The sequence below is a fragment of the Epibacterium ulvae genome, assembly GCF_018678075.1.
Lineage (GTDB): Bacteria > Pseudomonadota > Alphaproteobacteria > Rhodobacterales > Rhodobacteraceae > Epibacterium > Epibacterium ulvae_A.
In genome coordinates, this window is the sequence record NZ_JAHHIR010000022.1 from 57,672 (window position 1) to 115,342 (window position 57,671).

General features: G+C 59.9%; 51 protein-coding genes (1 of these 51 only partly in view). 23 read left to right on the forward strand and 28 right to left on the reverse strand.

All coding sequences use genetic code 11. The features are described from left to right. A protein-coding gene (gene panC / locus KMP13_RS04990) for a pantoate--beta-alanine ligase (protein ID WP_215264457.1) crosses the window boundary here: on the forward strand, positions 1–225 show its 3' portion. It extends 624 nt beyond the left edge of the window; only the last 225 of its 849 coding nucleotides appear in the window; the start codon falls outside the window, past its left edge; it ends in the stop codon at positions 223–225. A 14-nt stretch (positions 226–239) separates the two neighbouring features. Here the strand turns inward: panC and idi are convergent, their stop codons facing one another. From idi to KMP13_RS05030, 8 genes are all read right to left on the reverse strand, one after another. Continuing rightward, positions 240–770 carry an isopentenyl-diphosphate Delta-isomerase gene (gene idi / locus KMP13_RS04995; protein ID WP_215264458.1) on the reverse strand — a complete coding sequence of 177 codons (531 nt, stop codon included), beginning with the start codon at positions 768–770 and terminating at the stop codon, positions 240–242. Positions 771–936: 166 nt separating this feature from the next. Then, positions 937–1,350, reverse strand: a complete 414-nt coding sequence (locus KMP13_RS05000) for a c-type cytochrome (protein WP_215264459.1) — start codon at positions 1,348–1,350, stop codon at positions 937–939. Positions 1,351–1,462: 112 nt separating this feature from the next. After that, positions 1,463–2,488: a P1 family peptidase gene (locus KMP13_RS05005; RefSeq protein WP_215264460.1), complete on the reverse strand. Its 1,026-nt coding sequence runs from the start codon at positions 2,486–2,488 to the stop codon at positions 1,463–1,465. A 24-nt stretch (positions 2,489–2,512) separates the two neighbouring features. After that, a complete protein-coding gene (gene arfB / locus KMP13_RS05010) occupies positions 2,513–2,932 on the reverse strand; it encodes an alternative ribosome rescue aminoacyl-tRNA hydrolase ArfB (RefSeq protein ID WP_215264461.1) in 420 nt (139 codons plus the stop codon). 292 nt (positions 2,933–3,224) lie between these two features. Continuing rightward, entirely contained in the window at positions 3,225–3,854 is a 630-nt protein-coding gene (locus KMP13_RS05015; RefSeq protein ID WP_215264462.1) for a queuosine precursor transporter, read from the reverse strand. A 114-nt stretch (positions 3,855–3,968) separates the two neighbouring features. Continuing rightward, positions 3,969–4,880: an esterase-like activity of phytase family protein gene (locus KMP13_RS05020; protein WP_215264463.1), complete on the reverse strand. Its 912-nt coding sequence runs from the start codon at positions 4,878–4,880 to the stop codon at positions 3,969–3,971. Further along, on the reverse strand, positions 4,853–5,722 hold the full coding sequence (mepA, locus tag KMP13_RS05025; protein WP_215264464.1) for a penicillin-insensitive murein endopeptidase: 870 nt from the start codon (positions 5,720–5,722) through the stop codon (positions 4,853–4,855). The genes KMP13_RS05020 and mepA overlap by 28 nt, the downstream gene beginning before the upstream one ends. Beyond that, complete coding sequence (locus KMP13_RS05030) at positions 5,719–7,083, reverse strand: MFS transporter (RefSeq protein ID WP_215264465.1); 1,365 nt, start codon at positions 7,081–7,083, stop codon at positions 5,719–5,721. Before KMP13_RS05030 ends, mepA begins: the two co-directional genes overlap by 4 nt. Before the next feature lie 218 nt (positions 7,084–7,301). On the opposite strand from KMP13_RS05030, the gene KMP13_RS05035 reads away from it, so the two are divergent. The 3 genes from KMP13_RS05035 (at position 7,302) to yaaA (ending at position 10,550) form a co-directional block, all read left to right on the forward strand. Beyond that, complete coding sequence (locus tag KMP13_RS05035) at positions 7,302–7,589, forward strand: YggT family protein (RefSeq protein ID WP_215264676.1); 288 nt, start codon at positions 7,302–7,304, stop codon at positions 7,587–7,589. Between the two features lie 109 nt (positions 7,590–7,698). Next, positions 7,699–9,747, forward strand: coding sequence for a DNA helicase RecQ (gene recQ / locus KMP13_RS05040; RefSeq protein WP_215264466.1), 2,049 nt, complete (start codon positions 7,699–7,701; stop codon positions 9,745–9,747). Between the two features lie 32 nt (positions 9,748–9,779). Next, positions 9,780–10,550, forward strand: coding sequence for a peroxide stress protein YaaA (gene yaaA, locus KMP13_RS05045; protein ID WP_215264467.1), 771 nt, complete (start codon positions 9,780–9,782; stop codon positions 10,548–10,550). Here the strand turns inward: yaaA and KMP13_RS05050 are convergent. The 5 genes from KMP13_RS05050 to KMP13_RS05070 form a co-directional block, all read right to left on the reverse strand. After that, positions 10,547–12,769 carry a response regulator gene (locus KMP13_RS05050; protein ID WP_215264468.1) on the reverse strand — a complete coding sequence of 741 codons (2,223 nt, stop codon included), beginning with the start codon at positions 12,767–12,769 and terminating at the stop codon, positions 10,547–10,549. The two genes, yaaA and KMP13_RS05050, sit on opposite strands and share 4 nt — an antisense overlap. Before the next feature lie 199 nt (positions 12,770–12,968). Next, a complete protein-coding gene (locus KMP13_RS05055; protein ID WP_215264469.1) occupies positions 12,969–15,014 on the reverse strand; it encodes a hypothetical protein in 2,046 nt (681 codons plus the stop codon). A gap of 8 nt (positions 15,015–15,022) precedes the next feature. Beyond that, the gene (locus KMP13_RS05060) at positions 15,023–17,782 is read right to left on the reverse strand and encodes a DUF4159 domain-containing protein (RefSeq protein ID WP_215264470.1); all 2,760 of its coding nucleotides are present in this window, start codon (positions 17,780–17,782) and stop codon (positions 15,023–15,025) included. After that, a complete protein-coding gene (locus tag KMP13_RS05065; RefSeq protein WP_215264471.1) occupies positions 17,779–18,666 on the reverse strand; it encodes a DUF58 domain-containing protein in 888 nt (295 codons plus the stop codon). Before KMP13_RS05065 ends, KMP13_RS05060 begins: the two co-directional genes overlap by 4 nt. Then, a complete protein-coding gene (locus tag KMP13_RS05070) occupies positions 18,663–19,679 on the reverse strand; it encodes an AAA family ATPase (protein WP_215264472.1) in 1,017 nt (338 codons plus the stop codon). Before KMP13_RS05070 ends, KMP13_RS05065 begins: the two co-directional genes overlap by 4 nt. A 64-nt stretch (positions 19,680–19,743) precedes the next feature. Between KMP13_RS05070 and KMP13_RS05075 the strand changes: the two genes are divergently transcribed. The 4 genes from KMP13_RS05075 (at position 19,744) to KMP13_RS05090 (ending at position 22,411) form a co-directional block, all read left to right on the forward strand. Then, positions 19,744–20,322 carry a DUF1285 domain-containing protein gene (locus KMP13_RS05075; protein ID WP_215264473.1) on the forward strand — a complete coding sequence of 193 codons (579 nt, stop codon included), beginning with the start codon at positions 19,744–19,746 and terminating at the stop codon, positions 20,320–20,322. Between the two features lie 118 nt (positions 20,323–20,440). After that, entirely contained in the window at positions 20,441–21,193 is a 753-nt protein-coding gene (locus KMP13_RS05080; RefSeq protein ID WP_215264474.1) for an SDR family NAD(P)-dependent oxidoreductase, read from the forward strand. Positions 21,194–21,330: 137 nt separating this feature from the next. Then, the gene (locus KMP13_RS05085; protein WP_215264475.1) at positions 21,331–22,089 is read left to right on the forward strand and encodes a hydroxypyruvate isomerase family protein; all 759 of its coding nucleotides are present in this window, start codon (positions 21,331–21,333) and stop codon (positions 22,087–22,089) included. 82 nt (positions 22,090–22,171) lie between these two features. After that, on the forward strand, positions 22,172–22,411 hold the full coding sequence (locus KMP13_RS05090; protein ID WP_215264476.1) for a DUF2798 domain-containing protein: 240 nt from the start codon (positions 22,172–22,174) through the stop codon (positions 22,409–22,411). 277 nt (positions 22,412–22,688) lie between these two features. Here the strand turns inward: KMP13_RS05090 and polA are convergent, their stop codons facing one another. Then, positions 22,689–25,490: a DNA polymerase I gene (gene polA / locus KMP13_RS05095; protein ID WP_215264477.1), complete on the reverse strand. Its 2,802-nt coding sequence runs from the start codon at positions 25,488–25,490 to the stop codon at positions 22,689–22,691. 37 nt (positions 25,491–25,527) lie between these two features. Here polA and KMP13_RS05100 point away from each other — a divergent pair, with 37 nt between their 5' ends. Further along, a complete protein-coding gene (locus tag KMP13_RS05100) occupies positions 25,528–26,082 on the forward strand; it encodes a hypothetical protein (RefSeq protein WP_215264478.1) in 555 nt (184 codons plus the stop codon). Positions 26,083–26,238: 156 nt separating this feature from the next. Here KMP13_RS05100 and KMP13_RS05105 read toward each other — a convergent pair whose 3' ends face one another. Continuing rightward, a complete protein-coding gene (locus KMP13_RS05105) occupies positions 26,239–26,421 on the reverse strand; it encodes a zinc-finger domain-containing protein (RefSeq protein ID WP_215264479.1) in 183 nt (60 codons plus the stop codon). Between the two features lie 71 nt (positions 26,422–26,492). Here KMP13_RS05105 and KMP13_RS05110 point away from each other — a divergent pair, with 71 nt between their 5' ends. The 8 genes from KMP13_RS05110 (at position 26,493) to KMP13_RS05145 (ending at position 37,981) form a co-directional block, all read left to right on the forward strand. Then, complete coding sequence (locus tag KMP13_RS05110) at positions 26,493–27,425, forward strand: ABC transporter ATP-binding protein (protein ID WP_215264480.1); 933 nt, start codon at positions 26,493–26,495, stop codon at positions 27,423–27,425. Between the two features lie 228 nt (positions 27,426–27,653). Further along, positions 27,654–28,928 (forward strand): NAD(P)/FAD-dependent oxidoreductase, encoded by a 1,275-nt coding sequence (locus KMP13_RS05115; protein WP_215264481.1) that lies wholly within the window; start codon positions 27,654–27,656, stop codon positions 28,926–28,928. Positions 28,929–28,993: 65 nt separating this feature from the next. Then, a complete protein-coding gene (locus KMP13_RS05120; protein ID WP_215264677.1) occupies positions 28,994–31,915 on the forward strand; it encodes an error-prone DNA polymerase in 2,922 nt (973 codons plus the stop codon). A gap of 142 nt (positions 31,916–32,057) precedes the next feature. Continuing rightward, a complete protein-coding gene (gene gpmI, locus KMP13_RS05125; RefSeq protein ID WP_215264482.1) occupies positions 32,058–33,578 on the forward strand; it encodes a 2,3-bisphosphoglycerate-independent phosphoglycerate mutase in 1,521 nt (506 codons plus the stop codon). Beyond that, on the forward strand, positions 33,575–34,717 hold the full coding sequence (locus KMP13_RS05130; RefSeq protein ID WP_215264483.1) for a murein hydrolase activator EnvC family protein: 1,143 nt from the start codon (positions 33,575–33,577) through the stop codon (positions 34,715–34,717). Before gpmI ends, KMP13_RS05130 begins: the two co-directional genes overlap by 4 nt. A 5-nt stretch (positions 34,718–34,722) precedes the next feature. Continuing rightward, positions 34,723–36,057 carry a S41 family peptidase gene (locus tag KMP13_RS05135; RefSeq protein WP_215264484.1) on the forward strand — a complete coding sequence of 445 codons (1,335 nt, stop codon included), beginning with the start codon at positions 34,723–34,725 and terminating at the stop codon, positions 36,055–36,057. A gap of 119 nt (positions 36,058–36,176) precedes the next feature. Further along, positions 36,177–37,241, forward strand: coding sequence for a bifunctional transcriptional activator/DNA repair enzyme AdaA (locus KMP13_RS05140; protein WP_215264485.1), 1,065 nt, complete (start codon positions 36,177–36,179; stop codon positions 37,239–37,241). Next, complete coding sequence (locus KMP13_RS05145) at positions 37,238–37,981, forward strand: isocitrate lyase/PEP mutase family protein (protein ID WP_215264486.1); 744 nt, start codon at positions 37,238–37,240, stop codon at positions 37,979–37,981. The genes KMP13_RS05140 and KMP13_RS05145 overlap by 4 nt, the downstream gene beginning before the upstream one ends. Before the next feature lie 6 nt (positions 37,982–37,987). On the opposite strand, the gene KMP13_RS05150 is transcribed toward KMP13_RS05145, so the two are convergent. From KMP13_RS05150 to KMP13_RS05160, 3 genes are all read right to left on the reverse strand, one after another. Further along, a complete protein-coding gene (locus tag KMP13_RS05150; RefSeq protein WP_215264487.1) occupies positions 37,988–38,365 on the reverse strand; it encodes a hypothetical protein in 378 nt (125 codons plus the stop codon). 26 nt (positions 38,366–38,391) lie between these two features. Continuing rightward, positions 38,392–39,153, reverse strand: coding sequence for a DUF6478 family protein (locus KMP13_RS05155; protein WP_215264488.1), 762 nt, complete (start codon positions 39,151–39,153; stop codon positions 38,392–38,394). Between the two features lie 70 nt (positions 39,154–39,223). Further along, positions 39,224–40,060 (reverse strand): hypothetical protein, encoded by an 837-nt coding sequence (locus tag KMP13_RS05160; RefSeq protein ID WP_215264489.1) that lies wholly within the window; start codon positions 40,058–40,060, stop codon positions 39,224–39,226. 173 nt (positions 40,061–40,233) lie between these two features. On the opposite strand from KMP13_RS05160, the gene KMP13_RS05165 reads away from it, so the two are divergent. From KMP13_RS05165 to KMP13_RS05175, 3 genes are all read left to right on the forward strand, one after another. Next, complete coding sequence (locus tag KMP13_RS05165; RefSeq protein ID WP_251363683.1) at positions 40,234–41,133, forward strand: CPBP family intramembrane glutamic endopeptidase; 900 nt, start codon at positions 40,234–40,236, stop codon at positions 41,131–41,133. 61 nt (positions 41,134–41,194) lie between these two features. Then, positions 41,195–42,157, forward strand: a complete 963-nt coding sequence (gene accD, locus KMP13_RS05170; RefSeq protein WP_215264490.1) for an acetyl-CoA carboxylase, carboxyltransferase subunit beta — start codon at positions 41,195–41,197, stop codon at positions 42,155–42,157. Positions 42,158–42,230: 73 nt separating this feature from the next. Further along, complete coding sequence (locus tag KMP13_RS05175) at positions 42,231–43,499, forward strand: bifunctional folylpolyglutamate synthase/dihydrofolate synthase (protein WP_215264491.1); 1,269 nt, start codon at positions 42,231–42,233, stop codon at positions 43,497–43,499. A 167-nt stretch (positions 43,500–43,666) separates the two neighbouring features. Here KMP13_RS05175 and zapE read toward each other — a convergent pair whose 3' ends face one another. After that, positions 43,667–44,734, reverse strand: coding sequence for a cell division protein ZapE (gene zapE, locus KMP13_RS05180; RefSeq protein WP_215264492.1), 1,068 nt, complete (start codon positions 44,732–44,734; stop codon positions 43,667–43,669). Positions 44,735–44,892: 158 nt separating this feature from the next. Here zapE and KMP13_RS05185 point away from each other — a divergent pair, with 158 nt between their 5' ends. Beyond that, positions 44,893–46,149: an MFS transporter gene (locus KMP13_RS05185; protein WP_215264493.1), complete on the forward strand. Its 1,257-nt coding sequence runs from the start codon at positions 44,893–44,895 to the stop codon at positions 46,147–46,149. Between the two features lie 95 nt (positions 46,150–46,244). Here KMP13_RS05185 and KMP13_RS05190 read toward each other — a convergent pair whose 3' ends face one another. The 8 genes from KMP13_RS05190 to mbfA all read right to left on the reverse strand — a co-directional run bounded on the left by KMP13_RS05190 (position 46,245) and on the right by mbfA (position 54,462). Continuing rightward, positions 46,245–47,168, reverse strand: coding sequence for an ornithine cyclodeaminase family protein (locus KMP13_RS05190; RefSeq protein WP_215264494.1), 924 nt, complete (start codon positions 47,166–47,168; stop codon positions 46,245–46,247). After that, the gene (locus KMP13_RS05195; RefSeq protein WP_215264495.1) at positions 47,165–47,797 is read right to left on the reverse strand and encodes an HAD family hydrolase; all 633 of its coding nucleotides are present in this window, start codon (positions 47,795–47,797) and stop codon (positions 47,165–47,167) included. The genes KMP13_RS05190 and KMP13_RS05195 overlap by 4 nt, the downstream gene beginning before the upstream one ends. Before the next feature lie 24 nt (positions 47,798–47,821). Beyond that, a complete protein-coding gene (locus KMP13_RS05200) occupies positions 47,822–48,784 on the reverse strand; it encodes a DMT family transporter (RefSeq protein ID WP_215264496.1) in 963 nt (320 codons plus the stop codon). 546 nt (positions 48,785–49,330) lie between these two features. Further along, positions 49,331–49,783, reverse strand: a complete 453-nt coding sequence (locus KMP13_RS05210; RefSeq protein ID WP_215264497.1) for a YaiI/YqxD family protein — start codon at positions 49,781–49,783, stop codon at positions 49,331–49,333. Next, positions 49,780–51,285 (reverse strand): Si-specific NAD(P)(+) transhydrogenase, encoded by a 1,506-nt coding sequence (gene sthA, locus KMP13_RS05215; RefSeq protein WP_215264498.1) that lies wholly within the window; start codon positions 51,283–51,285, stop codon positions 49,780–49,782. The genes KMP13_RS05210 and sthA overlap by 4 nt, the downstream gene beginning before the upstream one ends. 14 nt (positions 51,286–51,299) lie before the next feature. Further along, positions 51,300–52,133 (reverse strand): S-formylglutathione hydrolase, encoded by an 834-nt coding sequence (fghA, locus tag KMP13_RS05220; protein ID WP_215264499.1) that lies wholly within the window; start codon positions 52,131–52,133, stop codon positions 51,300–51,302. A 119-nt stretch (positions 52,134–52,252) separates the two neighbouring features. Beyond that, on the reverse strand, positions 52,253–53,182 hold the full coding sequence (locus tag KMP13_RS05225) for an AEC family transporter (RefSeq protein ID WP_215264500.1): 930 nt from the start codon (positions 53,180–53,182) through the stop codon (positions 52,253–52,255). 305 nt (positions 53,183–53,487) lie between these two features. Then, the gene (gene mbfA, locus KMP13_RS05230) at positions 53,488–54,462 is read right to left on the reverse strand and encodes an iron exporter MbfA (RefSeq protein ID WP_215264501.1); all 975 of its coding nucleotides are present in this window, start codon (positions 54,460–54,462) and stop codon (positions 53,488–53,490) included. A gap of 134 nt (positions 54,463–54,596) precedes the next feature. Between mbfA and KMP13_RS05235 the strand changes: the two genes are divergently transcribed. Beyond that, positions 54,597–55,250 (forward strand): TetR/AcrR family transcriptional regulator, encoded by a 654-nt coding sequence (locus tag KMP13_RS05235; protein WP_215264502.1) that lies wholly within the window; start codon positions 54,597–54,599, stop codon positions 55,248–55,250. 48 nt (positions 55,251–55,298) lie between these two features. Here the strand turns inward: KMP13_RS05235 and KMP13_RS05240 are convergent, their stop codons facing one another. Then, positions 55,299–55,721, reverse strand: coding sequence for a c-type cytochrome (locus KMP13_RS05240; RefSeq protein WP_251363684.1), 423 nt, complete (start codon positions 55,719–55,721; stop codon positions 55,299–55,301). A gap of 152 nt (positions 55,722–55,873) precedes the next feature. Here KMP13_RS05240 and KMP13_RS05245 point away from each other — a divergent pair, with 152 nt between their 5' ends. Then, positions 55,874–57,589 carry a Y-family DNA polymerase gene (locus KMP13_RS05245; RefSeq protein WP_215264504.1) on the forward strand — a complete coding sequence of 572 codons (1,716 nt, stop codon included), beginning with the start codon at positions 55,874–55,876 and terminating at the stop codon, positions 57,587–57,589. Positions 57,590–57,671 lie beyond the last annotated feature (82 nt).

Below are 57,671 nucleotides of genomic sequence, written 5' to 3' on the forward strand. Positions count from 1 at the left end.
ACAAAGGCTGCCACGCAACTGGAACGGGGTCAGGACTGGACCGTTTTGCAGCAAGCCGCGCTGGACCAGCTGGCCGCCGCCGGTTTTGGAGAGGTCGAATATTTCGACCTGCGCTGCGCACAAACCCTCCAACCGGTGACCGATACCGCCAAACCCGCGCGCCTGTTGGCCGCCGTTTGGCTGGATGGGGTGCGTTTGATCGACAATATCGCGGTCACTCGCTAACCGCCTGTCAGGGCTCAGATTTGCAAGTCCGGTCCAAAGATCACATCGGCATAATCCGCCAGATAGATCTTCAGCCAGGGGGTAAACCGTTCCGGGTGGCGGACCACTTCGGCCTGTAGATCGTGATAATCCACCCAGCGGGTTTCCATGACCTCATCCGGATTGATCTTGACCTGGATCGGGCGATGCGCGTGGGCCAGAAACACGTCGACCTCTTCATGTTCGATCATGCCGCTGCCAACATCCGCGCGGTATTCCAACCGGTGGCGAAATTCCGGATACAACCCGCCAATGCCCAGCTCTTCGCGCAGACGGCGCATTGCACAGGCCACGGGTTCTTCGTTCCAATTGGGATGGGTGCAGCAGCTGTTCGCCCACAAACCCGGCGTGTGATATTTGGCCATCGCCCGGCGCTGCATCAGGATACGACCGGACTGCACCACAAACACCGATACCGCCTTGTGGCGCAGACCCTGTTCATGGGCTGCGATCTTTTCCACCGGTTGCAACTTTCCATTTACCCAAGCTGGGATGACATGGCTCATGAGAGGGTCAGGTCCAGAACATTTTGCACAGGCCAACGGGGCCGAATGAGACAGATAGGTTAACAGGCGAACATCCATTCTGGCACAAGAAAAGCCGCGGCCAGTGGTCGCGGCTTATGTGTGATAGGTTTTGACCGCTGCCAAATGCACCGGCGATCCGCACAGATTACTCTGCGGCGACGCTCTCCAAATAGGCATAGATGTCCTCGGCACCTTTTTTCAGGCGGAACGACATCTTGGATTTGGCTTTGGAATCTCCGGTTGCTTCCTTGAGGAAGGCAGTCGGGTCGGCGGTATACGTGGCAAAGCTTTCAGCGTCCCAAACGGCGCCTGCTTCACCAGCGGCAACAATGGATTTGCCGTATTTGTAGCCCGCCACGGTGCCCAGGGTTTTCCCTGCAATACCGTACAGATTGGGCCCGGTCCTGCCACCTTTTACAATCGTCTCACCTGCATCGGACACGACCATGTGGCAGGCTTTGCACTTCTTAAAGCCCTTCTCGCCCGCTTCAATGTCCCCGGCAGCAAAGGCAGGGGCGGCTAGCATGATCATTCCAGCGATTGTCAAAATTCGTTTCATTTCAGCTTGCTCCAGTAAATCCGGCTGCAATCTTTAAGATCTTCTGCCCCCCTAGAGTCAACGCGACGATGGTCGCGAAAGTGTCGCACTGGCCGGATCGGGACAATCTGTCCTAGGGGGATGGGGTGTTTTTGCACCAAACTGGCAACACATCGTTGTCTTCCGGCGTCGCGTGAAAGATCCCGCGCCCGATTGCCCGGCTCAAACACAGGGCTGCCGCGTGGCAAATGTCGGCCAATGCCTCGTCCTCGGATGTTGCGTCGCCGGTTGCTAGGGCAAAGACCAGATCGCCGTCCACCGGCGTATGGGCCGGGACAATGGCCCGCGCGATCCCGTCATGCGCCGCTGTTGCAACCCGCTGGCATTGGGCTTTGCTCAGCTTGGCATCGGTGGCGACAATCGCAATGGTGGTGTTGGTGCGATCCCCAACCGGCCCATCGATCAGGTTGCGCATCGCACGCAGCTTGCGACTGTCCAGATCGCGACCCAGACCGGACGCGGGATCAGGTCCCAAGCCGCCGAATTCGCCCTCAATTTCAAAGGGGGCCGCCCAGAAATGCCGCTCACCGCGGGTGGTGACAGACCCCATCGGATTGGCGGCAACCAGCGCGGCCACGGTGACACCGCTGTCCAGCACCAGCGAGGCAGAGCCCAATCCGCCTTTGAGCGTTGCAGTTGTGGCCCCGGTGCCCGCACCATGGCTGCCCAGATCAAAGGAAGGCCCAGCATGGTCAAAAGCGTGCAACCCCAACGCGCGATAGGGGTTCTCCGGCCAATCCTTGTTGCCACCGTTCAGCAGATCAAACAGTATCGCCCCCGGCACAATGGGGATCACTGCCGGTCCCAGGCGAAACCCGCGCCCGGCCTTGTGCAGGCCATCCATCACCCCGGAACAGGCATCCAAGCCAAAGGCAGAGCCGCCGGACAGTACCAGCGCGTCCACTTGCGCGACGGATTTATCTGGTGCCAAAAGGTCCGTTTCGCGCGTGCCCGGTGCGCCGCCCATCACATGTACCGCTGCGGTAAAAGGCTTGTCTGCGGTGACAACCGTGGTGCCCGATTTCAACCGCCTGTCCTGCGCGTTGCCAACCAAAAGCCCCGCAACGTCAGTGATCAGATTTTTGGGTCCGGGCTGCATCATCTCTCCTTGGGCAGATTGCGCTTAGTCGTCTTGAACCTTACCGCGCAGGTTTTTGACCTCACTCCGTTGCTTCTTACCGGTGAGACGGCGTTGCACGGATCCCCGGGTCGGCTTAGTGGCGATCCGCCGTTTTGGCACGACCAACGCTTTTTGGATCAGCTCTGTCAGACGTTCACGGGCCAGATCGCGGTTGCGCGCCTGGCTGCGGGTTTCATCGCAAAACAGGATCAACGCGCCTTCCTTGGTCCAGCGGCGACCGGCCAGACGGCGCAGACGTTTCTTGACCGCAGGGGGTAGGGACGGTGAGCGTTCGGCCTCAAATCGCAGTTCGACCGCAGTCGAAACCTTGTTCACGTTTTGCCCGCCGGGGCCTGACGCGCGGATGAACTGTTCCGTCAGTTCCCAGTCGTGAATGGTGATTTGATCGTTGATTTGCAGCATAAACGGGGTCCTTTGACCGGTTTATGCCGTTAACAAGCGGCCGTGGCAAAGGGCAAAACAAAAGGGCTGTTCGAAATTGCGCAACGAACAGCCCTTCTTGAGTATTCGGAGGTGCGCCGGTTAGGCGGTCACCAATTTAGGATTTGACGCCGCTAAGGACTGCCTCAGCTTTGTGCCTCCCAAACTGTTCCGACACCGATCTCCAAGTTCCCAATAGACACTAGAGCACCTCCTTTCTGAATGTTACGCGTATCTTTAGCGTTGCACAGAATGGGTAGATGTCAAAACAAAATCATGTGGAACGTACCGTAATCCGCCCCACGATGATGCGGAAAGGAACAAGCGCGATCAGCGCCAGCGTCAGTTTTACGCACCAATCGGCAAAGGCAAGCGAGATCCAAAGCGGCAGCATTTCGCCTCCGCCCATAAAGGGCGCGGCCTCCCAGGACCAATTGATCGCGGCGTCCGCATTGGCACCAAACACCGTGACCGAGGCTGAGAATGCGATGGTAAAGAAGAGCGCAGTGTCCAAAGCAGACCCCACCAAGGTCGAGATCAGCGGCGCGCGCCACCAGACACCCGCGTTGAACCGGTTGAACACGGCAACATCTGTCAGCTGCGCGATCAGGAACGCCGTTCCGGATGCAACTGCGATGCGCAGGGGAACGGCGGGGCCAAATTCCAACATGATCTGACTGCCAATCAGCGAACAAATCACCCCGGTCACAAACCCCGCCAGCACCACTTTGCGCGCGGCCGAAACGCCGTAGACGCGGTTCATCACATCCGTCACCAGAAAGGCAAGCGGATAGGTGAACGCCCCCCATGTGAGCCAGCTCCCAAACAGGAATTGAACCAGAATATTGGAGGCAACAACGATGGCAGCCATAGCGGCGATGCCGGGCAGATAGGTGCGTGACATGAACAGGGTCCGTTTTAACAAGGTTGCGGCAACTTGATCGTGGAGGATGGCCGATCCGTGCCTGTACCGAAGCCGGATGGGAAAATCAACTCACGGCCCGTGGCGCGACCTGGGTCACTCAGGCAGCTGGTATTCGACCAATTCGCTGCGTTGAAACGGCATGAAATTGTTGTCCGACACCATCGTCGCCCGCAGATCTCCATCTGTACTGCGCCAGACTGACAGCCCTTCCAGATTGTCATGGGTGCGCAGCGGTGTGGTCAACAGAACGGTCTCGTTTTGCAAGGCATCCCCGACAAAATCCCAGCGTCGCAGGCGGCTGCGAAATCCGATTAGTACGAATTTACGCTCTAGCAAATAAAACCGGCCATCTGGTCCAATGTCCAAACCGACGGGCAAATACCCGTTTCGTTTTTCCACATGAAACGGGGTCTGCCAGTCGGCACCATCCCAGCGCCAAACCGGAAAGGCCGCGCCCGCGCTTTTTTCCGGCAATGTATACAGCCGCCCCGCGGGATCGATTGCCAAAGCTTCCAGCGCTTTGTTTTCCTGCAACGCGGCAAAGGCCTGGATTCGGGGCAGATCTTCGGCCTGTCCGTCGATCTCTGCGTAGCGCGACACCCGTGCCTTGCCCTCAAAAGAGACAAACAGCGCGCCGTCTTGACCAATCGCAATCCCTTCGCTGTCGATTGAATCGCGGTCGTGGCGCATGATCTGCCCATCGGCGTTGCGCAGATGTACATGGGTGTCAAACGTCACACGGTCGATCTTGTTCGCCGTGCGTTTGACAAAACCTCCAACCAGATGCGAGCGATCCGTCAGCACGACAACCCGTTGGCCGGTCTCATCGAGGGCGAGTGCGGAAAACCCGCCGAACCAGCTCGGCTTGGCGGTCAGCACATAGCTGCTGAGAAAACGCGCAGGGCCCATGCCATCGCCTGATCGCCCCGCAGCATAGGCCGCAACCGCAAGGCCGCCGCCCAGCATCATAGAAAAAATCAGTTTGATTGCAAAACGGCGGCGCATTGTTGGGGAAGATCCGAAAGAGTGTAGTCGCGCCTTGGTGTAGGCTTTGGTGCATTGGGGTCAACTGGTTTTGGCGGCGGCGGGTTCAGAATGTCATTGACCCAGCGTTGCGCGTCCGCGCAGCCGTCGCCCTTGGGTGGGGCGGCTTGGTCGACACAGCCGCGTGCGCCCCGTGGGCAGGCCAGTCGAACGTGGAAATGATAATGATGTCCCCACCAGGGACGAATTTTACGCAGCCAACGCCGGTCCCCTTTGGCGTCCTTGCACATCTGGACCTTGGCACCGGGAAAGACAAAAATGCGCGCCACGCGCTTGTCTTTGGCGGCGGCGCGCAGAATTTCATGGTGTTGACGGGTCCAGCTGCTGTTCACAAAGGCACCGTTCGAACGCCGCATCGAGATCGAAGAGATGTTCTCGCGCGCATTTTGTGACAGGTTCAACCGGTCCGCCGGGCGCATCCAGATGTCGATATCCAAACCAATCTGGTGACTGCGGTGACCCGACAGCATCGGCCCGCCACGCGGCTGGCTGATGTCACCGATGTACAAGCCATCCCACCCTTGTTGGCGCGCTGCAAATCGGCTTAGGTCCTGAACGAAATCAACCGCCTCGGGATGACCCCAATTGCGGTTGCGCGACAGGCGCATTGCCTGCCAGGTCGGTCCGGTTTCCGGCAGTTCAACGGCGCCCGCAACACAGCCTTTGGCGTAGGATCCAAACGGGTCCGGGGGTTGTTCGGATCCGTCGGCCTTGGCCCCGAACAGCTGTTTCGCGGGTGTCTGCGCCAGTGCCGGGCTGATCAATCCGATGAGAATGATTAAAGAGGCAAGTAGTGTTTTCAAACCTGATCTCCTTCTGCTCGGACCCACCGTAGCAGAAGAAGTCCCAACACAAAGAGTACAATTACCGGCGCAATACCAAGTCGCGCGCTTTCGCTGATTGCGGTGGCAATACCGATCAAAAGCGGGGCCAAAAACGCCGTGGCACGTCCCGACAACCCATACAGACCAAAGCTCTCGGTCGCGTTTTCCAGCGCCGTGTGGCGCACCATCAGGGTGCGGCTGGCGGCCTGCAGGATGCCGCCAAACCCACCGATCAAGACGCCGCAGATGAAAAACACGGTGTCGGGCAGGGTGGCCCCCTCGGCAAGTGCGATGCCGAAAATTTGGTCACGCGACATGCCGACCACCACGGTGCAAACCGCCATCAGAACCAAAATCGCCAGAATAATCACAGGTTTCGGCCCAAACCGGCGATCCGCGAGACCGCCAAGCCAGCTAAAGGCGGCGGCAGAAATCGCGGCAACAATGCCAAAAATGCCGATCTGCGTGATCTCCCACTCCAGAACCAGCCGCGCATAGACCCCACCAAAAGCATAAAGCCCGTTCAGCCCGTCCCGGTACAGCATTGAGCCGCCCAAAAACGCCGCCAGACTTTTGCGGTGGCGCAGCGATTGCAGCGAGCGGACAACCTTGGCCACCGCTTCGCGCGGACCCACACGCGGCCCGCTTTGTGGCTTGTCACGCACCCAAAGGGCATAAGGCAGCATAAAAACTGCAAACCAAAGGGCGACTACGGGACCAACAGCGCGGGTGCCTTCGCGGGCTGTCGCATCCAGCCCCAGAATCGGATCCAGGCCAATCAGTGTCTTTCCATTTGCCTGTTCCACAAACAGCAGCAGCATGATGAACAACGACAGCACGCCGCCAAGGTAGCCAAAGGCAAAGCCTGACCCGGAAATCGCGCCAACGTCTGACCGGCTGCCCAATGACGGCAGCTGCGCATTGACAAAGATCGCCGCGAATTCGGCGCCGATGAAGCCGATCCCAAAGCTCAACACCATAAGGTAAAGATTGCTGCCAGCCGGATCCATAAACCACAGCCCCGCCGCGCCAATCACGTACAAGACCGAGAACGCGAAAATCCACGGCAGCTTGCGCCCCGACCCATCCGCCATGGCCCCCACAAAGGGCGCACACAGCCCAACCGTCAGCCCGGTTATTGTCATACAGGCCGACCACAAAGTCTGCGCCTGCGCTTTGGCCGCCTCACTTTCCGTGCCGAGAGTCACAAAGTAGTCGGCAGCGACAGCAGCAAAAAACGGGCTGAACACAAAGGTGACCAACAGCGTGTGATAGGGCTGGCTGGCCCAGTCAAAAAACCACCAACCCCAAATACGCTTACGCGCCGAAATCTCACTCATCGCACTGCCCCTTGGTTGGTCTCAAGGCAGTTATGAGGTCCGCCCAGTCCGCTTGCAACCCTGACACGGGGCCACTGCCGTGATGGGCCGAGGGGGGCCGGCCAACCTGTGCCTGTGATGCCATGGGTTTACCGCTCATCAACCGCGACCTTGCGCAGCCCTTGCGCATCCCGCCAGACGTGCCTACCTATGACCGCGTTGCAACAAAGGGAAAAGACATGCAGTCGTTGTTTCAAATCCTGATGCTGATCCTGGACATCGTCTGGTTCTTCATCATCGCCCATGTAATCATGAGCTGGTTGATCAACTTCCAGGTCTTGAACGTGAACCAACAGTTTGTTGGTCAAGTTTGGTACATGTTGAACCGCATTCTCGACCCGATCTATAGCCGCGTGCGGAGCATTCTTCCGAGCATGTCCGGGATAGATTTGGCGCCATTGGTGGTGCTGGTTGGCGTCTATGCCTGCCGCATTATCCTGCAGAACAATATCTCTGCCTTTTACTGACGTCCCGTCGTAAAACTTTTGCCAGTATCGCGGCGGCCTCTTGCCGCCCGATTCGCCATGTGAGATTGTGCCCCAAACTCGAGCAGCACTCACAGAGCAAGAGGCCCGCATGTCCGGCCCAACAGGCGCCACACCGCTTTTGCGGGATATATTTGGATTCGATGGTTTCCGACCCGGGCAGGGCGAAATCGTAGAGGCCGTGGCCAATGGTGAAAACGTGTTGGCCATCATGCCCACGGGTGGCGGTAAATCCCTGTGTTTTCAACTGCCTGCCTTGATGCGGGGCGGTATCACCGTTGTCATTTCACCGCTGATCGCCCTGATGCGTGACCAGGTGCGCGCTCTGCAAGAGGCCGGCGTGTCTGCCGGCGCGCTGACCTCGGGCAATACCGAAGAAGAGACCGAGGCCGTCTGGGACGCCATCGAACAGGGGCAGTTGAAACTCCTCTATATGGCGCCAGAACGTTTGGCGGCGGGCTCAGCCATGGGCATGTTGCGTCGTATTGGCGTCAGCCTCATTGCCGTGGACGAGGCCCATTGCGTCAGCCAATGGGGCCATGACTTCCGCCCGGACTACCTGCGCATTGGCGAGTTGCGCCGCGCGCTGGGTGTGCCACTGGCGGCCTTTACCGCAACGGCCGACCAGGAAACCCGGGACGAGATTGTCCAGAAGCTATTTGACGGCGAAGCCCCGCGCAGCTTCTTGCGCGGCTTTGATCGTCCCAATATCCACCTTGCCTTTGCGGCCAAAGACAACCCGCGCCGTCAGATCCTGGATTTCGCGGACGCGCGTAAAGGTCAGTCGGGCATTGTCTATTGCGGCACCCGCGCCAAGACCGAGGGGCTGGCCCATGCCCTGCGCGAAGCTGGTCACGTGGCCTGTCATTACCATGGCGGGATGGAGGCCGAAGACCGCCGTATCGTCGAGACTCGTTTTGCCCGTGAGGATGGGTTGATCGTGGTGGCAACCGTGGCCTTTGGCATGGGGATCGACAAACCCGACATCCGCTGGGTGGCCCATGCGGATCTGCCGAAATCCATCGAAAGTTATTATCAGGAAATCGGCCGCGCAGGTCGGGATGGCGCGCCAGCTGAGACGCTGACGCTCTATGGTTCCGATGACATTCGCCTGCGTCGGTCGCAAATCGACGAAGGGCTGGCCCCGGCCGAACGCCGCTCGGCCGATCACGCCCGCCTGAATGCATTGCTTGGACTGGCAGAGGCGTTGAAATGTCGCCGTCAAAATCTGCTGGCCTATTTTGATGAGGTCGCAGAACCCTGTGGTCGCTGCGACCTTTGCGACACGCCGGTTGATGTCTTTGATGGGACCGTAGCCGTGCGCAAGGCGCTGTCGGCGATTTTGCGCACCGAAGAGACCTATGGCAGCGGTCATTTGATCGATATCCTGACTGGGCAGCAAACCGACCGGATCCGCGACCGACGCCATGATCAGCTGTCGGTCTATGCCTGCGGGACGGAATACAAGAAACGCGAATGGCAGGCCGTGTTCCGCCAGATGATGGGGCACGATCTGGTACGCCCGGACCCTGAACGCCATGGCGCTTTGCGCATGACCGAGGCCGCTTTGCCCATTCTAAAAGGCCAAGACAGGATTGACCTACGGCGCGACACCATTGCCAAGGCCAGCCGACGCCCGGCGGTGAAAACCTTGGTTTCTGAAGAAGATGCCCCGCTGATGTCCGCGCTCAAAGCCAAACGTCGCGGACTGGCCGAAGCCCAAAAAGTGCCGGCCTATGTAATCTTTCCGGATCGCACCCTGATCGAGATGGCGGAAAAACGGCCGCAGTCCTTGGATGAAATGGCCCGGATCAGCGGCGTTGGTGCCAAAAAGCTGGACCGGTATGGCGATGCATTCCTGACCGTGATCACGGGCGAGGCGGAACAGATGCACCCGGCGCGGCGCAAACTGGCCAGTGCGGGGGCGGGCGAGGTTTACGATGCTTTGCTGGAAGCCCAGGCCAAATTGGCACGTGGTGAGACGGGGCTGGACAAACCGCTGAGCTGTTCGGCGGCGATGTTGGCCAAGATCGCGCAACTGCGTCCCGAGGATGAATTCGGCGTAAACAAACTGCTGGGAGAGCGCCGCGCGCAACGTTTCGCTGCGGCGTTTCTGGACGTCCTGCGCGGCGCGGGATAGACCAGCCTCCAGGATCAAGGGAACAAGACGATATGTTGGTTGTAGTATCACCTGCGAAAAAGCTGGATTGGGCGGACCGTGCCGGCGAGATGAGCACGCCTGCCTTTCAGGACGCCGCGATTGAGCTGGCGGAAGTGGCGCGTGGCCTGAGCGTCGCCGATCTGCAAAAGCTGATGCACATCAGCGAAAACCTTGCACAGCTGAACCACGATCGTTTCCGCAGTTTTGCACCGGTGCCGGATGAAACGGATCTGCGCCACGCGGTCTTTGCCTTTGCGGGCGATACCTATCAGGGCTTGGAAGCCGCGTCCTTGGATCAGGATGAACTGGACTGGGCCCAGCGTCATTTCCGCATTCTGTCTGGCCTTTACGGCGTCCTGCGCCCCTTGGACGGGATGCAGCCCTACAGGTTGGAAATGGGTTCGCGGCTCAAGACGGCCAAGGGCAAGAACCTGTATGAGTTTTGGGGCGACCGCGTGTCGGAGGCGCTGAATGCGCAGGCCGTTGAGACCGGCAGCACCACATTGATCAATTGCGCCAGCCAGGAATATTTTGGTGCGGTTGATCTGGACGCGTTGAACCTACGCGTGGTGACGCCGACGTTTATGGAAGACAAAGCGGGCACGCCAAAGATCGTCAGCTTTTACGCCAAACGCGCCCGGGGTGCGATGGCGCGCTACATCATTCAAAACCGCCTGACGGATCCGCAAAGCCTGCTGGCCTTTGATCTTGGCGGCTATGCCTATTCCGTCGAACTGTCAGAACCCAACAAGCCCGTTTTCCTGCGTCGCGCTGAGGGTTAACTGCGCAGCGGTTGCACGGCCTCGGGGCAATGCGCCTCGATCCGTTCGTGGATCAGGTTTTTGCGCAGTGGTTTGGTCAGGTAGAAATCGAGCCCTGCGGCCAGGATACCTTCGCTGTCGCCAGTCATCGCGTGCGCGGTCAGGGCGACGATGGGCACATGTTTGCCTGTGGTGGATTCAATCCGGCGGATTTCGCTGGTGGCTTGTTTGCCATCCATGATCGGCATGGAAATATCCATGAAAATCAGATCCGGTTTGAACTCCTGATAGCCTTCGACGGCCTCAACACCGTTGTTGGCGAACTTCAGGTCGATGTTCAGTTCCTTGACCATCTTGCGAAAGACAAGCTGGTTGGTCTTGTTGTCCTCTGCGGCGAGGATCCGCATCTTGGGCGCGCCGGATACGGCGGCATGTGCCAGATCTTCGCCGGGTTGCACCTCAACCGCGACGTTCTGTTCGGGGGCCGCCGGGGTGGCCACCTGCGGTTGCTGACCATTGCCGATGGCGCTGAGCTGTTTGAACAGCTCCAGGCGTGGCACCGGTTTGGTGAGGATGGAATTGGCCAGACCCTGGACCGTTGGATCGCCGACGATGGTTGGCGAGGCACTCAACGCCAGGATCGGAACCTGCCCGTTTGCACCGCCGCGGATCTCCTTGGCGAGGGCAACACCGTCTGTTTCGGCCATATCGCAGTCGCAGATCACCAGATCGACGCGGTTTTCCATCTTTTGCAGCGCTTCTTCGCGGGTGGTCGCCCGTTCGATGACCATCCCCAATTGCAGCAGCTGCTTTTCCACGATCTCGCGGCTGACGTCCTGATCATCGACGACCAGAACAACCCGTAGGCTTTCTGGGAGTTTGGGCACCGAAACAGTCTTGGGCTCAGAAATTGGCAGCACCAGACGGAAGCCAAAACACGACCCTTTACCTTCTTCGCTTTCAACCCAGATTTCACCGCCCATCAATTCGATCAGGCGTTTGGTGATTGCCAGACCCAGACCGGTCCCTTCGAATTTGCGATTGCGCTCATCCTCGACCTGATTGAACTCACCAAAGATATGCGCCTGCTTTTCTTCGGGAATACCGATGCCGGTGTCTTCGATGGTGATATGGATGGCGCAGTGGCTGTCATCCTGCGTCGGCACGCCGGTCGCGCGCAGCGCAACATGGCCGCTTTTGGTGAATTTGACCGCATTGCCCACCAGATTGGTCAAAATCTGGCGCACACGACCGGGATCGCTGACATAGGTGGAGGGCAGGAACAGGTCGTAGTCGACCATCATCGACAACCCTTTGTCGCGCGCGGAAGGCTGCAACAAAGTGACAACCTCGTGCATGCTTTGCTCAAGGTTGAAGGGTTCGGGATGCAGAACCAGCTTGTCGGCTTCGATCTTGGAATAGTCCAGAACGTCGTTGATGATGACCAACAGCGCCTCGCCCGAGTTCTTGATCGTATTGGCGTAGAGCGATTGTTCCGAGGTCAGATTGGTGTCGTTCAACAGTTCCGCCATGCCAACAACACCGTTCATCGGTGTGCGAATCTCGTGGCTCATATTGGCGAGGAAGGCAGATTTGGCGCGATTTGCCGCCTCGGCACGTTCCCGAGCGGTGCGCAGCTCTTCCTCGTATTGTACGGTTGTGGTGATATCCAGCGCCAGGCTGACCATGTCGCCGCCGTGACCGCGTTGATCCAAAAGCTTCAGATAGCGGTCGTCCCACAGGCGCACAATCACCGGCTCGGGCGTGGGGGACATCCAGCGTTCGGTCATCATCTGGCGCCAATCATCCATCGGCACATCGCCGGTATTGATCAGCCCTTCATCCGTCAGCAGTTGTAAAATCCGGATGTAGGAGATGCCGGGCACCACTTCTTCGAGCTCGTCAAAGATGTTGAGATAGGCGGTATTGGCCCCAATCAGGGTGCTGTCACTGTCAAAGAAGGCAAACCCGTCCTGAAACGCCTGGATCGAATGCCACAACCGTTGCTCGGCCTGCACAACCTTTTCGTGGGCGTCGGTCAGGTCGCTTTTGACTTTTTCGTTCTCAACGCGGACGGTTTTGACTTCGGCCTGGCTGACGCCGATCTGTTTTGTCAGCGCCAATGCGTGGCGTCCAAGTTTTCGGTTGGCTGCAGTCAACTCCGCCTGCTTCAGCTCAAGCAAGCGTTCGGCGGCCAATCGCCCGCGCCGTTCTTCTGCCAACCGATTTGCAAGGCTCATCCCTGCCGTACTCCAAAACTTTGCCGAACCGGCGAAAAAAACCAATGAGTGCAAAGCAAAATCCTGCTCTGACACCTCACCAGTTACGGTGGAAATACTTGCAATGGCGTTAAATTGACGGGCGTTTGCGGCCTAAAAGGCGCGTCAATCTAAAGTTGCCCAATCGGGTGCAACTCTAGATTGACGTGACGTCATGCAATCAGCCGCGCCGCCCCTCGCGCAGCCAGGCAGCCAGAATCAGCAGGCCGCTGATGAGCAACAAAAACCACCCCGGCAGCAGCGGGTTTTGTCGCACCGCCAGCGTTTCATAGGCGTTGCGTGGGGTCAGGCCGATCCAACCACGTCCACTTGCCGGGCGACCGGCGCGCACATCGCGCAGACGCGGCAGCCCATCCTCAACCGCGAGATCTGCGGCTTGCCAGCTGTTCAGCACCGGCGCAAGGATCGCACCCGTGGCAATGGTTTCCTCAAATTCGCGCGGCGCAGCAGGTCCCAGACCAATCACCGCCTTCTGATCGCCTTCTTGCAAGCGATAAAGGCCGATCTCAGGCCCGGTGAACTGTGTTTCCCAATGTCCGGGCGCGGTTTCATCCATGGGCAGGACAGTCTGGGTGCCATCAGGCGCGGTGATCTGAACATCGCCAACCGCGCCGTCAAGGCTGCGACGCAGGATCCGCATTGTTTGACCGTTGGCTTCGGCCCACAGCATATCCTCTTCCAGATCGGGTTCTTTCATCATCCAATGGGCCAGCCGCCGCAGCAGCTCCAATTGCGGCCCGCCACCCTCATAGCCGCGGCTCCACAGCCAGGCGTGGTCCGAGGCCAGCAGCGCCACCCGTCCCTCATCGACCCGGTTCAGGATCAACAGCGGGCGCTCATCAACACCGCGCATCAGGACATCCCCTTCGGGCGCGTTCAATTCAATCTGCCGCAACCAACGCCCCCAAGTCTCGGTGCCTTGCAGATCGGCGGTCACCGGATGGCGGGTCCCCAGATCCGAGATGGCCGGGCGGAAATGTTCCTCGATCACCCGCGCGGTGGGCTGGGCCGGCAGGATCTGCGACAGCGGAGAGCGGTAGATACTGTCCGCACTGGCGAAATCTGGCCCCGCCGCCACCAGAACCGCGCCCCCATTGCGCACATAGTCCGCAACGTTATCCAAATAGACCGACGGCAAAATCCCGCGCCGTTTGTAGCGGTCAAAGATGATCAGGTCGAAATCCTCGATCTTTTCCAAGAACAGCTCACGGGTGGGAAAGGCGATCAGCGACAGTTCTTCCACTGGCACACCGTCTTGTTTTTCCGGCGGGCGCAGAATGGTGAAATGGACCAGATCCACCGCGCTGTCGGATTTCAGCAGGTTGCGCCAGGTGCGTCCGCCCGGATGGGGCTCACCGGACACCAACAAAACCCGCAGCCGGTCGCGCACACCGTTGATCTGCACCAGCGCGGTGTTGTTGCGATCCGTCAGCTCACCTTCGGCGGTGGGCACTGTGAACTGGATGACATTACGCCCGCCGTGGGGCAGGGACAGGGGCAGCTCAAAATCAACCCCAACCGGCAGGGTAAACTGCTGCGGGTCTGCGCCGTCGATTGAGATACCCAGCCGCGCGACACCGCCGGTTTCTGGCGCGGCCCCTTGGTCTTCGATGCGCAGTGTCAGGGTGACAGGTTCGCCGATAATCCCAAAACTGGGCGCTTTTTGAACCACCAGACGGCGGTCCCAATCGGTTGCATGGCCCGTGCGCAGCAGATGCAGCGGCGCGGGCAGGTCGGGGGCTGCGTCCATGTCATGCACTTGCCCGTCAGAAATGGCGATAATGCCGGCCACGCGCCCGCTTGGCTCATTGGCAAGCGCTTCGCTGATCGCCGTCATCAATTCGGTGCCCGCGTCGTCAACTCCGTCACTCAATGTGACTTCACGCAATTCGGTGTTTGCGCGATTGGCGACTTGGGCTCGGATATGCTCCAACGCATCGCTGCTTTGGGCGGCGCGGTCGGCCAAAACCTGGCTGGCGCTCTCGTCATGGACCACAATCACAATGTCATCCAGCGGCGCGCGGTCTTCGGTCTGGGACACCGGCCCCGCAAGCGCCAGCGCCAGAACCGCCGCCGCCAACCCGCGCAAGGCCCAGCCGGACAGGTGCTTCCAGGCCGCGACCACCATCACAGCCACGCTGACAGCGATCAGCACCCAGATAAAAGGCCAGGGCAGCAGGGGATCAAACAGAATATTGTGGCTCATATCAGGTCTTATTGCCCCAATCGATCCAACAAGGCCGGCACGTGGACCTGATCGGATTTATAGTTTCCTGTCAGCACATGCATGATCAGGTTGACGCCAAAGCGATAGGCCAGTTCGCGCTGGCGTTCGCCTGCAAATCCACGTCCCACCGGCAGGCGCGCGCGCCCATTGTCATCCACCGCCCAGGCCGAGGCCCAGTCGTTGCCGCCAATCACAACCGGGCTGACCCCGTCGTTGAGATTTCGAAACGGCAGGCCTTCGACCTGTTCGGCATCCGCAGGCGCGGCTTCAACCCAGACAGGTGCACCGCGTTGACGGCCGGGAAAGTCCTGCAACAGGTAAAACGCCCGCGTCAGCACGTGATCGTCGGGAACTGGCTCCAACGGCGGAATGTCCAACGGCCGTGCAAGTCGTTGCAAGTGCCGTGCGTTGTCGCTGGTCGCCCCCACCCGCGACAGATCGGCATCGCGGGTATCAAACAGGATCATGCCACCCGATTGCAGATAGGCGTTCAGTTTCTCATAGGCTCCCGGCGACGGCAGGGGCTGACCGGTTGAAATCGGCCAGTAGAGCAGTGGGTAAAATGCCAGCTCATCCGCCTCGATATCCACGCCAGCGGGGTTTGCCGGCTCGATCGAGGTTCTGAAATAGAGCACATCGCTCAACCCCCGCAAACCATCGCGCGCCAAGCCGTCCAGGCGCGCGTTGCCGGTCAGAACATAGCCCAGCGTCACCTCAGAGGCGAGGGCGGTTGGATTGTCGGTCTCTTGGGCCTGTCCGGGATCGGCGGCAATCGTCACCGCTGCAGCCAGTATCACTGCGGCGACGCGCCCGACACGCAGCAGGCCGGATACCGCCAGCGTTGCGATGGCGTCCAGCGCCAGGGCGAGCAAAGCGGCGGCCAGGAACATCCCGCCCAAAACCCGCTCTTGCGATTGTTCAAACCCGCGCAACGTGACCGAGGACGGCCAGACCGGCGCGGCCAACACTTGATCCGCGTTCAACACATTTCGGGCCAGGCTGCGCCCGTTGCTGGAATAGACGCCGGGCTGCAAATCCTGCCCCAAGGGCGCGGTGATCAGGTCGGGCCCGTCAACACCGGGCAATGTGCCGCCATCCTGGATTTGTCCAAACCCGTCCAGCACTTGCACCGGTTGCCATGTGGTGCCCTCCAGCTCGGCCCCGTCAAGGCTGCGGTTGGCACTGGACACCGCCAGCCGCTCCAACATCTCCACAAACAGGCCAGACAAGGGCAGGCTGCTCCATTCTGCATTGGCGGTGACGTGGAACAAAACGACTTGTCCCTGTCCCAGCGTTTTGCGGGTCACCAGCGGCGTGCCATCGCCCAGCTCGGCAATCACCCGTTCTGCCAGATCGGGATCCGGCTGCGCCACCACTTGCGAGGTGACCGAAACCTCATCCGGTATGTTCAACCCGTAAAAGGGCGAGTTCTCGGCAAAGGGCGCCAATGTCTTGGGCGCACCCCAGCTCATGGCACCGCCAAGGCTGCGCCCTCCCACCCGCAGCCGCACCGGCATCAGCGGATGAATATCCCCGCGTGCGGTATCGCTGGCCGCCAGTCGGGGACCGGCAAATCGCAGCAGCAATCCACCCTCTTCGACCCATGCGATCAAAGCGGCCTCTTGGCTTTGAGGAAGCTGCGCGACATCGGCCAGAACCACAACATCGGGATTGGCTGGCAGCAGATCGCCTAGGTTGCCTTCCAACAGATCGGTCGTGTCGACTAGCGCCTTGCGCAGGTAATGCAGCGGCGACAACAGGGCGAGGCCTTCATTGCCGCTCGCCGCCCCGATCAAGGCAACCTCGCGACGGCGCAAAGAATCATCGCTCAAGGCAATCGCACCGGCCGAACGCCGCCCCTGCAGAGCAAACCATTGCAACCGCCCACGCAGTTCCGATGGCAAGGACAGCCGCGCCATACCGTCCACCGCGCCTGCTTCCATATCAATGGTTGCCGTGGCCAATGTGCGCAAAGTCCCGCTGGGATCCTTACCCTGGGCCACAACTGGCAAGGTCTGCGCAGCACTGCTGTCCACGCGGGTGGCCCGCAGTTCAATCGCCCCATCGGCAAAGACCGGCGGGCGCAGGCCAACAACAGGCGCGGGCGGGGCAACAACAGTCACATCCCCCCGGCTTTCTAATGTGTCGAGCAGGTCTGATTGCTGGTCAAACGCCAACCCATCACTGTACCAAAACGTGTCGAAATTCGCAGGCGCTGCCGCCAGATATTCCAGGCTTTGGGCAATGCTTGCATCATTTGGGCCCCAGGCCTCGGGCTGCAGGCCGGGCACTTGCTGCGCCCAGACATCCGCCGCCTGAAAAGTCAGCGACCCTGGCTGCGTCAACCGCAATACGGCGACAGGGCGTCCGGCACGTCCTGCCTCGGCCAAATCCGTTTCCAACTGGCGTTCCAGCGCTCTCCAATGGCTGGCCCCGGCCCAGCTGGCATCCAGAACCATCAACACAGGCCCGGATCCGCCGGAGCGTTCCTGCGGGTTCAAAACCGGCCCCGCAAGGCCAATGATCACCGCAGCCACCGCCAGCATACGCAACAGCAACAGCCACCAGGGCGTGCGGTCGGTCTGGCTGTCGTCATCGCGCAACCCCACCAAAAGGGTCACCGCAGGAAACAGTCGTTTGATCGGCGCGGGCGGCACGGCGCGCAGCAACAGCCACAGAACGGGCAACACCAGAAGGCCCAGTAACAACCAAGGCGCGGTAAAGCCGATGCCTGCAATCACACTCATGCCGGGCTCCTTTGCAGGGCGTGATAGATCCACATCAGACCCGTTTGCGCGCTTTCGCCGGTGTGATGCACACCCATGCGCCAGCCGGCATCGCGACACAGCCGATCCAACAGATCACGCCGCTCGGCCAGCCGCTCCATGTACCGGTCGCGCAAGGCGGATGCTTTCAGCGTTTCATGTTCCAACGCGCCAGAAGCGCTGTGAAACCGGGTGCGCCCGACAAAAGGAAAGCTCTCTTCCGCCGGATCCAGCACTTGCAGCACAACGCCCTGTACACCGCGATCTGCGGCTTTGGTCAGCGCCAATTGCAGCTCATCAAACGGCCCAAGGAAATCAGAGACAAACAAGGCCCGGGCATGGGGCACCATGGCCCGGTGTTCCGGCGGGCTGTAATCTGTTTCGTGGTCGCGGTTCAGCATTTCGGTCAACCGCAGGATCTGCGCATTGCCGCGTCTGGGGGGCAGCAAGCCTCCGGTCAGACCAACACGCTCCCCAGCCCGGATCATCAAAATCGCCGATGCCAGGGTTAAAACCCGCGCCCGCTCGATCTTTTGCGGATGTTGGTCATTGGACCCAAACCGCATCGAGGCCCCCAGATCGCACCACAAATGCACCGTCTGGGCGATCTGCCACTCGCGCTCGCGCACAAATTGCTGATCGCCTTTGGCAGAGCGACGATGGTCGATCATCCGGCGGCTGTCACCCTGTTGCAGCGGGCGGTATTGCCAGAAATCATCGCCCACACCAGAGCGTCTGCGCCCGTGATCCCCCAACAGGATCGACCCCGCCAGCTGTTCCGCCTGCACCAACAGCGGCGGCAGAGCGCTCGCTTCTTCTTCGGCGCGTTGGCGTAAAACGCCTGTCGGGGCGGGGGTGAGACTCACGCGGCCGCACCTGCCCGCGGCTGGGCTTGCAGATCGGCGGCAACGGTTTCAATCAACTCGGTCAGACTGTCTCCTCGGGCCCGCGCAGCAAAGGTCAGCTGCATCCGGTGGCTCAGCACGGGCAAGGCCATGTCGATCACATCATCGGCGCTGGGGGCCAGTCGACCCTGCAACATCGCCCGCGCCCGCACCGCCAGCATCAAGGCCTGCGCCGCACGGGGGCCAGGACCCCAGGACACGGTATCGCGCACCTTGTCGGCCACATCTGGCCCATTGGGACGGAAGGCACGGACCAGATCCAGGATCAGCTCAACCACCGACTCGCCCACGGGCATCCGGCGCAACAGTACCTGCGCCGCCATCAGCTCATCACCCGAGAACACCTCATGGGCCTCGGCATCTTCGACGCCGGTTGTCGCCAACAGGATATCGCGTTCGGTGTCGCGGTTTGGATAGGGCACATCAATCTGGAACAGGAACCGGTCCAATTGCGCCTCGGGCAGGGGATAGGTGCCCTCTTGTTCAATCGGGTTCTGGGTGGCCAAAACATGAAAGGGCGTGCCCAGGGCACGGGTCTCGCCCGCCACGGTCACTTCGCGTTCCTGCATCGCCTGCAACAAAGCGGATTGGGTGCGCGGGCTGGCGCGGTTGATCTCATCCGCCATCAGAAGCTGGCAGAAAATCGGCCCCTGAATAAAGCGAAACGCCCGTGTGCCGTCGGCGTCGGTGTCCAGAACCTCGGACCCCAGGATATCGGCCGGCATCAGATCGGGTGTAAACTGGATACGGTTGCCGTTCAGCCCCATCACGGTTGAGACGGTCTCAACCAGACGTGTCTTGCCCAATCCCGGCAGGCCAATCAGCAATCCATGTCCGCCGCACAACAGCGTTGCCAATGTCAGATCGACGACTCGCTCCTGCCCGATGAACCGCCGCGTGATAGAGGCGCGTGCCTCCTGCAGCTTTGCCTCCAAAGTCTCGATTTCCGTCAATAATTCGTCGGGTTCTGACATAGCATTCCCTTTACGTCGCCTATACACTGATACTCTACCGCGCTTCTTAGAAATGGCAAAAGCAATGAGTGGACAAAAAGCCGTGACGCCGTCAGCAGACGGGCTTGCAGCCGCAGCAAAAGCGGCATCCACAGGCAAAAGCCTGCCGCCTGTGCATCTGTGGAATCCACCCTTTTGTGGCGATTTGGACATGCGAATTGCCCGTGACGGGACCTGGTTCTACCTTGGGACGCCCATCGGGCGGTTTGAACTGGTCAAACTGTTCTCCTCGATTTTGAAGCGCGAAGACGGTCGTTATTTTTTGGTCACACCGGTGGAAAAAGTCGGTATCACCGTCGATGATGCCCCTTTTGTGGCCGTGGATTTCGAAATTTCCGGCCAGGGTGAGTCGCAAATCATCACCTTTGCGACTCATGTCGGGGATACGGCTGTGGCCGGTGCGGAGCATCCCATTCGGGTGGAACGTGACCCACAAACCGGTGAGCCTGCACCCTATATCCTGATCCGCGCGGATCTTGAGGCGTTGATTGACCGCAAAAGCTTTTATCGCCTTGTGGATCTGGGCCGTCACAAGGACGGCTGGTTTGGCCTTTGGTCAGGTGGCGAATTCTTCCCGATCATTCCGTCAGATCAGCTGGATTAAAGGCGCTTCCGCTGCGGCACTTTGCGGCGTGGTTGATTGAAAACGCATCCTCATATTGCAACAGTTGCACATCGCGCCACGGCGGGATCGCTGCAGGTCGCATATGGGAGGATGAGACGTGACACAAAAGCTGGCACTCGTAACCGGAGCCGCACGCGGCATTGGACTGGCCACCACCAAATTGTTTCTGGAGCAAGGCTGGCAAGTCGCAATGGTGGACCGCGACGGCGCGGAATTGACCGCCGCCTGCACCGGGCTGACGGAGGCCAAACCCTTTCTATATGATGTCTCACACCCGGAACAGGTGGCTGAAATGGTTGCCGATATTCTCGCCAGTTTTGGTCGGGTGGACGCGCTGGTCAACAATGCAGGTGTCGCCGATTTCGGCCCCATCGAAGAGCACAGCTTTGCCATGTGGCGCCGGGTGATGGAAACCAATCTGGACGGTGTGTTCCTGGTCAGTCAAGCGGTGATACCGGCGCTCAAGGAAACCCAAGGCGCCATCGTCAATATCGCCTCAATCTCGGGCCTGCGCGCCAGTACGCTGCGCCTGGCCTATGGCACCTCCAAGGCGGCGGTGATCCAATTCACCAAGCAACAAGCGGCGGAGCTGGGTGAATACGGCATCCGCGCCAATTGCGTCTGTCCGGGGCCGGTGCGCACCAAATTGGCTATGGCGGTGCATTCACAAGCCATCATCGACGCCTATCACGGCGCCATCCCGCTCAACCGTTATGGTAGCGAACAGGAAATCGGTGAGGTCATCTGCTTCCTGTGCTCCGACAAAGCCAGCTATGTCACGGGCCAAGTGATTGCCTCGGACGGCGGCTTTGAAAGCACGGGTGTTGGGTTGCCGGATTTACGCACATAGGTCTGGGACCGGCGGCATCGGCGGCCTGCCGCCATCGCGAAAATTTGCACCAAATGCAGGGTTTTCGCTGGCTTGGCGCTGCCATAGGCTGCCGCTAGACCCAAAGCCGACTTTTGGGACAGACACGCAGGACCTCGATGCCACGCTTCGCCGCCAACCTCTCGATGCTCTTTACAGAGCTGCCCTATCTGGATCGTTTCTCCGCCGCCGCCGACGCGGGATTTGAAGCGGTGGAGGTGCTCTTTCCCTATGAGATCGCCGCCAAGGAAACCCAACGTGCGTTGTTGGCCAATGGGTTAGAGCTGCTGTTGATCAACGCGCCACCGCCCAATTACACCGGCGGCCGGCCAGGCTATGCCGCGATGCCCGAGATGGAAGAGCGGTTCACGCGCGATATCCGCCGTGTGATACGCTACGCCGATGTACTGCGCCCCAAGATGATCCACATCATGGCCGGGTACACAAAAGGGGCCGAGGCGCGGGCTTGTTTCATCCGAAACCTGCAACTGGCCGCAGATCAGGCACCAGCTCAACAATTTACCATCGAACCCTTGAATGCAGCCGACCAGCCCGGCTATTTCCTGAACGATTATGCGCACGCGGTTGAGATCCTGGCAGAGGTCGATCGCCCCAACGTCGGGCTGCAATATGATGCCTACCACGCCCAAATGATCCACGGCGATGCTCGGGCCGTCTGGGATGAATTTAGCGCCCATGCGGTCCATGTCCAATTCGGTGCGGCCCCAGGGCGGTGTGAACCGGGCACCGGACCTGTCGATTTCGAACAGCTTTTTGCTGCTATGGATGACAGCGGCTATGATGGTTGGGCCAGCGCAGAATACACACCCTCGACTCTGCGTACCGAGGATTCGCTTGGCTGGTTGGCCGAACCGTGACCTGAAAAAAAACGCGCGTCCGCCCCATTGCTTTTGCGAAGGCGGTGGTTATCTAAGGGGCAGATTTAAGCCCGGAGTTCCTATGATCCCAGCGCGTTACGCCCCGATCCTGTTTGGTTTCTTGTTGTCAGGCATTATGTCCTGTCTCGTAACGTTTATTGCGAGCGTCAAAAATGTGGGTTTCGGCGCGCAAACCATAAGCGCCTGGCTGGGCGCTTGGGCGTTTGCATGGCCGGTTGCCTTTACTATCGTGCTGGTCGTCGCACCCTTTGTAAGCCGTGTGGTGGCCAAGCTGGTCCGAGATGCAGAGAGCGATCTGTAAGACATTACCCAAGCGATACTCCCGCCCGTCACGGATCCATTGAAATAGATCCGCTCCCGTTGGGCCAAACGCCGGGCTGTGCCCGGCGCGGGTCACGCGTGGGGCACCGGATTAGGACATTCTTGCGGTAAACAGCAACATACCTAATAACGCGCGTAGCACCGCGCATCGCGCGGTGCTACGCCCAACTGCACAGCGTCGCTCCGTCAGGAGGGATGCGGTGTAGGCGGGAGCCTTTGCTGCACGGACCCCTTCGTCAACAATCCGCGCGACGGTATCAGTGGGCTTCGGCCCAGTTCCGCCCTTGGCCCGCTTCCACAACCAGTTTCACGTTTAGATGCACCGCCGGATCTGCTGCCGTCTCCATCACCTTTTTTGCCACCGAGATGGTTTCCTCGACGGCGGCCTCGGGCACTTCGAACAACAATTCATCGTGCACCTGCAACAGCATCCGCGCAGGCAGATGGGAGATGGCTTCTGGCATACGCACCATGGCGCGGCGGATCACATCGGCGGCCGTGCCTTGGATCGGCGCGTTGATCGCGGCGCGTTTGGCAAAGCCCGCCTTTGGCCCTTTGGCGGCAATCTCGGGCGTGTGGATCTTGCGGCCAAACAGGGTCTGCACATAGCCGTGCTCCTTGGCAAACTCCACCGTGCTGTCCATATAGGCGCGAATACCGGGGAACCGTTCAAAGTAGCGATCGATAAAACCCTGCGCCTCTTTGCGCGGGATGCGCAGATTGCGCGCCAGACCAAAGCCGGAAATGCCGTAAATCACACCAAAGTTGATCGCCTTGGCCTGTCGGCGAATGTCTGGCGTCATCTCATCCAGCGGCACGTCAAACATCTCGCTTGCGGTCATGGCGTGAATGTCTTGCCCCGCATCAAAGGCCGCCTTCAGCGCATCAATCCCCGCCACATGCGCCAGAATGCGCAATTCGATCTGGGAATAGTCAAGCGACAACAGTACATTTCCGGGTTCCGCCACAAAGGCCTCGCGGATGCGGCGTCCTTCTTCGCTGCGCACGGGGATGTTTTGCAGGTTCGGATCGCTGGACGCCATCCGGCCGGTGTTGGCCCCGGTCTGCAAATAAGAGGTATGCACCCGGCCGGTATCGGAATTGATATGATCCTGCAGCGCGTCCGTATAGGTCGACTTCAGCTTGGACAGCTGCCGCCAATCCAGCACCCGACCGGGCATGTCGTGTTCGGTTGCCAGATCTTCCAGAATATCCGCGCCGGTGGAATATTTACCGTTCTTGCCGCGTTTGCCACCCGGCAGCGCCATCTTGTCAAACAGGATCTCGCCCAGCTGCGCCGGGGAGCCCACATTAAACGTCTCCCCCGCCAGCTCGTGAATTTCCGCCTCAAGCCCGGCCATCTTTTGGGCAAAAGAATTGGACATCCGGCTCAAGGTTTCGCGGTCGACCTTGATACCGTGCATCTCCATCTGCGCCAGCACCGGGATCAGCGGGCGTTCCAGCGTTTCATAGACTGTTGTGACCTGACGCTGGTGCAGTTTTGGTTTGAACTGCTGCCACAATCGCAGGGTGATATCAGCGTCTTCGGCGGCATAGGCCGTGGCCTCATCAATCGCAACCTTGTCAAATGTGATCGCGGATTTGCCCACGCCCAACAGGGGTTTGATCGGGATTGGCGTATGGTCCAAGTAACGTTCAGACAAAGTATCCATGCCGTGCCCGTGCTCACCACCATGCAGCGCATAGGACATCAGCATGGTGTCATCCACAGGTCCGACCGCGACGCCGTAGCGAGTAAAAATCTTGGCGTCATACTTCATGTTCTGGCCGATTTTCAGGATCGCCGGATCCTCGAGCACAAGTTTCAGCAACGCCAGTGCGTCCTCCAGTGGCATCTGCCCGTCGGCCAGACCTTCGCCGCCAAACAGATCATCGCCGCCGGTCTTGTGGGTTAGCGGGATGTAGCAGGCGCTGCCGGCCTCAACACACAGCGATATGCCCACCAGATCCACGACCATCTCATCCAGGCCGGTGGTTTCGGTGTCCACAGCAACCCAGCCGCGCGTATAGATCTGGTCGATCCATTTTTGCAGCGCCGCGCCGTCACGCACGCATTCGTATTTTTCAGCGTCAAACGGCACAGCCTCTGGCGCTGCGGCGGCGGCTTCTGGGGCCGCGACGCTTGCAATCACCGGAGCTTCCAGACCCAGCTGGTTTGCCATCCGTTTTGTCAGGGTGGTGAATTCCATTTCGGCCAGGAATTGCAACAGCACCTCCGGTTCCGGATCTTTCACCTCAAGATCGGCGATGGTGAAATCCAGATCCATGTCGCAATCCAGCTGCACCAGCTTCTTGGACATTTCAATCTGGTCGCGTTTTTCGATCAAAGTCTGGCGGCGTTTGGGTTGCTTGATCTCTTCGGCGCGATCCAACAGCTCTTCGAGCGAACCGAAGTCATTGATCAACAGCGCCGCCGTCTTGATCCCAATCCCGGGCGCGCCGGGGACGTTATCCACGCTATCGCCAGCCAGCGCCTGCACATCAACAACACGCTCGGGGCCGACGCCGAATTTTTCGTGCACGCCGTCGCGGTCGATGCGTTTGTTTTTCATCGCATCCAGCATCTCAACCCCGTCGCCGACCAGCTGCATCAGGTCTTTGTCCGAGCTGATGATGGTACAACGCCCACCGGCGTCACGGGCCTGACAGGCGAGCGTGGCGATAATATCGTCGGCCTCGAACCCTTCGACTTCCTTGCAGGCGATGTTGAAGGCGCGGGTGGCATCGCGGGTCAGCGGGAACTGCGGGCGCAGATCTTCGGGCGCCGGCGGGCGGTTGGCCTTGTAGAGATCATACATCTCGTTACGGAATGTCTTGCCGGAGTGGTCAAAGATCACAGCTACGTGCGTAGGGGCGTCTGGGCCCGTGTTACTCTCGACATAGCGCTGCAGCATATTGCAGAATCCAGAAACCGCACCAATCGGCAGCCCATCAGATTTCCGCGTCAAGGGGGGGAGCGCATGATAAGCCCTGAAAATGAATGCAGAACCGTCGATAAGATGCAGATGACAGCCCTTGCCGAATTCAGTATTGCTCATGACATTCTTCTCCAAGCTTCGTTGAGTGTTTACTGACATGTTCCGCTTTGTTCTTCCAGTCGCTCTTTTGCTCCTGACCGTTTCTATGGGCACTGCCGCCCGCACAGAGGCATCGACGACCTCTGCCATTCAGGGCCAAACCACCCCGTCCGACCTGCAAGCCGCGCAACCCCCATGCCCGCGTTCAAAGGGTGAAAAGCGGGCCTGCATGCGGGTTTTGGCCTGTATCGGCGACAAAGGCGTGTTTTTTGACGGGCAGGCTCGCGGCGATGGGGTTGGCATCATTCTGGGTCACACCAGCGAAGGCGTGCAATGTTCCGGCCATTGGAGCGATGTTGACGGAACAGACATCCGTGGCGAGGGACGCGCGCGTCTCAAATGCACCGACGGGTCCCGGTTTCATCTGGTCTACGACGGGCGCGACACCCGCGACGGAACGCAAATCGGCGTCGGCAAAGACAGCCAAGGCCGCATGATTCGTGCCTGGACCGGCGACGATGTCGTGCATTTTTTCGAAGATAAGGACCACAAATCCACGTTGAAATGTGGCGATCGGATGGTGCCGTTAGGCGAGACGGCGTCAATCGATTGATTTCTGTGCGGTCTGCAAACTGGCCTGATGCGTTTTCTTGTAACAACCGGCGCGAACAAGGCCCGGTTCAATTGAACATCCAGCTCACAATAACACGCCCAAAACAAAACGCGCCCACATCGCTGGGGCGCGTTTCAAACGGTTAAACGGTAGGTTTTACGCCGCTTTGTCTGCGTGATCCTTGTGGATGTATTTGCAGTCGCAATAAGGGCATTCCACAAATCCCGCGTCCGTGGGGATTTGCAGGTAGACGCGCGGATGGCCTAATGCGCCTTCGCTGCCGTCGCATGAGATGCGGTAGCTATCTACGATCTTGGTTTCAGGCGCTTCGATGCTCATCGCTGGCGGTCCTCTTGATTTTCATATACGCGCATTTATGAGCCAAGGCAAAACCGGGGGCAAGGGCTGGGATGAGCGAAGATGCAATCCGTCTGGAAGCAGTGCGGAAAACCTACAACGGGCGCAAAGGTCAGCCCGAGAAACACGCGTTACAGGGCATCGATCTGTCCATTCCGCGCGGGTCGGTCTTTGGTCTGTTGGGGCCCAACGGTGCCGGGAAATCCACCTTGATCAATATCTTGGCCGGACTGGTTCTGAAAACCAGCGGCAAAGTGTCGATCTGGGGTTTTGATCAGGACGCAAGCCCGCGCCAGTCTCGTGCCGCCATTGGCGTCATGCCCCAAGAGCTGAACCTCGATCCCTTCTTCACCCCACGCGGCGCATTGGAAGTGCAGGCAGGCCTGTATGGCGTGCCCAAATCCGACCGCCGCAGTGATGAGATTCTGCGGATGATCGGCCTGGAAGACAAAGCCGAAGCCTATGCCCGGACCCTCTCTGGCGGTATGCGGCGGCGTCTGCTGTTGGGCAAGGCGCTGGTGCATCGGCCCAATATTTTGGTGTTGGATGAACCCACGGCCGGCGTCGATATCGAACTGCGCCAGATGCTGTGGGACAATATTCGCAAGCTGAATGCGCAAGGCATGACCATCATCCTCACCACACATTACTTGGAAGAGGCCGAGGAAATGTGCGACGAGATTGCGATCATCAATCAGGGATCGGTTGTGGCACGCGACACCACCAGCAATCTGCTTGGCCGTCTGGATGGGCGCGCGATGGTGGTTCACCCTGCCACTCCGGTCACCACCTTACCCCAAGGCGACGGGATCGAGGCTGAGTTGCGCGGTGACGGCGCCGTTGTCCTGCGCTACCGCAGCCAGGCCACCACCGCCGAAGCCGTCCTGGAAGCGGTGCGGGCCGCCGGTATTTCGATCCGCGACGTCAAAACCGAAGAAGCAGATCTTGAGGATGTCTTCCTCTCTCTGACCTCCTCGGCGGCTTAGGCGTTGCAGTAGCTGCGCACGCCGCGGTATTAATATTTTAGCATATTAAACAATAAGATAGGTTTCTCTGCGAAACCTATGTGGGCCGTCCTGTGGTGCGAAATTGAGCATTTTGGCGGCCTGCACTCTGGACCGTGGTGCAAAAACGTCCTGATATTCAGAAAACGTATTTCCAGTGCTGTCACACTGTGCCTAACTGGCCGGTGACGATATTTGGATCGCTTCACTATGGCTTTTGAACACACTGAAAACCTCTGGCGGTCGACGCGCAGCGAAACCTGCGACAGTGCACAGTTGACGGGTGAGGTGGCGGCAGATCTGGTGATCATCGGCGGCGGCTTTACCGGATGCGCCGCCGCACTCGAGGCCGCAGGCCAGGACGCATCCGTGGTGCTGCTTGAGGCGCAGACGATCGGCCACGGTGGGTCGGGTCGCAATGTCGGTCTGGTCAACGCAGGTCTCTGGTTGCCCCCGGACGCGGTGATCGCCGCGCTTGGCGACGGTCCGGGCCGCCACCTGATCGAGGTTCTGTCTGAGGCCCCATCGCAGGTGTTCGACCTGATCGCGCGCCACGATATCTCATGCGAGGCCACCCGGAACGGCACTCTACATCTGGCGCACGCGGCCTCCGGTCTGCGCGACCTGCAAAATCGACACCGCCAAGGCAATCAATTCGGCGCACCTCTCCAGCTGTTGGACACGGCAGAGACCGCGCGCCGGACCGGATCCGACATTTATCACGGCGCGCTGTTTGATCCGCGCGCAGGAACGGTTCAGCCCTTGTCCTATTGCACCGGACTGGCACGCGCCGCGCAACAGGCCGGCGCGCAGATTTACACCGGATCAGCGGTCACCCGGCTTTCGCGGGATAGCGGTCAATGGCGGGTTCAAACCGCCCAAGGTAGTGTCGCGGCCAAAGCGGTCCTGCTGGCGACAAATGCCTATTTCGACGGGTTCAACAGCCCCTACGCACCCGCCTTTGTACCCGTCTCCTACAGCCAATTCGCCACCCACCCTCTGCCGCTTGCGCAGCGTGAACGGATTTTGACAGGCGGCGAAGGATGTTGGGACACCGCCCTTGTCATGTCGTCCCTCCGGCTGGATCAATCTGGCCGCCTGATCGTCGGCGGTATCGGCAATGCCAGGGGCCCGACGGGCTCTGTTCACAAGCAATGGGCCACACGAAAACTGGCGCAGATCTTTCCGGACCTGGCGAATCTGTCGTTTGAACATCGCTGGCGTGGTCAGATCGCGATGACCGGAGACCATATCCCCAAGATCGTAGAATTCGGCCCGGATGCCTTTGCGGTGTTTGGCTATTCGGGACGCGGCATTGGGCCGGGTACGGTCTTTGGAACTTGTGCGGCCAAGGCATTGCTTGCAGGCGATAAAGCCGCCTTGCCCATCGCCGCGCAACAGGACCATTGTGAAGCTTTCACAGGGCTACGTGGCGCCTATTACGAGGCCGGATCGACGTTGGCGCATCTGGTTTCTGCGCGGTAATTCCCCCGTTTCACAGCGGACTCGCAATGGGAACAAAAGGGGAATATCATATCTCTGCCATGCCCATGTTCGCCGAATTCGCCTGTCTGTCCAATTTCACCTTTCTCACCGGAGCCGCGCATCCGGAGGAGTATATCACCCGTGCGCTAACCATCGGCGTGGCGGCATTGGCGATTGCGGATGTGAACTCGGTCGCGGGGATCGTGCGGGCCCATGCTGAAGCGGCGGATATTGCCCGCCGGGTGCGGGAACGTCAGGCCTGGGATCAAGCCAACACGCCGATTGGCCCGCCATGTCCGGCTGATCTGCCACGCAGCGGCAACAGTTTCCCGGTCTATGATGTGCCACGCTTGATCCCGGCGGCGCGGCTGGAGTTTGTGGACGCGCCGCCGGTCATTGCCCTGCCGCAGACCCGACATGGTTGGAGCAATCTGACCCGGCTTCTGTCTGCGGGGCGGCTGCGGGCGCAAAAAGGCAGCTGTACCCTCCACCTGGCGGATCTGATGGAGTTTGCACAAGATCTCCACCTGATCCTGGTGCCACAGGCGGAAGGCATGCCCGGCGGCGCGGGCGGGTGGGGGCCGCATATGGACGGGTTGACGCGCCGCTTTGGTGGGCGGATGCATCTGATGATGGCGCCGCATTATGATGGGGCGGATCCGGCGCGGTTTGCTGCATTGACCGACATGGCGGCGCAATTGGGGCTGCCCACATTGGCCGGCGCTGCGCCGCGCATGCATCATGGGCGGCGGCGGCGGTTGGCGGATGTTTTATCGGCCATACGCCTGGGGCGCCGGGTGGACAAGCTGGGCCGTGCCGCGTTGGCCAATGGCGAACAGCGCCTGCGGTCTGCGGCTGAAATGCTACGTCTGTTCAAAGGGTTCGAGGATGCGGTCCATCGCACCGCGGATCTGGCCGCTGCGCTGAATTTTTCCCTCAATGAGCTGCGCTATGATTATCCAAGCGAGGCCGAGGGCGAGACCCCGACCGAGCGGTTGCGCCGTCTTGCCGAAGAAGGCCTGCGCTGGCGTTACCCGGCAGGGGCCACGAAAAAGGTGCGCGCCATGTTGGAACATGAACTCGCCCTGATCAAAAAGCTGAACTATGAGCCCTATTTCCTGACGGTGCGCGATATCGTCCATTTTGCCCGTTCCCGCGATATTCTGTGTCAGGGGCGGGGGTCTGCGGCCAATTCGGTGGTGTGTTTCTGTCTGGGCGTCACCTCGGTCAGTCCCGAGATGGGCACGATGGTGTTTGAACGTTTTGTCAGCGAGGCACGCGACGAACCCCCTGATATTGATGTAGATTTTGAACATGAACGCCGTGAGGAAGTGATCCAGTGGATCTACCAACGCTATGGGCGCGAACGGGCGGGCCTGTGTGCGACGGTGATCCATTATCGCGGCAAACGCGCCATCCGCGAAGTGGGGCGCGCGATGGGGTTGAGCGAGGATACGATCGCGGCCATGTCATCCCAGCTCTGGGGGTTTTACGCCAGCTCTGCCGTGACTGAGGAGCGGTTGCGCGAAATCGGACTGGATCCCAATGACCGCCGTCTGCGCCAGACCCTGGCTCTGGTCGAGGAGCTGATCGGCTTTCCCCGCCACCTGTCCCAGCATGTGGGCGGTTTTATCATCACACAAGGCAGGCTGGACGAACTGGTGCCGCTTGAAAACGCCACGATGGAGGGGCGCACGGTCATCTGCTGGGATAAGGATGACATCGAAACCCTGGGCATCCTCAAGGTCGACGTGCTGTCGCTGGGCATGCTGACCTGCATCCGCAAGGCCTTTGATTTGATGCGACAGCATCACCAGCTGGATTATACGTTGGCGACGCTGCCGCCCGAGGATCCGGCGGTTTATGATATGTTGTGCAAGGCCGACAGTATTGGCGTGTTTCAGGTGGAGAGCCGGGCGCAGATGAATTTTCTGCCCCGGATGCGCCCGCGCCATTTCTATGATCTGGTGATTGAGGTGGCGATTATCCGGCCCGGCCCGATCCAGGGCGATATGGTCCACCCCTATATTCGCCGTCGCAACGGTGAGGAGCCGGTTGATTTCCCGTCCGATGCCCTGGGTGAGGTTCTGGGCAAGACGCTGGGCGTGCCTCTGTTTCAGGAACAGGCGATGCAGATTGCCATGGTGGGCGCGGGCTTTACGCCGGAACAGGCGGACCGGCTGCGCCGCTCGCTTGCGACGTTCAAAAAACACGGCAATGTCAGTGAGTTCCGCAGTCTGTTCCTGCGGGGGATGGCGCAGAACGGTTATGATGCGGCGTTCTCGGAGCGGTGTTTTTCCCAGATCGAGGGGTTCGGCTCATATGGGTTTCCCGAAAGCCATGCGGCGAGTTTTGCGCTGCTGGTCTATGCCTCGGCCTGGATCAAATGCCACCACCCGGGCATTTTTGCCTGTGCGTTGTTGAATGCGCAGCCGATGGGGTTTTATGCGCCGGCCCAGATCGTTCGCGATGCCCGTGAACACGGGGTCGAGGTGCGGCCCATCTGTGTGAACCAGTCTTATTGGGACAATGTGATGGAGCCGGACGGGCGCGGCGGGCTGGCGCTGCGTCTTGGATTTCGCCAGATCAAAGGCCTGTCGGATGAAGATGCCAGCTGGCTGACGGCTGCGCGCGGCAATGGCTATCACGAGGTGGCGGATGTCTGGCGCAAGGCGGGGCTGTTGCCGCCGGTGATTGCACGGCTGGCCGAGGCGGATGCATTTGCCTCCTTGGGGATGACCCGGCGCGAGGCCCTGTGGGCGGCCAAGGCGATCACCGCCAAACGTCCTTTGCCGTTGTTTGAACGGGAGCTGGAGGGGGAGCTGATCCAGGAACCGGCCGCAGATCTGCCGCGTATGACATTGGGGGAGGAGGTGGTCGAGGATTACGTGGCCATGCGGCTGAGCCTCAAGGCGCATCCGGTGGCGTTGCTGCGTCCCCTGCTGACCCCGCCCCAGGGAGGGAGCTTGGATAAAAAAGACCCATGAGGCCGCGCTATACGCAAAAGTTGAACGCAGGCATCGCTGTGCGGCCGCGAAGGTGGTTTGCCAAAGGCGTGCAAGTCTGTAGAAGGCATATGACCGAAGAAATAAGCCCTTTTTGGGGGCAAGGCAGCGCCGGAGCGAATTGATGAGTACACCCAAACCTGTTGTTCTTTGCATTCTGGATGGTTGGGGCAGCGCCACGCCCGGTGACGCCAATGCACCCTATCTGGCGCAGACCCCGACGTTAGATGTGATCGCCAAAACCTGCCCGATGGCCGAGTTGATCACCCATGGTCCCGACGTGGGCCTGCCAACCGGGCAGATGGGCAATTCCGAAGTTGGACACACCAATATTGGGGCCGGCCGGGTGGTGGCGATGGATCTGGGTCAGATTGATCTGGCGGTCGAGGATGGCTCGTTCTTTGACAACGCGGCTTTGCAGGCGTTCATCGCCACGCTGAAAGAGACCGGCGGTGCCGCGCATCTGATGGGGCTGGTCTCGGACGGGGGCGTGCATGGTCATGTGACCCATATCCTGGCCGCGATCAAAGCCATTCGTGACGCAGGCGTGCCGGTCTATCTGCATGCGGTGACCGATGGTCGCGATGTTGCGCCAAAATCCGCGCTGGGCTATGTCGCTGCATTGGAAGAGAAAATGGCCGAGGGTGCCAAGATCGCCACGGTGACGGGTCGCTATTTCGCCATGGACCGTGACAACCGCTGGGAGCGGGTGAGCCAAGCCTATGACGCGATGATCAATGGCAAAGGTCAGCAGACCGAAGCCACAGCCACCGCAGCGGTTGAGGCCTCTTATGGGCGCGACGAGCTGGATGAATTTGTCAAAGCCACCGTGGTTGGTGACTATGCGGGTGTGCAGGACGGGGATGGTTTCTTTTGCCTGAATTTCCGCGCCGACCGCGCCCGTGAGATCCTGCGCGCCATTGGTGAGGCGGATTTTGCCGAGTTTGACACTGGCCTGCGGCCCAAATTTGCAGGTCTCTTGGGCATGGTCGAATATTCCGACGGCCATAACGCCTATATGACCACGACCTATCCCAAGCGGAAGATTGTCAACACGCTGGGGGCTTGGGTCTCCAAACAGGGCAAGCGTCAGTTCCGTCTGGCCGAGACTGAGAAATACCCGCATGTGACCTTCTTCCTGAATGGCGGGGTCGAGACGCCTTATGAGGGCGAAGATCGGTTCATGCCGAAATCGCCCAAGGTTGCGACCTATGACCTGCAGCCCGAGATGTCGGCACCGGAAGTCACTGAAAAATTAGTCGAAGCGATCGCGACGGGGTATGATCTGATTGTCACCAACTACGCCAATCCCGATATGGTCGGCCACACCGGTGATCTGCAGGCCGCGATCAAGGCATGCGAGGCCGTCGATCAAGGGCTTGCACAGGTTGTGGCCGCGCTTGAGGCTGCGGGTGGTGCGATGATTGTCACCGCTGACCACGGCAATTGCGAACAGATGCTGGATCCGGAAACCGGTGGCGTTCACACCGCCCATACCACCAATCTGGTGCCGGTGGCGCTGGTGGGGGGACCGGAAGGGGCGACATTGAAAAACGGACGGCTCGCCGATCTGGCGCCTACGCTTTTGGATCTGATGGGGCTGGAACAACCGGCTGAGATGACCGGGGAGAGCCTGCTGAAATGATCCGGCGCGTCGCGCGATCTACTGTTTTGGGGCTGGCCTTGTTGGGGGCGTCGCCTCTTGCTGCGCAGGAACCTGCGTCGGCCGCACAGGCGGCTGCTGCGCGGCTGGAGGCTGCGGGCACCCAGATGCGCGATGCAGCGGGCGCGCGCGATCGGGTCAAGGCGTTGACGGAAACGGTTCAGGCCTATGAGGACGGGTTGGCGGCGATGCGCGATGGTCTGCGCCGGGTGGCCCGTCGCGAAACCGCGCTGAGCGCACAGCTGAAGGCGCGCGAAGGCGAAGTGGCGGATCTGCTGGGAATTTTGCAGACGATTGAGACCTCGGAACCGCCGGTGTTGATGTTGCATCCCGCAGGCCCGTTGGGGGCGGCGCGGTCAGCGATGATGCTGGCCGAGGTTACGCCCGGTCTGCAGGCGCGGGTCAATGCGCTGAAAAACGATCTGAACGAGGTGCAGACCCTGCGCATCCTACAACAAAGCGCGCTGGGCACCCTGCAAGAGGGCTTGCAAGGGGTGCAGACAGCCCGCAGCGCCTTGTCGGCGGCCATTGCGGATCGCACCGATTTGCCAAAACGGTTCACCGAAGATCCGGTGCGCACCGCGATCTTGATCTCATCGACGGAAACACTGACAGGATTTGCCAGCGGATTGGCCGAGATTGCGGGTGGAGAGATTGCTGCGGATACCAGTGATATCAGCGATCGCCGTGGTGAATTGGACATGCCGGTGCAGGGCTTGCTGCTGCGCGGTTATGGGCAGCGGGACGCGGCGGGCATTGCACGTCCCGGTATGTTGGTGGCCACCCGTCCTCGCGCATTGGTCGAATCGCCGACTGCCGCCACCATCCGGTATCGCGGCCCGTTGCTGGATCTGGGCAATGTGGTGATCCTGGAACCGCAGCCCGATACGCTGTTTGTGTTTTCCGGCCTGGCCGAAGTGTTTGGCGAGACCGGGCAGGTGATCCCAGAGGGCACGCCCGTTGGTTTGATGGGCGGTCAAACGCCGCAGGCGGATGCTATTTTGTCACTAAGCGGTGAAGGGGCTGGAACTGATCGTTCAGAAACGCTCTATATAGAAGTGAGAATGGACAATAGCCCGGTGGACCCCGAAACCTGGTTCGAAACCGGCAAGAATGGATGACGTTCATGAAGAAAATCGCGATGGCCGCAATTGGCGGCACGCTGGCAGGTATTGTGGCAACCGGATATGTAACGGGGCCGCTGCTGGCACAGGAGGGCGCGCGCGAAACAAGCGTCTATGAGCAGCTGGATCTTTTTGGTGACATTTTTGAGCGCATTCGCGTGCAATATGTTGAAGAGGTCGAAGACAAGGAACTGATCGAGGCTGCCATTTCCGGCATGCTGCAGTCGTTGGACCCGCATTCGTCTTATCTGTCGCCCGATGATGCGGCGGCGATGCGGGTGCAGACCCGTGGCGAATTTGGCGGTCTGGGGATCGAAGTCACTCAGGAAGAGGGCTTTGTCAAAGTTGTCTCTCCGATTGACGGCACCCCTGCTGAGGAAGCCGGCATTGAGGCGGGTGATTTCATCACCCATGTGGACAACGAAAGCGTTCTGGGCCTGTCGCTGGACGAGGCGGTGGGTCTGATGCGCGGCCCGGTTGGCTCCGAGATCGTGATCACCGTGGTGCGTGAAGGGGCGGATGAACCCTTTGACGTGTCGATCATTCGCGACACCATCACGTTGACCGCAGTGCGTGCCCGCACCGAAGGCAAGACCGCGGTTCTGCGCGTCACCACGTTTAACGACCAGACCTATGACAATCTGGCGGCTGGCCTTGAAAAGCAGATCGACGAAGCAGGCGGTGTTGAAAACATCGAAGGCATCGTGCTGGATCTGCGCAACAACCCCGGTGGTCTGTTGAACCAGGCGATCAAAGTGTCGGATGCCTTCCTCGACAAAGGTGAGATCGTGTCGACCCGTGGTCGCAACCCGGAAGACGGCGAACGGTTCAACGCAACACCCGGTGATCTGGCGAAGGATCTGCCGATGGTGGTTTTGATCAACGGTGGTTCTGCGTCCGCGTCCGAGATTGTGGCCGGCGCGCTGCAAGATCATCACCGCGCGATTGTTGTAGGCACCAAATCCTTTGGTAAGGGGTCGGTTCAGACCGTGATGCCTTTGCGTGGTAGCGGCGCGATGCGTCTGACCACTGCGCGTTATTACACGCCGTCGGGTCGTTCGATCCAGGCGCTGGGTGTGAGCCCGGACATCATTGTCGAACAGCCCCGCCGCGATCCCAACGCCGAGGAAGAGGAGGAGACAACAAACCGTTTCCAACGTTCCGAGGCCGATCTGCGTGGCAGCTTGAACAATGACAGCCTAAGCGAGGATGAAATCCGCCAGATCGAAGAAGATCGCGCCAAGGCCGAAGCCGCAGCCGAGCTGCGCGAGCAGGACTACCAGCTGGCCTATGCCATCGACATCCTGAAAGGCCTGTCGAAACTGGCTCCGAACTGATTTCAGGTTCTAAATAAATGCCAAGGCCGTCCCTTTTGGGGCGGCTTTTTGTGTGGGCTTCCAAATTACTTGCCCGAATTGCGGCGTCACCTGCCACGGCAATGGAGTAGGGTGAGGCCATGATGTTTGAGCTTCCTGATTCCAAAACACTGTACCGGGCCTTGTTGGACCGCGATGACAGCTACGAGGGGCGCGCCTGGGTTGGGGTGACCTCAACCGGGATATTTTGCCGCCTGTCCTGCACGGCGAAAAAGCCCAAGTTTGAAAATTGCCGCTTCTACCCGTCGGTTGGGGCCTGTATCGACGCGGGCTTTCGCGCCTGCAAACGCTGCCGCCCGCTGCACCAGGCGGCGGGAGATGATCCGATTGTGACGCCCCTGCTGGCGGCGCTGGACCGCGAACCCACGCGGCGATGGCGCGAGGGGGATATTGTGGCGATGGGGTTTGATCCGTCAAACGTGCGCCGGGTGTTCAAGCGCCAGTTTGCGGTGACGTTCCTGGAAATGGCCCGTCAACGGCGTCTGCGCGAAGGGTTCACCACGCTCAAAGAGGGCGAGTCGGTGATTGCGGCCCAGATCGATGCCGGGTTTGACAGCGCCAGCGCCTTTCGCGCGGGTTTTGGGCGACGGATCGGGCTGGCGCCGGGGCAGTTCCGCAGCGGTGCCTTGATGCGGGCGGATTGGATCGACACGCCTTTGGGGACGATGGTGGCGATTGCCTGCGCGCACCGCTTGCATCTGTTGGAGTTCTTTGATCGCAAGGCGCTGCCAACCGAGGTGAAGCGCCTGCAGGAGCGCCAACCGGGTGGGCTGGGCTTTGGCCGCACAGCCGTGACAGAGCAGCTGAAAAGCGAGCTGGATCAATATTTTGCGGGACAGCGGTCGCGGTTTGAAACGCCCTGCGCCCTGCATGGGACTGCGTTTGAACAAGAGGTCTGGCAAGCCCTGCGTGAGGTTCCGGCCGGCCAGACTCGCAGCTATGGCGATCTGGCGCAGGAAATGAACCGACCAAGCGCCACCCGTGCTGTCGCGCGGGCCAATGGCAAAAATCAGATTGCGATTCTGATCCCCTGCCACCGGGTGATTGGGGCTGACGGCAATTTGACTGGTTATGGCGGTGGGATCTGGCGTAAACGTCGTCTGATTGAAGTGGAAGCAAATTATAGTGAAAGATTATCCGCATGACCTATGAGACCCGTGCCAAAAGCTTTGCCGCATTGCATCAACCGGGCGATCCGGTGGTGCTGTATAACATTTGGGATGCGGGCAGCGCGCGCGCCATTGCCGCTGCCGGGGCCAAGGCGATTGCCACCGGTAGCCATCCGTTGGCCACGTCGCAAGGGTATGAAGACGGTGAGACCATTCCCCTGGATCGCCTGCTGGAAACCGCGACGCAGATTGTCAGTGCAACCGAGCTGCCGGTGACCATCGATTTCGAGGGCGGCTATGTGCGCGAACCCGAGCAGTTGACCAAAAACGTGACGCGACTGGCCGCGACCGGCGCCATTGGACTGAATTTCGAGGATCAGGTCGTAGGCACGGCGCAGCTCTACTCCGTGGCCGAACAGGCCAGTCGGGTGACGGCCGTGCGGGCGGCCAATGCGCATATCTTTGTCAATGCGCGCACCGATCTGTTTCTAAAGGAAAAAGACGCCAGCAGACACGCCGCCCTGATGCCTGAGGCGCTGGAGCGCGCGGCGGCCTATGCCGAGGCGGGCGGCAGCGGTTTCTTTGTGCCGGGTCTGCGGGATCTGGATCTGTTGGCGCGGATCTGTTCTGAAAGCCCGCTGCCGGTGAACGCGTTTATGCGCGGCATCACGGTTGAGGACGCCCGCCAGGTAGGTGCCGCGCGTGCCAGTTTCGGCCCGATCCCGTATGCGCTGTTGATGCAGGCGCTGGCGGAACAGTTTCAGGCGCTGAAGTAACCCGCCTTAGGCGGTGTCGCGGCAGTGACGGCGGAAGGCACGTTTTAACATGTCGAGTTCTGCACGCAGCAGCTCGATCTCGGCGCGGATGTCGTCGCTGGCGGGATCGCCGCCGATCAGGGTGAATTCACCCAGTTTGACCTCGTCCATCGTGTCAAAGATCACAAAGGTCTGCACCCCTTCGCACACCGCATGGACGGGGACCCGGATGGAGAGGTTCCAGACGTTGGCGCGCTCCCCTTCGGTCAGGGAGATGTCTTCGAGCACCGTGTCGAACAAGCGGACCTCAACCATAGGGCGGCCGCCATAGGTGGGTTTGCCTTCGATGCGACCTTCCCACAGGCCATTGCGGAACCGGGTTTTGCTGAGCGTCAGATCTGTCATCGGGTCTCTCTCCGTCTCAGAGTGCATCACAGGGCGGCGCGGGGCAGGCGCAGGAACGTCAGATCGCGCAGGATCACCTGGTTCAGGTCGGGCGCTTCAAAGATCAGATCCAGCCACAGCTTTTCGATGCGTTTTTCATTCAGGTGGGAATAGGCGAGGTCAAATTCGACCATCTGGTCTTTTTGATCGGAGGACAGTTCACGCACCAATTGTTCTGTGTTTGGCCCGTGTTGAATGTTCAGGCGGGCAAAGATTTCAATAGGTTGCTCGCTCTCAATCAGGCCGTTGACGCGGATCAGATGTTGTTTGGCCAAACCGTGTGCGGCGGCGGCGGGCAGTTCCACAACCAGACTGAGGAAGGAGCCGTCGAATTTGAACACATCCATCCGCAGCCCAAAAGGGGCCAGATCGGATTCGCGGCTGTTGCGCAGTTGGCGCAGCGTGATCTCGGACGAGGCGCAGTCGTGAAACATCTGCACCTCAGAACCCAGACGCGCCTTGGTCTGAACCGAGGACAGGCCGGGGGTGGCCAGCGGACCACGCCAAAGCTCGGGACGCCAGGACCAGTCGGTGCCATGGGGTTTGGGAAAGGCAGAGGAGCCGATTTGCGGCAGGGCAAGCCGACCTTCGCCAATATGGACCACCCGGTCCAGATGCTGGCGCAGACGGCGGGCCTGGTTCAATTGGCCACGCAAGGTTCCCAGCGGTGTTTTTGGTGCGTTCTTTGCGGCTTTGCGCCAGAACTGCCACGCCCGACGGTGGAGCACCCGGTCTAACAACTGACCCATTTAACCCTCGATATGCCTATTACTATCTGACTTTTGCCAGAGCTTTGGACTGCAATCTATTCAAACAGGATCATTTAAACAAATCGCCAATGCGCCAGCGCCGTGAAACTTTTTCCGGGCGCGGAGCCTGGGCAATGGTTACAGGCGCGGGCGTGCCGGGGCGCAGACGGGGCCGCAGGGGGCCGTATGGCACCTCTGTCGCGGCGACAGCGACCGGCGTGGGACGTGCGGTGGGGCGTAGTGCGGCGGTTGGCGTGGCCAGTGGCAGCGCATCGCGGGAACGGATGTCAGAGCGGCGCGCCATATCCCGCAATAGCTGCGCCCCAGAAGGGCCAAGCAGCTCACTCCCGTCAGGGGCATAAAGCGACAGAGCGATCACCCGATTGCCAAGCGCCATCGCGCCGCGCCACTGGGTGGTGCTGGTGCCCGGAACGCCCGGCGTTGTCGCCTGCATCCGCACCATGGGCATCAAGGAATCGGGATGTTCGGCAAAGACCCGCACCGGAGAGGAGGCGTTGATCAACGCACCCACGCTTGGGGTCTGGGCGGCCACCAGCGGGCCGGAAATCACGGCCGAAATTACCGCAGGATCCAGATGATTTTCACGGCCAAAGGGCAGTCGGTGGCGGGTCAAGGGGCGCACGTTCTCGCAACGCGCCAGCAGGGCAAAGCCGCCGTCGTCGCTGCGTTCCAGCGTTTGCTGGTCGAAACAGAAGCCTTCGGGTGCGGCGATGATGACCGGGTCTTCGCCCATGCGGATTTCGGTCAATCCACGCGGCAGGCTGCGGCCCAGGTCCGCAGAACGAGAAGCAAAGGAGAACACGCCAGAATCACTGCACCCCGCCAAAGCAGCGGAGAGAACAACAAGGGCCAGTAGGCGGCGACCGAAAGATTTTGGCGTCGTCACGACCCGCGTCCTTTCTTTTAGGCGTTTGGAGTCCCACATGGGATAGACGGGCCGATAAAATGGATCAAGCGCCGGTTTTCACCTTATTTTAACCCTCTCGGCGGGGATGCAGTTGCGTCACAGTTGATTGGCAGATGATTTGGCATGTTGCAGGAAATTCGGGCAGATTTTTGATGAAACACCTCATGTATATTCTGGCTCCGCGATACGGCGCGCATGAAGGTCTGGTGGCCCCCGCCCGCCCGCATGCTGCGATCTGGCGGATTGTGGCCGGGCTGGTGTTGGTTGCTGTCGTCAGCCTGGCTGGGACAAAGCTGTTTATTGATCTGGTGGCGGCAATGTCACCCGGTTTGTCCGCCCCCCACGAAGGAAAAACGCCGGGTGCAATGCTGGTCTTGCTGTTCAGCTTTGTCTTTGTCAGCATCGGCGTGGTTCTGGCCGCGCGGCTGTTTCATCACCGCTCAGAACTGAGCCTGTTTGGCCCTTTGCCGCTGTTTTTCCGCCAGTTTCGCCGCACGTTGGCGGGGTTGTTTCTGTTGTGGGTAGTGATCACCCTGTCGCCGCCATACGGGGTGAGCGTGCCGTTGGAACCCAATTTGGACATGGGGCACTGGGTCCGGTTGCTGCCGCTGGCGCTGCTGGGCGTTTTTGCGCAGGTCGAAGCCGAAGAGCTGTTGTTTCGCGGCTATATCCAACAGGCGCTGGCAGCGCGGTTTTCCACGCCCTGGGTGTGGATGGTGCTGCCCTCGGCGGTCTTTGCGCTGGGGCATTATCTGCCAGCGGAGGCCGGGGACAATGCGCTGTTGATCGCGATCTGGGCTGGGCTGTTTGGCGTGTTGATGGCGGATCTGACCGCGCGGGCCGGCAGTCTGGGGCCTGCGGTGGCGGTGCATCTGGTGAACAATGTGGTGGCTTTGCTGATTGTCGGCTCTCCCAGCAGCCTAAACGGGTTGGCGCTGCATCTTGTGCCCTTTGAGTTGAGCGACAGCGCGCAGATCCGCCCCTGGCTGTGGGTGGATTTCGCAATGATGGTGGTTTCCTGGCTTGTTGCGCGGCTTGCGATCAGGGCTTGATTGCAATTGCTGCAAACTGGCCTTATCTGATGGGCCAAACCGCCCCATGTGAAGGCATGACATGAACTGGATCACCAACTACGTCCGGCCGCGGATCAATTCGATCTTTTCGCGCCGTGAAGTCCCTGAGAACCTTTGGCATAAATGCAGCGAATGCGGCACTATGCTGTTTCACCGCGAGCTGAGCGACAATCAGAACGTCTGCACCCAGTGTGGGCACCATATGCACATCACCCCGCGCGACCGGTTTCTTGCGCTGTTTGATGGCGGTGTCTTTACCGAGGTCGACGTGCCGGAACCGGTGGCTGATCCGCTGAAATTTCGCGACCAGAAGCGTTACCCAGATCGCATGAAGGCGGCGCAAAAGAAAACGGATGAGTCCGAGGCGATGCTGGTGGCCTGTGGTGAAATCGGGCGCACGCCGATTGTGGCTGCGGCGCAGGATTTCTCGTTCATGGGCGGATCCATGGGCATGTATGTGGGCAACGCGATCATTGCCGCCGCCGAAGAAGCCGTCAAACTGGGCCGTCCGCTGGTGCTGTTTTCCGCAGCTGGCGGCGCGCGCATGCAAGAGGGGATCTTGTCCCTGATGCAGATGCCGCGCACCACGGTTGCGGTGCAGATGCTCAAAGAAGCAGGCCTGCCTTATATCGTTGTGCTGACCCATCCCACCACCGGTGGTGTGACCGCGTCCTATGCGATGCTGGGGGATGTGCATATTTCGGAACCCAATGCCTTGATCTGTTTTGCGGGTCCCCGTGTGATCGAACAGACCATTCGTGAAAAACTGCCCGAAGGCTTCCAGCGCGCGGAATATCTGCTGGATCACGGCATGCTGGATCGGGTGACACCACGGACCGAGATGCGGTCGGAACTGATCACCATCGTGCGCATGTTGATGAAAGAACCGCCGCAAGTGGTTGGCGATCTGCCAGCCCCATCCGAAGACAATGCGCCAACCGCAGAAGCCGAGGCCGAAACGGCACCGGAAACTGCCGCAGATGAGACAGCCAAAAGCGATTGAATCCGATATCGTAGTCGGTGACGAAAGGCCCGCCCTGGAACGGCGGGCTTTTTTGTAAGAAAGCGTGAAAGCCATGACCCAAAGCTCTGATGACATTCTGGCGCAGATGATGGCGCTGCATCCCAAGATCATTGATCTGACGTTGGACCGTGTCTGGCGTCTGCTGGCGGCGCTGGACAATCCACAAGAAGACCTGCCGCCGGTGATCCATATTGCGGGCACCAATGGCAAAGGGTCGACCCAGTCGATGATCCGCGCAGGCCTGGAAGGCTGGGGTAAATCGGTGCACGCCTATACCTCACCCCATCTGGCGCGGTTTCATGAACGCATCCGTCTGGCGGGCGATCTGATCTCAGAAGCACATCTGATCGACATTCTGGGTGAGTGCTACGCCAAGAACGAAGGTGAGAACATCACCTATTTTGAGATCACAACGGTGGCCGGCCTGTTGGCCTTTGCCCGGGCAGAGGCGGATTACACCCTGTTGGAGGTCGGTCTTGGTGGGCGGTTGGATGCCACCAATGTGGTCACGCCCGAGATCTCGGTGATCACCCCGGTGTCAATCGATCATGAACAGTTTCTGGGCAATACGCTGACCAAGATCGCGACCGAGAAAGCAGGCATCATCAAACGCGGCGTGCCCGTGGTTGTTGGCCCGCAATCCGAGGAGGCGATGGAGGTGATCGAAGACGTCGCCCTGCGTCTTGGCGCGCCAGTGATTGCGCAGGGTCAGCATTGGCATGTCTGGGAAGAACGCGGGCGGCTGGTGTTTCAGGATGAACGCGGGTTGTTGGACCTGCCGCTGCCCGCGCTGCTTGGTGCGCATCAGATCGACAATGCCGGGGCCGCGCTGGCAGTGTTGCGGCATCTGGGGGCAGATGAAGCTGCCTGTGAGGCGGCGATGACCGATGCGGTCTGGCCTGCGCGGATGCAGCGTCTTGCGACGGGCCCCTTGGTTGAGGTCGCAGGTCGGGCTGAGCTGTGGCTGGATGGCGGGCATAACGCGGCAGCGGGTGCGGCGCTGGGTGCGGTACTGGCGGGCTTACCAAAACGGTCGACCCACCTGATTTGCGGCATGCTGAACACCAAAGATATCGCGGGTTATATGCGCCCGCTTGCAACTGTGGCTGATAGTCTGACGGGTGTTTCGATCCCCGGAGAGATGAACACGCTGAGCGCTGAGCACACGCGCGACGCAGCCGCAGCCGTCGGGATGGCGGCGCAGGTCGCCGGTTCCGTCGAAGAGGCCCTGGCGGAGATCGTGGCGCAAGACCCCGACGCAAGGGTGCTGATTTGCGGATCGCTCTACCTGGCGGGGCATATCCTGCGCGAAAACGGATGATCCGCCCGGCCCAACGGGATGCTCCCGCCCGTCTTTGGTCTGACGACCGCATCCCGTTGGGCCGGGCGCCGCTGACGCGGCGCAGGGGCTTCCAGACGCAAGGTCTTTCATCTTTTTGAAAATACTTCGGGGTGAATTGGCCGTCAGGGCAAGAGGGGCAGAGCCCCTTAGATCTGTCCCCAGTCCTTGTCCTGCATTTCCCGCAGGCGGCTGGCAGTGCGTTCAAATTCAAACACGCCTTCACCCTCGACATAAAGAAATTCAGGCTCAGCAGCTGCGGAACAGATCAACCGCACGCGCGCCTCATAGAGCGCATCAATCAGGGTCACAAACCGTTTTGCTTCGTTAAAGTTGCTGCGCCCGAGGCTGGGGATATCCTCAAGGATCAGTACTTTGACTTCCTCGGCAATGGCGAGGTAGTCGCCAGGGCCCAGCATCTTGCCACAGAGGTCAAAAAACCGCGCGCGGGCCACACCGTTGCGGAAGGCGGGCAGTTCGACCAGTCGCCCTTTGACTTCCAGTTGCAGTGGCTCGGCCGCTCCACCCGCCAGATCGTCCCAGATGACCTGGATCTGCGCACGGGCATCTGCGTTGTTCGGAGAAAAATAGACCTGCGATCCGGTCAGGCGGTCCTGGCGGTAATCGGTGGGAGAGACCATCTCCCAAACCTCCATCTTGTCCTTGATGAGGTCGATGAACGGCAGGAACAGCTGGCGGTTCAACCCATCCTTATAGAGGTCATCGGGCACTCGGTTGGAGGTTGTGACCACGGTAACACCGGCCTCAAACAGCGCCTCAAACAGGCGGCCAACGATCATCGCGTCGGTGATGTCGGTGATCTGCATCTCGTCAAAGGCCAGGAGGCGCACGGATTGCGCCACATCGCGGGCCACTGGCGCTAGCGCATCGGCGGTGTTTTTCTGGCGCGCGACATGCATCTTGGCGTGAATTTCCTGCATGAAGGCGTGGAAATGCACTCGACGGCTGGGAATATCGCCAATGCTTTCGACAAAGAGATCCATCAACATGGATTTGCCCCGACCGACGCCGCCCCAGAGGTAAAGGCCCTTTACTGCCTGCGGTCGCGCTTTGCGGAACAGGCCCCGTTTCACCGGCGCGGCCTGCAGCCCTTCGCCGATACGGTCGAATTCGGGAATAACGGCGGTTTGTGCGGAATCCGGACGGAGTTCGTCGGCGGCGACTTTGGCGTGGTAAAATGCGTGTAACGAGGTCATGGCAGAAGCCTTAACGCCTGTTTGATGATGAGAAAAGCATCGCTAGGCCTCCTAAAGCCAAGTTGCATCAAAATTAGTGAACATGTTGCGCATTTTTCATGATTTGACCGCATTGCAGCGCTCAGTAAGGTTCGTCTGCCCTCCAGAAAGGAAACCCTATGTCCCAGCCCGCCACCCGGCCTGCCTCGGCGTCTTTGTTCACCCCGGTCCTGATTGTTGGCTGTGTCATCATTATGGTGAGCTTTGCGGTGCGCGCGTCCTTTGGCGTCTTTCAGATCCCGATTGCGGATGAATTTGGCTGGGCGCGGGCTGAGTTCTCGCTTGCGATTGCCATCCAGAACCTGGCCTGGGGCATTGGACAGCCGATTTTTGGCGCGGTTGCCGAACGGGTGGGCGATCGCAAGGCGATTGTGATTGGGGCTGTTATCTATGCCATCGGCCTGGTGCTGAGCGCGGGCGCAACCTCTGCAGAGGCGATGCAGGCCTATGAATGGTTGGTGGGCTTTGGCATCGCCGGAACCGGGTTTGGTGTGGTCCTGGCTGTTGTCGGTCGGGCCAGTTCGGATGAGAACCGCTCTATGTCGTTGGCGATTGTGACGGCGGCAGGTTCCGCCGGGCAGATCATCGGCGCGCCCACGGCGGAATGGCTGTTGTCCTTCCTGAGCTGGCAAATGGTGTTTGTGATCTTTGCCTGCACCGTTTTGGCGTTGATCCTGACCTTGCCGCTGATGCGGGTGCCGCCGACCGCCAACAAAGCAGAGCTGGAGGAAACCTTGGGCGGCATCCTGCGCAAGGCCATGAAAGATCCCAGTTACACGCTGATTTTCCTCGGTTTTTTCAGCTGTGGCTATCAACTGGCCTTTATCACCGCACATTTCCCGGCCTTTGTGACTGAGATGTGCGGCCCCATCTTGCCCGGCAGCCTGCTGCACGGGATTGGGGTGACAACAACCTCCGCTCTGGGCGCGGTGTCCATCGCGCTGATCGGGGCAGCCAATGTGGGCGGCACGCTGATGGCCGGCTGGGCCGGCAAACGGTTCTCCAAGAAATACCTGTTGGCGGGCATCTATCTGGCCCGAACTGTGGTGGCGGCGACCTTTATCCTGCTGCCGATAACGCCAATGACGGTGATCGTCTTCTCGGTGGTCATGGGCTCACTGTGGCTGGCAACCGTGCCTCTGACCTCGGGGCTGATCGCGCATATCTATGGTCTGCGCTACATGGGCACGCTCTATGGGATCGTGTTCTTCAGCCACCAGCTGGGCGGTTTCCTCGGCGTTTGGCTGGGGGGGCGGATGTATGACACCTATGGGGATTACACGGTTGTCTGGTGGATCGGTGTCGCGGTGGGGGCCTTTAGCGCCATTGTGCACCTGCCTGTGCGGGAACGCCCCCTGCTGGCCGCTGCGGCCTGATCATCGCGCCACCCGCGCCGCGTCAGCGGCGCGCGGCCCAACGGGATGAGACCTTCAGGTCGAAGACGGGCGGGAGCACACGCCCCTTGTTGGGATTAACTGCCGTTCTGGGCCTGCCACAGGGACAGGATATGGCGGGCGGTCATCAGATCCAGATGAGCACCGCCGCCGTTTTTGAACAGGGTGATCTCGGTCGGATCAAAGGCCGGGAAGGCCGCGATGTCATAGAAATCTGCCAGAACATCTGAACGCTGCAACACACCCTCGGACAGCGGGATTTTGAACTCGCCGATATGATTCAGCGTGGTGTCAAAACTGTCGGTGAAAATCCGCGCCCGTTTCAGCGCCGTATCATCCGCTTCGCGCATGTCGGGGCGATAGGCACCGATCATGTTCAGATGCTGTCCGGGGCGCAGCCAGTTGCCTTGGATCACAGGGGTCGAAGACATGGTGCAGGTCAGGATAATATCCGCTGCGCGCACCGCAGGCTCCAACGCATCAGCCACAACCACACCGGGGTATTGCGCACAAAGCGCTGTGGCCTTGGCCGGAGTGCGGTTCCAGACGCGGATCTGGGCATTTGGGTAGCAGCTAGAGAAAGCCTCGATCAGGGAGCCAGCTACCGTGCCTGCACCCACAATCAAGATCTCCTCAGCCGCCGGATTGGCCAAACGCCGCGCGCCCAGTAGGCTGTCGCCAGCGGTTTTCCACTTGGTCACCAGATGGAAATCCACCAGCGCCTCCGGCACCCCGGTTTGATCGGCATACAGCATCACTGCGCCATTGATCATTGGCACGCCTCGGGCGGAATTGCCGGGAAAGATATTGGCGGTTTTGACAGTCATGCCCAGGCCATCAATCCAGGCGGCGCGGCTGAGCAATGTGTCGTCCTTGCGATACAGGAATGTGTCGCCAATCTCAGCCTTGGGCAGGTTATGCCCAACGACAAGCGCCTCGGTAAAGGCGCGCCAGTCCAGCAGTGCCTCTCCCTGTTCGAACGTGATACTTGGCAGGCTCATTGCGCTTCGTCCTGTGTCAAAAGCCCTTCTGCGACCAGACGTTCGGCCCAGCCATCGGGTGTTGTAAACAGATGTGTCTGCCAGCCGCGATTGGCGGCGGCCTCGATGTTTTCCGGGCGATCATCAGCAAAGAGCAACGCGCGCCCCGACCATCCGCTGCCGTCTTCGAGATGTTGATAGATCTCCGCATCCGGTTTGATGCATTTCAACTGACCCGAGACATAGGCCTGATCAAATTCGGACAGGAAATCATATTCGCCCATGGCGATCTCAAACGTCTCGGCTCCAAAATTGGTGAGGGCCAGAACCGGAATGCCCTTGGCCTTGAGCGCGCGCAGAAGTCGTTCGGAATAGGGGATCAGGGGGGAGGCCATCTCTAACCAGCGGTCATGCCACCAGCGGATTTCTTGGCTCCAGTCGGGGTAGTCTGCGGCCAGGGCGTAGATGGTCTCCTTGAACGGATATCCGCGATCCACATTCAGGTTGGTCTCATGAATGGGCACACTGGCAAAGAATTCCTTGCGCCGTATCTCGCCAATTTGCGCGTCATAAAACGCCTCCGGCTCCCAGTTGATCAACACGCGGCCAAGGTCAAACACCACGGCTTTGATGTCACTATCAGTTGTCATGAGATGTTCCTTAAATTCGGTATTCTAAATATTGCGCGGTCTGGGGCGGCTGGGTGGTTTTTGCAGCCGTGTCTCACGCCACAGCGAAACAAGCCCGGCCCCGATGATCAAGAGGGAACCGAGCCAGACGTGAAATTCGGGCCATTCCTGAAACACCAAGATGCCCCAAACCGTGGCAAGGGGCAGGGCGATGTATTCAAACGGCGCCACCAGCCCGGCTTCGGCTGTTTTATAGGCATGGCTGATGAGGAACCCGCCCACGGACCCCGCCACTCCCGCGCCGATAAACAGGGGCAATTCGGCCGCAGTTGGCCAGGACCAGGGGCGCAGCAGGAAGTCACCCAATTGGGAGCCGGATCCGGCCCATTTCCCGTCGCCAAACCAGAGCCCCGCCGCCAGGCTGACGATCAAGAACCCACACAAAGGGTAAAAGGACAGCGCAACCGTCGCGTCGTGTTTTCCGATATGGCGCGACATCACATGCATGCCCGCATATCCGCAGGCCCCGGCCAACGGCAAAAGCGCGGCCCATTGGAAGCTGTCACTGCCGGGGCGCAGGATGATCAAAACACCGACAAAGCCGATGCCAACCGCGCTCCACCGCCAGGGGCCGACATGTTCGCCCAAAACCACCACCGACAGGATCGTGACCACAAGCGGGGCCGCAAAGCTGATGGCGACAGCATCAGCCAAGGGCAGCACGGCAAGGCCCGAGAAAAACGTGATATTGGCCCCCAGAACCAGCAGGCAGCGCAGGGCATGCAGACGTGGTACCTGGGTGCGCAGGGTGCGATACCCGCCCGCCAGCGGCGTCAGTACCAGCAACAGCAGCGCCAGGGCGATGGTTGTGCGGATGAACACCACCTCGTACAGCGGATAGCCCGACGACAAGAATTTGAACAGCATATCGATAATGGAAAAACAGGCCGCGCCGCCAACGGCCGCCAGTATTCCGAGGATCTTTGCCGAGTTTGAAATAGTGTGCATCGACGCTCTCCTTGGGTGTTTGTGGCGTGGGGATGTGTGGGACGCAAACCTATTCTGCGGTGGGTACAATTATCGGGTGTATCAAGTTTTTGCACCTGCCAGACAGCATCACAAAACACGAATTGTGGCCCCACAGCACGTAATTTTTCAGCGGGTTTTGGGGTGGTTAGGTTTGGACGAAATTCAGTGCCTGATCAAAAGAATGCATCCATGATAACCTGTTATATCACCTATGAAATCGACCCCGATAAAATTGCTGAGTTCGAGATTTACGCCCGCGTCTGGATCCCGCTGGTGAACCGGTTGGGTGGGACGCATCTTGGTACTTCCTACCCCATGAACGCGCCAATGATCTGGCGGTGGCCTTGTTCAGCTTCCCGTCCCTTGCCGCCTATGAAGATTACCGGGGCACAAGCCTGGAGGACGCGGAATGTCAGGCGCGTTTGCCTATGCCACCCGTCACCAGATGATCCGCAGATATGACCGGCAGTTTATGCGCCCGGTGACCCATGGGGATCTGGCACCGCTGATGGCCCTAATGGCGGATCAGGCCCGAGCGGCGCGCAATTCGCGTTCCAGCGCATCCAGAAACCGCGAGCGGTCGGCCTTGGTGAAGCCTTTGCCGCCGCCCTGCATGCCCAATGGGTTGGCGGCGCGCAGATCGGCCATCAGGTCGCGCATGGCCAGTTGCTGGCCGATATTGGCCTGGGTGAAACGTTCACCGTTATGGCGCAGCACCTGGGCGCCGGCCTCGATACATTTGGCGGCCAGTGGGATATCACCGGTGACCACAACATCGCCCGGACCGCAGCGTTCAGCAATCCATTTGTCGGCCTCGTCCGCGCCGGCAGAGACGATGACGTTCTCCACCAAAGGGTTGGCAGAGGGGCGCAGCCCGCCGTTTGAGACGACGAACATGCGCAATTTGTGGCGGGTTGCAACGCGCTCTGCCTCGGCCTTGACCGGGCAGGCGTCGGCATCAATGTAAAGCGCGTTCACTCAGCTGCCTTTTGGGCGCCGGCGTCGCGCTTTTCATCGCTTTTGGCGGCGGTTTTCTTGGTCGCGGCCTTCTTAGGTTTGCTGGCCGTGGGGACCTTGTATTCGTCGGGAATGGGCATGCGGTTGAACGCATCCAGGCCGGCGATTTTATAGGCCTCGGCCAGGGTCGGATAGTTGAAGGTGTTCTGGACAAAATAGTCCACGGTGCCTTGCAGGTTCAAAACCGCCTGGGCGATGTGGATCAGCTCGGTCGCGCCTTCACCGACGATCTGTACCCCCAGAACCCGGCGGGTTTTAAGGGAGAACAGCATTTTCAACATGCCATGTTCCAGACCCATGATGTGCCCGCGCGAGGTCTCGCGGAAGCGGGCAATACCGACCTCATAGGGAACATTGCGTTCCTTCAGCTCTTCCTCGGACATGCCACAGGTGGACATTTCCGGCACCGAATAGATGCCATAAGGGTACCAGGGGCTTTCGGGCACGGTGGGGGTGTCCAGCGCGTGACAGGCGGCCACCCGTCCCTGCTGCAGCGAGGTTGACGCCAGCGACGGGTGGCCGATCACGTCGCCGGTGGCGTAGATATGGCCGACCTTGGTCTGATAGGTCTTGCGGTCCACATCGATGCGTCCGCGATGGTCGGTTTCCAGCCCCACCTCGGATAGGTTCAGACGATCGGTGTTGCCCATACGGCCCGCGGCAAACAGCAGCATTTCGCCGCGAATATGACGGCCATTTTCCAGCGTGACCTCGATATGGTCGCCTTCGTCTTCGATCGATTTGATGGCAGAACCCAAACGCAGATCAAGGCCGTTTTCGCGGATCTGATGGGTGAATTCCTGGATCAGGGTGCGGTCGATGAAATCAAGGAAGGTGTCGCGCGGCTCGATCAAGGTGACGCGCACGTCAAGAGCGGCAAACATGGTGGCATATTCCACCCCGATGACCCCGGCGCCAACCACGATCAAGGAACGCGGGATTTCCGCCATCTCAAGGAATTCATCACCGTCGACAACGGTTTTGCCGTTAAAGGGCACATATTCGGGGCGATAGGTGCGGGTGCCGGTTGCAATCAGGAATTTTTCACCGTTGACGCGGGTGGTGTCGCCCGCCTCGATCTCAACCTCGACCTCATTTGGACCAACGAAATGCGCCATGCCGCTGAGGGTGTCGACATGGTTGCGGTTAAACTGGTGTTCCAGCACGTCAACCTCGTAATCCAAAGTCATATGCAAGCGCGCTTTGAGGTCGTCGGCCTTGATCTGGTCTTTTACCCGATAAGAGCGGCCATAAAAGCTGCGCTCGCGCCAGCCAGAAAGGTTCAGCACGGTTTCGCGCAGGGTCTTTGACGGGATCGTGCCGGTGTGGACAGACACGCCGCCCAGCCGGTCCTTGCGGTCGATCACCAGGACGCGGCGTTTCAGTTTTGCGGCTTGGATGGCGGCGGTGCGTCCCGAGGGACCGGAGCCGATGACAATCAGGTCGTAGTCAAATTCGCTCATATCAGGGATCCTCGTTAGCTGTTGTACAGCGCGTCAGCGTGGAAGGCGACGTGCTCTTCGATAAAGGTGGAGACAAAGTAATAGCTGTGGTCATAGCCGGGCTGCAGACGCAGGGTAGCCTGTTGACGTTTGGCATGGACCGCTTCGGCCAGGGCTTCGGGTTTCAACAGATCCAGGAACTGATCCTCGGTGCCGGTGTCGATCAGCATCGGACCTTTGAACCCTGTCTCGCGCATCATCAAAGTGGCGTCATGTTTGGCCCAGGCGGAGGTGTCATTGCCCAGATAGGCACCCAGTTGTTTGCGGCCCCAATCGCTGGCGCTGGGGTTTGAGATCGGCGCAAAGGCTGAGACCGATTTGAACCGACCCGGCAGGCCCATCGCCAGTGTGAGCGCGCCGTGACCGCCCATCGAATGCCCTGTGATCGACTGGCGCTCCAGATCGATCGCGAAATTCTCTCCCAGAAACGCGGGCAGCTCTTCGGCAATGTAGCTCCACATTTTGAAATGCGGCGCCCAGGGGTCTTGGGTTGCGTCGACATAGAAACCGGCGCCTTGGCCCAGGTCGTAGGCGTCGTCATCAGCAACACCTTCGCCGCGTGGGGAGGTGTCGGGGAAGACAATCGCGATCCCTTGCTCGGCGCACCAGGCCTGCGCGCCGGCTTTGGTCATGGCGTTTTCATGGGTGCAGGTGAGGCCGGACAGATACCACAGGATCGGAACCGGACCGCTTTCAGCCTCTTCCGGTAGGAACAGACCAAAGGTCATATCGCAGCCTGTGCTGCTGCTTTTGTGGGAATAAACGCCTTGGGTGCCGCCAAAGCATTTGTTCTCAGATACGGTTTCCATGAATCGCCTCTTCCTGTTTTGACTTAGGGCTAAAGGGCCAAGGCTGACCCGTCCAGCGCAGGGACGCCACCGAAAGCTGTTTTCGCGCCATTTGCTTTCTTTTATCTGAAACTTCCGCGTTAAAATGTGGAAACCCAGGCAATGACCGCAGGCAGGGTGAGGATTGAGGCAACGGTGGACAGGAAAATCGCAGCAGAGGCCCGTTGCGCGGCCACGCCGTAATGTTGCGCCAGCATATAGACGTTGCCCGCAACTGGCAGCGCGGCGGCCGCGATCACAATCTGGGTCGGGTAAGGTGCGACCGGGAACAGCCACAAAGCGCAGACTGCAACACAGGCGGGATGCAGTACCAATTTGCCAAAGCCGAGCCAGGCGGCAACCTGCAGGCGTTCCGACGATTTGATGGCCAGCGAGGCGCCAATTGCAAACAGCGCGCCAGGTGTGGCCGCGCCGGACAGGATCATCAGGAAATCATTCATCGGCTGCGGAATTGGCATCTGGGATGCAGACCACAACAAGCCGGCGGTGATCGCCAGGATCATCGGATTGGCAACAAGCCCTTTGAGGACCAGCCAGAGCGTTGCGGCGGTTTGCCCTGTGCTTTTGCTCAGGTTGATCAGTATGACGATCAGCGATGAAAACACCACAAGGTCGATGGTCAGGATCAACATCATCGGGCCGACAGAGGCTTCGCCAAACAGAATTGTCATCATCGGCAGGCCCATAAAACCGATGTTGCCGATCACGACACATTGCGCTTCAACCGCTGAGGTGGGCGTGTCTTGGTTGCGCCAGAGCGCGACCGCGGTGGCCAGTAGGTAGGCGACAACTGATCCTGTCAGGTAGGCCCAGAGCAGGTTTGGGTCAAAAATTTGCTCAAGCGTGAGGTTGGCCGCAAACCGGAAGATCATTGCCGACAGGGGAAAGAAGAACACAAACCGTGTCAGCGCAGCAGTGGCGGATGGCGATAAAAACCCAGTGCGGCCCGCGCCAAAGCCAAGGCCGATGATTGCAAAGAAGGGCAGGGTTCGCAGGAATATTTCAATCATTGCGCGTAGAGGTAACGGGTTATGAACGCTACTCAAAGCGGAAAAACAACAGGTTGTAAGTTTTTGCCATTGTTGCGGATCCGCTACCCCAAACACTCCCGCCCGTCGCAAGATCACCAGGGTGATCTGCTCCCGTTGGGCGTGGCCCTGCCCGCAGGCGGGCAGGGTGGTTGCGTCAAGGTCAAACCGGTTCAAGGATGCGGGACCGCGCCGCGCCTTTCGCGCGGCGCTTGGCCCAACAGTGGAGGGGCAGTCTGTGACTGTTCCCGGAATTGGCGGGAGCACACGCGAGTCGGAGGGACGTGTTATCCGCTGCCGATCAGTGCGCCGGCGCCGAGCACCAGCGCGCCGCCGAGGACGACCTGCAATGTCGCGCGCCAGAACGGGGTTTGCATATACCGGTTCTGGATCCAGGCGATGGCCCATAGCTCTACAAACACAACCAAAAGGGCGAGCACAGTTGCGGTCCAGAAGTCGGGGATCAGATAGGGCAGCGCATGTCCCAACCCTCCGACCGTCGTCATCACCCCAGACGCTAATCCCCGTTTCAAGGGCGAGCCACGGCCGGACAAGGCACCGTCGTCCGATGCGGCCTCGGTAAAGCCCATGGATATCCCCGCCCCGACCGAAGCGGCGATCCCGACCAGGAATGTGGTCCACGTGTCCTGTGTCGCAAATGCGGTGGCAAAAATGGGCGCGAGGGTTGAGACGGAGCCATCCATCAACCCCGCCAGTCCCGGTTGGACCCAGGTCAGGATGAATTGCTTGTGCTGGGTGGCCGCCTCGTCCTGCGCTATATCCACGGGCAGGTGTGTCGTGGTCAATGCATCAGCGTGCTGGGCGTGATCGGCCTCCGCTGCGGCCAGATCTCCCAACAGGCGCCTGGTTTCGGCATCTTGCGCCCGTGCGGCGGCGGCGTTGTAAAACCGTTCCGCGTCTTGTTCCATTTTTCGAGTTTGTGCGCGCATCTGCTCTGGGCTGAGGGTCTTGTTCAACCAGATCGGCGCGCGGGTGTAAAACCCGGCCACATGTTCGCGTCGGATCAGGGGAATAACCTCACCAAAGCGTTTTTGATGTAGTGCGATCAGCTGATTGCGGTGGGTGTCTTCCTCAGCAGCCATGTCGCGAAACAGGGCGGCCGATGCGGGGAAATCATCCTGCACCTCGGCGGCAAAGCTTCGATAAATGCGTGCGTCGTCTTCCTCGGCAGAAATGGCCAGTGCCAGAATTTCTTGCTCATCCAATGTGGAAAATCGTTTGCGGGAGGCCCAATGATGCATCTGCGATACCTAATATTTAGAACGATTCTAATTTAGTGAAGGTGGCGGCATTTACAAGTTATTTTGATCGCGGTTGTTCTGCCCCCATCCGGTGACATAGATTGGTCAGGCTTTAGACGATGATGGGAGAGGCTATGACCTCGGACACTAGCCAGGCCAATTTGGACCAACAGGCCGCGACAATCCAACGGACCGGGCGCAAGTTCGACCAAGTTCTGGAAGGCGCGCGAAAACTGTTTATGTCCAAGGGCTTTGAACGTGCCAGCGTGGATGATATCGCGCGCGAGGCTGCGGTCTCCAAAGCCACGCTCTATAGCTATTTCCCAGACAAACGCCTGTTGTTCAGTGAGGTGGTGCGGACCGAGTGTCAGCGCCAGTCCGATCTAGCCGGAGAGCCCTTGTCGCCGGGGTGTGCGCCGGAAAAGGCGCTTTATACCATCGCGCGTCAGGTGATGGCGTCTTTTACCTCGGAAATTTCACAGCAAATGTTCCGCGTCTGTGTGTCCGAGGCCAAACGGTTTCCGGAGTTGGGTGAGCTGTTTTACCAAAGCGGCCCGATGGCTGTGCGCAATGAGGTGCGTGCCTATCTGGTGTCCGCGACCGAGGCCGGACAGCTGCGCGTGGAAGATTTCGACACGGCGGCAGATCAATTTGTGGAACTGTGCAAAGCCAACCTGTTGCTGCGGGCCGTCTTCTTGAACGAAAGGGATTTTCCCGAGGCAGACTACCACCGGATTGCGTCCGCAGCGGTAGAGATGTTCATGGCGCGGTTTGCGGTGGCCGAGTAGTCCCTCGGCCAGTCTGATCTCCGGTGCTGTCGTTGGGCGACGGCAGGGTCAGTGAGTCGTAAACTCGTGACCGGGTTCTTTATATTCATCATGACAGGCTGTGCAGGATTGGATCAGGGCAGGCAGACTGCGCCTTAGATCCACAAGCGTGCGTGTGTTCAACCCATTTGCGGCCGCATTGGCACGTTCTGCATGGCGTGTGAAGTCATCCCAATTGTGCCAGACCGCCGGTTTTGCCAGGCTATGAGGGTCGCGGTGCGGGCGTCGAAACCGTTTCGGGATCTTTTCCGTGGTGCCTTTTAACGTTTTGCGGGCAGCACGCGCCTGGTCGCGGTTAAACGGGCGTCGGGTTGATGCCATTTCCGTCAACACAGCAAGCGCGGCCTTTTGTGCGACCATCAGATCCACGCGGGCCTGAACCTTGTGGTTGGAAATCCCATGGTTCGCGCTCAACCCGCCGGCCAGCGCCATGATCAATACCGCAGCCGCTGCAAAAACGCTGGGCCAAAAGCGCCGTATTGACCGAATCGCCAAATGAGAACAAAAATAGAACATATGCAGATCTGCCCCTGCTGTTGCCAATAAACGTCCGCCCATCACCGACCCAAAAGACCGCCCATGCTATGCCGCATCGCCGTATCCTTTCGCTGTGGTTCCCCAGATTGGGAGCCGATCGCATTCTGCGCCAGGAACGGGGTGGGGTGACGGGTCCTTTGGTGGTGACGGATGAAGTCTCCAACATGCAGGTTATTTCGTCGTTAAATTGGGCGGCAGAAAATGAAGGTCTTTGTGTTGGTCAAAGTCTGCGCGATGCCCATGCCCTGTGTGCCCATCTTGTGACCCGCAGCCGTAACCCTGCGTCTGAACAGGCGTTTCTGGCTACGTTGCAACGGTGGGCCGGACAATTCAGCCCTTGGGTGGCCCCAGAGGGAGAGGATGCGCTGGTGCTGGATTTGACGGGGTGTGCGCATCTGTTTGGCGGTGAAACCGCGCTGGCCACCCGGATTGAGGCGGATTGCACGGCCATGGGGGTGTCTGTGTCGTTGGGGCTGGCGGATACACGTGGTGCAGCCTGGGCCCTGGCGCGGTTTGCAACCGCGGATGTGGGCAGTGACCGGTCCGGCGATGCAATCCAGCAGGAGGCGCGCGCCACACGGGCGCGGGCGCAGCCAAATCGTACTGGCCAGGGTGCAACCCAGCGTTCAGGCGAGGGGGCAGGTCATCCCAGGGATCATGCCAAACGCCGCCATTGGACGCGGGGCGGCGCGGCACCGCAAGGGGTCCTGCCGACAGAACGGCTTACCCGGATTGCGCAGCCTGGCCATGCCTATGGGGCGCTTGCCCCGTTGCCGATTGCGGCCCTGCGGTTGGACCCTGCGATGGTCGCACAGCTCAACCGATTGGGCATGCGCCGTATCGAGGATCTGCTGGGGCAACCCCGCGCGGCGTTGGCGCGCCGGTTTGGGCGGGGCTTGGTCTTGAGGCTCGACCAAGCGATGGGGAGCGCGCCGGAACCCGTCTCTCCGGCGCGGATGCCGGATCACTTTGCGGTACGGCTGACTTTGCCGGAGCCGATCGGTTTGATGGAGGATTTTCTGGCCGCTGTGGATCGCATGTTGCCGCATCTATGCACGCGGCTTGAGACGCGAGGCAAAGGCGCGCGGGTTCTGCGGCTTGAGGCGCATCGCACAGATCAGGAGGCCGAGCGTGTTGTTGTGACACTGGCGCGGCCCAGTCGTACGCCGGACAGGATCCGCCCGTTGCTGGCGATGAAGCTGGAGGGGATCGACGCAGGCTTTGGCATTGATATGTTGCGGCTTGAGGTTTTACAGGCCGAGCCGCTGCATGCGCGCAGCCAGGTCGGCCACCAAGAGGCCGGTGCAAGGGCGCGGGTGCCAGATCATTGCATGGAAGACCTGTTGGGACGGCTGGGCGCGCGCGTTGGTATGGAGGCCTTGACGCGATATCACCCGGTTGAAACCCATGTGCCGGAAAAAACCGCACAGATACAGGCCGCCGCCTGGTCCGAGGCAACGCCCAATTGGCCCGCGCCGACACGACCCCGACCGGTGCTTCTTTGGCCACCCGAAGTTGTGATGGCACCAGAGGTGCCGCATTTGTCGACCGGGTTTCGCTGGCGGGGGCGGGATTGGCAGCCGGTCCGTTGCGACGGGCCAGAGCGGCTTGCGCCGGAATGGTGGCTGGATGATCCGAACTGGCGCAGTGGGGTGCGGGATTACTGGGTGGTGGTGACCGCCTGTGGGCAGCGTCTTTGGTTGTATTATGCGCATGGAGGCGCTGCGTCACGGGGGTGGTTCTGCCAGGGGGCATTTGCGTGACACAAGGGCGCGCGCATCAGCAAAACGCCGCCAGAGAATCAGACACGCGGCGTCACAGAGTGGCGAGGATCGTCATTTCAGC

What these genes read in the sequence shown, in the direction of transcription:
- idi (WP_215264458.1), bottom strand. Translation starts at nt 770, where the DNA reads ATGAGCCATGTCATCCCAGCTTGGGTAAATGGAAAGTTGCAACCGGTG.
- KMP13_RS05000 (WP_215264459.1), bottom strand. Translation starts at nt 1,350, where the DNA reads ATGAAACGAATTTTGACAATCGCTGGAATGATCATGCTAGCCGCCCCT.
- KMP13_RS05005 (WP_215264460.1), bottom strand. Translation starts at nt 2,488, where the DNA reads ATGCAGCCCGGACCCAAAAATCTGATCACTGACGTTGCGGGGCTTTTG.
- arfB (WP_215264461.1), bottom strand. Translation starts at nt 2,932, where the DNA reads ATGCTGCAAATCAACGATCAAATCACCATTCACGACTGGGAACTGACG.
- KMP13_RS05015 (WP_215264462.1), bottom strand. Translation starts at nt 3,854, where the DNA reads ATGTCACGCACCTATCTGCCCGGCATCGCCGCTATGGCTGCCATCGTT.
- KMP13_RS05020 (WP_215264463.1), bottom strand. Translation starts at nt 4,880, where the DNA reads ATGCGCCGCCGTTTTGCAATCAAACTGATTTTTTCTATGATGCTGGGC.
- KMP13_RS05030 (WP_215264465.1), bottom strand. Translation starts at nt 7,083, where the DNA reads ATGAGTGAGATTTCGGCGCGTAAGCGTATTTGGGGTTGGTGGTTTTTT.
- KMP13_RS05035 (WP_215264676.1), top strand. Translation starts at nt 7,302, where the DNA reads ATGCAGTCGTTGTTTCAAATCCTGATGCTGATCCTGGACATCGTCTGG.
- recQ (WP_215264466.1), top strand. Translation starts at nt 7,699, where the DNA reads ATGTCCGGCCCAACAGGCGCCACACCGCTTTTGCGGGATATATTTGGA.
- yaaA (WP_215264467.1), top strand. Translation starts at nt 9,780, where the DNA reads ATGTTGGTTGTAGTATCACCTGCGAAAAAGCTGGATTGGGCGGACCGT.
- KMP13_RS05050 (WP_215264468.1), bottom strand. Translation starts at nt 12,769, where the DNA reads ATGAGCCTTGCAAATCGGTTGGCAGAAGAACGGCGCGGGCGATTGGCC.
- KMP13_RS05055 (WP_215264469.1), bottom strand. Translation starts at nt 15,014, where the DNA reads ATGAGCCACAATATTCTGTTTGATCCCCTGCTGCCCTGGCCTTTTATC.
- KMP13_RS05060 (WP_215264470.1), bottom strand. Translation starts at nt 17,782, where the DNA reads ATGAGTGTGATTGCAGGCATCGGCTTTACCGCGCCTTGGTTGTTACTG.
- KMP13_RS05070 (WP_215264472.1), bottom strand. Translation starts at nt 19,679, where the DNA reads ATGTCAGAACCCGACGAATTATTGACGGAAATCGAGACTTTGGAGGCA.
- KMP13_RS05075 (WP_215264473.1), top strand. Translation starts at nt 19,744, where the DNA reads ATGAGTGGACAAAAAGCCGTGACGCCGTCAGCAGACGGGCTTGCAGCC.
- KMP13_RS05085 (WP_215264475.1), top strand. Translation starts at nt 21,331, where the DNA reads ATGCCACGCTTCGCCGCCAACCTCTCGATGCTCTTTACAGAGCTGCCC.
- KMP13_RS05090 (WP_215264476.1), top strand. Translation starts at nt 22,172, where the DNA reads ATGATCCCAGCGCGTTACGCCCCGATCCTGTTTGGTTTCTTGTTGTCA.
- polA (WP_215264477.1), bottom strand. Translation starts at nt 25,490, where the DNA reads ATGAGCAATACTGAATTCGGCAAGGGCTGTCATCTGCATCTTATCGAC.
- KMP13_RS05100 (WP_215264478.1), top strand. Translation starts at nt 25,528, where the DNA reads ATGTTCCGCTTTGTTCTTCCAGTCGCTCTTTTGCTCCTGACCGTTTCT.
- KMP13_RS05105 (WP_215264479.1), bottom strand. Translation starts at nt 26,421, where the DNA reads ATGAGCATCGAAGCGCCTGAAACCAAGATCGTAGATAGCTACCGCATC.
- KMP13_RS05110 (WP_215264480.1), top strand. Translation starts at nt 26,493, where the DNA reads ATGAGCGAAGATGCAATCCGTCTGGAAGCAGTGCGGAAAACCTACAAC.
- KMP13_RS05115 (WP_215264481.1), top strand. Translation starts at nt 27,654, where the DNA reads ATGGCTTTTGAACACACTGAAAACCTCTGGCGGTCGACGCGCAGCGAA.
- KMP13_RS05120 (WP_215264677.1), top strand. Translation starts at nt 28,994, where the DNA reads ATGTTCGCCGAATTCGCCTGTCTGTCCAATTTCACCTTTCTCACCGGA.
- gpmI (WP_215264482.1), top strand. Translation starts at nt 32,058, where the DNA reads ATGAGTACACCCAAACCTGTTGTTCTTTGCATTCTGGATGGTTGGGGC.
- KMP13_RS05130 (WP_215264483.1), top strand. Translation starts at nt 33,575, where the DNA reads ATGATCCGGCGCGTCGCGCGATCTACTGTTTTGGGGCTGGCCTTGTTG.
- KMP13_RS05135 (WP_215264484.1), top strand. Translation starts at nt 34,723, where the DNA reads ATGAAGAAAATCGCGATGGCCGCAATTGGCGGCACGCTGGCAGGTATT.
- KMP13_RS05140 (WP_215264485.1), top strand. Translation starts at nt 36,177, where the DNA reads ATGATGTTTGAGCTTCCTGATTCCAAAACACTGTACCGGGCCTTGTTG.
- KMP13_RS05145 (WP_215264486.1), top strand. Translation starts at nt 37,238, where the DNA reads ATGACCTATGAGACCCGTGCCAAAAGCTTTGCCGCATTGCATCAACCG.
- KMP13_RS05150 (WP_215264487.1), bottom strand. Translation starts at nt 38,365, where the DNA reads ATGACAGATCTGACGCTCAGCAAAACCCGGTTCCGCAATGGCCTGTGG.
- KMP13_RS05155 (WP_215264488.1), bottom strand. Translation starts at nt 39,153, where the DNA reads ATGGGTCAGTTGTTAGACCGGGTGCTCCACCGTCGGGCGTGGCAGTTC.
- KMP13_RS05165 (WP_251363683.1), top strand. Translation starts at nt 40,234, where the DNA reads ATGAAACACCTCATGTATATTCTGGCTCCGCGATACGGCGCGCATGAA.
- accD (WP_215264490.1), top strand. Translation starts at nt 41,195, where the DNA reads ATGAACTGGATCACCAACTACGTCCGGCCGCGGATCAATTCGATCTTT.
- KMP13_RS05175 (WP_215264491.1), top strand. Translation starts at nt 42,231, where the DNA reads ATGACCCAAAGCTCTGATGACATTCTGGCGCAGATGATGGCGCTGCAT.
- zapE (WP_215264492.1), bottom strand. Translation starts at nt 44,734, where the DNA reads ATGACCTCGTTACACGCATTTTACCACGCCAAAGTCGCCGCCGACGAA.
- KMP13_RS05185 (WP_215264493.1), top strand. Translation starts at nt 44,893, where the DNA reads ATGTCCCAGCCCGCCACCCGGCCTGCCTCGGCGTCTTTGTTCACCCCG.
- KMP13_RS05190 (WP_215264494.1), bottom strand. Translation starts at nt 47,168, where the DNA reads ATGAGCCTGCCAAGTATCACGTTCGAACAGGGAGAGGCACTGCTGGAC.
- KMP13_RS05195 (WP_215264495.1), bottom strand. Translation starts at nt 47,797, where the DNA reads ATGACAACTGATAGTGACATCAAAGCCGTGGTGTTTGACCTTGGCCGC.
- KMP13_RS05200 (WP_215264496.1), bottom strand. Translation starts at nt 48,784, where the DNA reads ATGCACACTATTTCAAACTCGGCAAAGATCCTCGGAATACTGGCGGCC.
- sthA (WP_215264498.1), bottom strand. Translation starts at nt 51,285, where the DNA reads ATGAGCGAATTTGACTACGACCTGATTGTCATCGGCTCCGGTCCCTCG.
- fghA (WP_215264499.1), bottom strand. Translation starts at nt 52,133, where the DNA reads ATGGAAACCGTATCTGAGAACAAATGCTTTGGCGGCACCCAAGGCGTT.
- KMP13_RS05225 (WP_215264500.1), bottom strand. Translation starts at nt 53,182, where the DNA reads ATGATTGAAATATTCCTGCGAACCCTGCCCTTCTTTGCAATCATCGGC.
- mbfA (WP_215264501.1), bottom strand. Translation starts at nt 54,462, where the DNA reads ATGCATCATTGGGCCTCCCGCAAACGATTTTCCACATTGGATGAGCAA.
- KMP13_RS05235 (WP_215264502.1), top strand. Translation starts at nt 54,597, where the DNA reads ATGACCTCGGACACTAGCCAGGCCAATTTGGACCAACAGGCCGCGACA.
- KMP13_RS05240 (WP_251363684.1), bottom strand. Translation starts at nt 55,721, where the DNA reads ATGGCGCTGGCCGGCGGGTTGAGCGCGAACCATGGGATTTCCAACCAC.
- KMP13_RS05245 (WP_215264504.1), top strand. Translation starts at nt 55,874, where the DNA reads ATGCCGCATCGCCGTATCCTTTCGCTGTGGTTCCCCAGATTGGGAGCC.